The 57,671-nt window shown below is 29.0% G+C and carries 59 protein-coding genes and 1 other RNA gene (2 of these 60 only partly in view); 20 read left to right on the top strand and 40 right to left on the bottom strand.

From position 1 onward, the window contains the following. The 3 genes in view from fusA to rpsL are tightly spaced (at most 11 nt apart) and all read right to left on the bottom strand, a layout consistent with a single transcriptional unit that may run on beyond the window. Window positions 1-21: the 5' portion of an elongation factor G gene (gene fusA, locus IM532_RS08250; RefSeq protein WP_194182986.1), read on the bottom strand. The gene continues 2,103 nt to the left of window position 1, outside the view; 21 of the gene's 2,124 nt are visible here — the first part of the coding sequence; the start codon lies at window positions 19-21; its stop codon lies beyond the left edge, outside the window. 6 nt (window positions 22-27) lie between these two features. Beyond that, window positions 28-504 carry a 30S ribosomal protein S7 gene (rpsG, locus tag IM532_RS08255; protein WP_194182987.1) on the bottom strand — a complete coding sequence of 159 codons (477 nt, stop codon included), beginning with the start codon at window positions 502-504 and terminating at the stop codon, window positions 28-30. A gap of 11 nt (window positions 505-515) precedes the next feature. Continuing rightward, window positions 516-899 (bottom strand): 30S ribosomal protein S12, encoded by a 384-nt coding sequence (gene rpsL / locus IM532_RS08260; RefSeq protein WP_019974211.1) that lies wholly within the window; start codon window positions 897-899, stop codon window positions 516-518. Window positions 900-1,228: 329 nt separating this feature from the next. On the opposite strand from rpsL, the gene IM532_RS08265 reads away from it, so the two are divergent. The 3 genes from IM532_RS08265 to IM532_RS08275 all read left to right on the top strand — a co-directional run bounded on the left by IM532_RS08265 (window position 1,229) and on the right by IM532_RS08275 (window position 4,224). Beyond that, window positions 1,229-1,873 (top strand): DUF47 domain-containing protein, encoded by a 645-nt coding sequence (locus tag IM532_RS08265; protein ID WP_194182988.1) that lies wholly within the window; start codon window positions 1,229-1,231, stop codon window positions 1,871-1,873. A gap of 35 nt (window positions 1,874-1,908) precedes the next feature. Beyond that, window positions 1,909-3,021 carry an inorganic phosphate transporter gene (locus IM532_RS08270; protein WP_228063699.1) on the top strand — a complete coding sequence of 371 codons (1,113 nt, stop codon included), beginning with the start codon at window positions 1,909-1,911 and terminating at the stop codon, window positions 3,019-3,021. Window positions 3,022-3,126: 105 nt separating this feature from the next. Continuing rightward, window positions 3,127-4,224 (top strand): inorganic phosphate transporter, encoded by a 1,098-nt coding sequence (locus IM532_RS08275; RefSeq protein ID WP_194182989.1) that lies wholly within the window; start codon window positions 3,127-3,129, stop codon window positions 4,222-4,224. Between the two features lie 132 nt (window positions 4,225-4,356). On the opposite strand, the gene IM532_RS08280 is transcribed toward IM532_RS08275, so the two are convergent. From IM532_RS08280 to IM532_RS08295, 4 genes are read right to left on the bottom strand one after another with little or no spacing between them, the layout of a single operon-like run. Next, a complete protein-coding gene (locus IM532_RS08280; RefSeq protein ID WP_194182990.1) occupies window positions 4,357-6,072 on the bottom strand; it encodes a phospho-sugar mutase in 1,716 nt (571 codons plus the stop codon). A gap of 7 nt (window positions 6,073-6,079) precedes the next feature. After that, window positions 6,080-6,784, bottom strand: coding sequence for a GIN domain-containing protein (locus IM532_RS08285; protein ID WP_194182991.1), 705 nt, complete (start codon window positions 6,782-6,784; stop codon window positions 6,080-6,082). 17 nt (window positions 6,785-6,801) lie between these two features. Then, on the bottom strand, window positions 6,802-7,764 hold the full coding sequence (locus IM532_RS08290) for a glycosyltransferase family 2 protein (RefSeq protein ID WP_194182992.1): 963 nt from the start codon (window positions 7,762-7,764) through the stop codon (window positions 6,802-6,804). Between the two features lie 3 nt (window positions 7,765-7,767). Further along, window positions 7,768-8,334 (bottom strand): DUF4199 domain-containing protein, encoded by a 567-nt coding sequence (locus IM532_RS08295; RefSeq protein WP_194182993.1) that lies wholly within the window; start codon window positions 8,332-8,334, stop codon window positions 7,768-7,770. Window positions 8,335-8,573: 239 nt separating this feature from the next. On the opposite strand from IM532_RS08295, the gene ffs reads away from it, so the two are divergent. From ffs to IM532_RS08315, 4 genes are all read left to right on the top strand, one after another. Then, window positions 8,574-8,672: signal recognition particle sRNA small type (gene ffs, locus IM532_RS08300), an RNA gene on the top strand. Between the two features lie 80 nt (window positions 8,673-8,752). After that, entirely contained in the window at window positions 8,753-10,408 is a 1,656-nt protein-coding gene (locus IM532_RS08305; RefSeq protein ID WP_194182994.1) for a CTP synthase, read from the top strand. Beyond that, window positions 10,386-12,230, top strand: a complete 1,845-nt coding sequence (yidC, locus tag IM532_RS08310) for a membrane protein insertase YidC (protein WP_194182995.1) — start codon at window positions 10,386-10,388, stop codon at window positions 12,228-12,230. The genes IM532_RS08305 and yidC overlap by 23 nt, the downstream gene beginning before the upstream one ends. Before the next feature lie 217 nt (window positions 12,231-12,447). Then, on the top strand, window positions 12,448-13,014 hold the full coding sequence (locus IM532_RS08315; RefSeq protein ID WP_194182996.1) for an acetate uptake transporter: 567 nt from the start codon (window positions 12,448-12,450) through the stop codon (window positions 13,012-13,014). A 50-nt stretch (window positions 13,015-13,064) separates the two neighbouring features. On the opposite strand, the gene IM532_RS08320 is transcribed toward IM532_RS08315, so the two are convergent. Continuing rightward, entirely contained in the window at window positions 13,065-13,349 is a 285-nt protein-coding gene (locus IM532_RS08320) for a GlsB/YeaQ/YmgE family stress response membrane protein (protein ID WP_449533907.1), read from the bottom strand. Window positions 13,350-13,464: 115 nt separating this feature from the next. Here IM532_RS08320 and glmM point away from each other — a divergent pair, with 115 nt between their 5' ends. From glmM to IM532_RS08340, 4 genes are all read left to right on the top strand, one after another. Beyond that, on the top strand, window positions 13,465-14,847 hold the full coding sequence (gene glmM / locus IM532_RS08325) for a phosphoglucosamine mutase (protein WP_194182997.1): 1,383 nt from the start codon (window positions 13,465-13,467) through the stop codon (window positions 14,845-14,847). An 86-nt stretch (window positions 14,848-14,933) separates the two neighbouring features. After that, entirely contained in the window at window positions 14,934-16,298 is a 1,365-nt protein-coding gene (locus tag IM532_RS08330) for a tetratricopeptide repeat protein (RefSeq protein ID WP_194182998.1), read from the top strand. A 93-nt stretch (window positions 16,299-16,391) separates the two neighbouring features. Continuing rightward, a complete protein-coding gene (locus tag IM532_RS08335) occupies window positions 16,392-16,976 on the top strand; it encodes an acyl carrier protein phosphodiesterase (RefSeq protein ID WP_194182999.1) in 585 nt (194 codons plus the stop codon). Between the two features lie 66 nt (window positions 16,977-17,042). After that, window positions 17,043-18,671, top strand: a complete 1,629-nt coding sequence (locus IM532_RS08340; protein ID WP_194183000.1) for an acyl-CoA carboxylase subunit beta — start codon at window positions 17,043-17,045, stop codon at window positions 18,669-18,671. A gap of 52 nt (window positions 18,672-18,723) precedes the next feature. Here the strand turns inward: IM532_RS08340 and IM532_RS08345 are convergent, their stop codons facing one another. From IM532_RS08345 to IM532_RS08400, 12 genes are read right to left on the bottom strand one after another with little or no spacing between them, the layout of a single operon-like run. After that, complete coding sequence (locus IM532_RS08345; protein ID WP_194183001.1) at window positions 18,724-19,293, bottom strand: sugar transferase; 570 nt, start codon at window positions 19,291-19,293, stop codon at window positions 18,724-18,726. A gap of 1 nt (window position 19,294) precedes the next feature. Beyond that, entirely contained in the window at window positions 19,295-21,742 is a 2,448-nt protein-coding gene (locus IM532_RS08350) for an exopolysaccharide transport family protein (protein WP_194183002.1), read from the bottom strand. After that, window positions 21,742-22,527: a polysaccharide biosynthesis/export family protein gene (locus tag IM532_RS08355; protein WP_228063692.1), complete on the bottom strand. Its 786-nt coding sequence runs from the start codon at window positions 22,525-22,527 to the stop codon at window positions 21,742-21,744. Before IM532_RS08355 ends, IM532_RS08350 begins: the two co-directional genes overlap by 1 nt. After that, complete coding sequence (locus IM532_RS08360; RefSeq protein ID WP_194183003.1) at window positions 22,527-23,627, bottom strand: MraY family glycosyltransferase; 1,101 nt, start codon at window positions 23,625-23,627, stop codon at window positions 22,527-22,529. The genes IM532_RS08355 and IM532_RS08360 overlap by 1 nt, the downstream gene beginning before the upstream one ends. After that, window positions 23,614-24,363, bottom strand: coding sequence for a glycosyltransferase family 2 protein (locus IM532_RS08365; protein WP_194183004.1), 750 nt, complete (start codon window positions 24,361-24,363; stop codon window positions 23,614-23,616). Before IM532_RS08365 ends, IM532_RS08360 begins: the two co-directional genes overlap by 14 nt. Further along, on the bottom strand, window positions 24,351-25,466 hold the full coding sequence (locus IM532_RS08370; RefSeq protein ID WP_194183005.1) for an EpsG family protein: 1,116 nt from the start codon (window positions 25,464-25,466) through the stop codon (window positions 24,351-24,353). Before IM532_RS08370 ends, IM532_RS08365 begins: the two co-directional genes overlap by 13 nt. A gap of 6 nt (window positions 25,467-25,472) precedes the next feature. Further along, window positions 25,473-26,462 carry a glycosyltransferase family 2 protein gene (locus tag IM532_RS08375; RefSeq protein WP_194183006.1) on the bottom strand — a complete coding sequence of 330 codons (990 nt, stop codon included), beginning with the start codon at window positions 26,460-26,462 and terminating at the stop codon, window positions 25,473-25,475. After that, the gene (locus tag IM532_RS08380; protein ID WP_194183007.1) at window positions 26,463-27,527 is read right to left on the bottom strand and encodes a glycosyltransferase; all 1,065 of its coding nucleotides are present in this window, start codon (window positions 27,525-27,527) and stop codon (window positions 26,463-26,465) included. 3 nt (window positions 27,528-27,530) lie between these two features. Then, window positions 27,531-28,079: a serine O-acetyltransferase gene (locus tag IM532_RS08385; protein ID WP_194183008.1), complete on the bottom strand. Its 549-nt coding sequence runs from the start codon at window positions 28,077-28,079 to the stop codon at window positions 27,531-27,533. A 1-nt stretch (window position 28,080) separates the two neighbouring features. Continuing rightward, window positions 28,081-29,220 carry a glycosyltransferase gene (locus IM532_RS08390; RefSeq protein ID WP_194183009.1) on the bottom strand — a complete coding sequence of 380 codons (1,140 nt, stop codon included), beginning with the start codon at window positions 29,218-29,220 and terminating at the stop codon, window positions 28,081-28,083. 42 nt (window positions 29,221-29,262) lie between these two features. Beyond that, window positions 29,263-30,180 carry a glycosyltransferase family 2 protein gene (locus IM532_RS08395; RefSeq protein ID WP_194183010.1) on the bottom strand — a complete coding sequence of 306 codons (918 nt, stop codon included), beginning with the start codon at window positions 30,178-30,180 and terminating at the stop codon, window positions 29,263-29,265. Further along, entirely contained in the window at window positions 30,167-31,357 is a 1,191-nt protein-coding gene (locus tag IM532_RS08400; protein ID WP_228063693.1) for a glycosyltransferase, read from the bottom strand. Before IM532_RS08400 ends, IM532_RS08395 begins: the two co-directional genes overlap by 14 nt. A gap of 96 nt (window positions 31,358-31,453) precedes the next feature. Here IM532_RS08400 and IM532_RS08405 point away from each other — a divergent pair, with 96 nt between their 5' ends. Then, window positions 31,454-31,969 (top strand): Smr/MutS family protein, encoded by a 516-nt coding sequence (locus IM532_RS08405; RefSeq protein WP_194183011.1) that lies wholly within the window; start codon window positions 31,454-31,456, stop codon window positions 31,967-31,969. On the opposite strand, the gene IM532_RS08410 is transcribed toward IM532_RS08405, so the two are convergent. The 5 genes from IM532_RS08410 to IM532_RS08430 all read right to left on the bottom strand — a co-directional run bounded on the left by IM532_RS08410 (window position 31,964) and on the right by IM532_RS08430 (window position 36,460). Next, window positions 31,964-32,617: an alpha/beta hydrolase gene (locus IM532_RS08410; RefSeq protein ID WP_194183012.1), complete on the bottom strand. Its 654-nt coding sequence runs from the start codon at window positions 32,615-32,617 to the stop codon at window positions 31,964-31,966. The two genes, IM532_RS08405 and IM532_RS08410, sit on opposite strands and share 6 nt — an antisense overlap. Before the next feature lie 81 nt (window positions 32,618-32,698). Then, the gene (locus tag IM532_RS08415) at window positions 32,699-33,280 is read right to left on the bottom strand and encodes a helix-turn-helix domain-containing protein (RefSeq protein ID WP_194183013.1); all 582 of its coding nucleotides are present in this window, start codon (window positions 33,278-33,280) and stop codon (window positions 32,699-32,701) included. Window positions 33,281-33,329: 49 nt separating this feature from the next. Then, on the bottom strand, window positions 33,330-34,094 hold the full coding sequence (locus IM532_RS08420; protein ID WP_194183014.1) for a TIGR02757 family protein: 765 nt from the start codon (window positions 34,092-34,094) through the stop codon (window positions 33,330-33,332). A gap of 6 nt (window positions 34,095-34,100) precedes the next feature. Further along, window positions 34,101-34,775, bottom strand: coding sequence for an ABC transporter ATP-binding protein (locus IM532_RS08425; RefSeq protein ID WP_194183015.1), 675 nt, complete (start codon window positions 34,773-34,775; stop codon window positions 34,101-34,103). Window positions 34,776-34,795: 20 nt separating this feature from the next. Further along, complete coding sequence (locus tag IM532_RS08430) at window positions 34,796-36,460, bottom strand: ArnT family glycosyltransferase (protein WP_194183016.1); 1,665 nt, start codon at window positions 36,458-36,460, stop codon at window positions 34,796-34,798. A 170-nt stretch (window positions 36,461-36,630) separates the two neighbouring features. Between IM532_RS08430 and sucC the strand changes: the two genes are divergently transcribed. Further along, window positions 36,631-37,824, top strand: coding sequence for an ADP-forming succinate--CoA ligase subunit beta (sucC, locus tag IM532_RS08435; protein ID WP_194183017.1), 1,194 nt, complete (start codon window positions 36,631-36,633; stop codon window positions 37,822-37,824). A 124-nt stretch (window positions 37,825-37,948) separates the two neighbouring features. On the opposite strand, the gene IM532_RS08440 is transcribed toward sucC, so the two are convergent. Together IM532_RS08440 and IM532_RS08445 are read right to left on the bottom strand one after the other, a co-directional pair. Beyond that, a complete protein-coding gene (locus tag IM532_RS08440) occupies window positions 37,949-38,332 on the bottom strand; it encodes a PUR family DNA/RNA-binding protein (protein ID WP_194183018.1) in 384 nt (127 codons plus the stop codon). Between the two features lie 115 nt (window positions 38,333-38,447). Then, window positions 38,448-40,208 (bottom strand): ABC transporter ATP-binding protein, encoded by a 1,761-nt coding sequence (locus tag IM532_RS08445; RefSeq protein ID WP_194183019.1) that lies wholly within the window; start codon window positions 40,206-40,208, stop codon window positions 38,448-38,450. A 63-nt stretch (window positions 40,209-40,271) separates the two neighbouring features. Here IM532_RS08445 and nusB point away from each other — a divergent pair, with 63 nt between their 5' ends. The 6 genes from nusB to IM532_RS08475 all read left to right on the top strand — a co-directional run bounded on the left by nusB (window position 40,272) and on the right by IM532_RS08475 (window position 45,065). Then, window positions 40,272-41,219 (top strand): transcription antitermination factor NusB, encoded by a 948-nt coding sequence (gene nusB, locus IM532_RS08450; RefSeq protein WP_194183020.1) that lies wholly within the window; start codon window positions 40,272-40,274, stop codon window positions 41,217-41,219. 46 nt (window positions 41,220-41,265) lie between these two features. Continuing rightward, window positions 41,266-41,757, top strand: a complete 492-nt coding sequence (locus IM532_RS08455) for a DUF1573 domain-containing protein (protein WP_194183021.1) — start codon at window positions 41,266-41,268, stop codon at window positions 41,755-41,757. Between the two features lie 19 nt (window positions 41,758-41,776). Next, on the top strand, window positions 41,777-42,124 hold the full coding sequence (gene yajC / locus IM532_RS08460; protein WP_194183022.1) for a preprotein translocase subunit YajC: 348 nt from the start codon (window positions 41,777-41,779) through the stop codon (window positions 42,122-42,124). Between the two features lie 65 nt (window positions 42,125-42,189). After that, on the top strand, window positions 42,190-42,792 hold the full coding sequence (coaE, locus tag IM532_RS08465; RefSeq protein WP_194183023.1) for a dephospho-CoA kinase: 603 nt from the start codon (window positions 42,190-42,192) through the stop codon (window positions 42,790-42,792). Between the two features lie 22 nt (window positions 42,793-42,814). After that, a complete protein-coding gene (locus tag IM532_RS08470; RefSeq protein ID WP_194183024.1) occupies window positions 42,815-44,365 on the top strand; it encodes a sensor histidine kinase in 1,551 nt (516 codons plus the stop codon). A gap of 4 nt (window positions 44,366-44,369) precedes the next feature. Continuing rightward, on the top strand, window positions 44,370-45,065 hold the full coding sequence (locus IM532_RS08475; RefSeq protein WP_194183025.1) for a response regulator transcription factor: 696 nt from the start codon (window positions 44,370-44,372) through the stop codon (window positions 45,063-45,065). Window positions 45,066-45,130: 65 nt separating this feature from the next. Here IM532_RS08475 and IM532_RS08480 read toward each other — a convergent pair whose 3' ends face one another. From IM532_RS08480 to IM532_RS08490, 3 genes are read right to left on the bottom strand one after another with little or no spacing between them, the layout of a single operon-like run. Next, window positions 45,131-46,159: a glycosyltransferase family 2 protein gene (locus tag IM532_RS08480; protein ID WP_194183026.1), complete on the bottom strand. Its 1,029-nt coding sequence runs from the start codon at window positions 46,157-46,159 to the stop codon at window positions 45,131-45,133. After that, a complete protein-coding gene (locus IM532_RS08485; RefSeq protein WP_194183027.1) occupies window positions 46,156-46,965 on the bottom strand; it encodes a glycosyltransferase family 2 protein in 810 nt (269 codons plus the stop codon). The genes IM532_RS08480 and IM532_RS08485 overlap by 4 nt, the downstream gene beginning before the upstream one ends. A gap of 1 nt (window position 46,966) precedes the next feature. Continuing rightward, the gene (locus IM532_RS08490) at window positions 46,967-47,524 is read right to left on the bottom strand and encodes an acyltransferase (RefSeq protein ID WP_228063694.1); all 558 of its coding nucleotides are present in this window, start codon (window positions 47,522-47,524) and stop codon (window positions 46,967-46,969) included. A gap of 102 nt (window positions 47,525-47,626) precedes the next feature. Between IM532_RS08490 and IM532_RS08495 the strand changes: the two genes are divergently transcribed. Continuing rightward, window positions 47,627-48,640 (top strand): glycosyltransferase family 2 protein, encoded by a 1,014-nt coding sequence (locus IM532_RS08495; protein WP_194183028.1) that lies wholly within the window; start codon window positions 47,627-47,629, stop codon window positions 48,638-48,640. On the opposite strand, the gene IM532_RS08500 is transcribed toward IM532_RS08495, so the two are convergent. The 10 genes from IM532_RS08500 to IM532_RS08545 all read right to left on the bottom strand — a co-directional run. Continuing rightward, window positions 48,641-49,483 (bottom strand): capsular polysaccharide synthesis protein, encoded by an 843-nt coding sequence (locus tag IM532_RS08500; RefSeq protein ID WP_194183029.1) that lies wholly within the window; start codon window positions 49,481-49,483, stop codon window positions 48,641-48,643. 26 nt (window positions 49,484-49,509) lie between these two features. Then, on the bottom strand, window positions 49,510-50,442 hold the full coding sequence (locus IM532_RS08505; RefSeq protein ID WP_194183030.1) for a hypothetical protein: 933 nt from the start codon (window positions 50,440-50,442) through the stop codon (window positions 49,510-49,512). A 40-nt stretch (window positions 50,443-50,482) separates the two neighbouring features. Beyond that, on the bottom strand, window positions 50,483-51,154 hold the full coding sequence (locus tag IM532_RS08510; protein WP_194183031.1) for an NAD-dependent epimerase/dehydratase family protein: 672 nt from the start codon (window positions 51,152-51,154) through the stop codon (window positions 50,483-50,485). Continuing rightward, window positions 51,151-52,200 (bottom strand): non-hydrolyzing UDP-N-acetylglucosamine 2-epimerase, encoded by a 1,050-nt coding sequence (wecB, locus tag IM532_RS08515; RefSeq protein WP_194183032.1) that lies wholly within the window; start codon window positions 52,198-52,200, stop codon window positions 51,151-51,153. The genes IM532_RS08510 and wecB overlap by 4 nt, the downstream gene beginning before the upstream one ends. Next, window positions 52,200-52,988 (bottom strand): glycosyltransferase family 32 protein, encoded by a 789-nt coding sequence (locus tag IM532_RS08520; RefSeq protein WP_194183033.1) that lies wholly within the window; start codon window positions 52,986-52,988, stop codon window positions 52,200-52,202. Before IM532_RS08520 ends, wecB begins: the two co-directional genes overlap by 1 nt. After that, window positions 52,985-53,896: a glycosyltransferase family 2 protein gene (locus IM532_RS08525; RefSeq protein WP_194183034.1), complete on the bottom strand. Its 912-nt coding sequence runs from the start codon at window positions 53,894-53,896 to the stop codon at window positions 52,985-52,987. Before IM532_RS08525 ends, IM532_RS08520 begins: the two co-directional genes overlap by 4 nt. Continuing rightward, window positions 53,889-54,662, bottom strand: coding sequence for a glycosyltransferase family 2 protein (locus IM532_RS08530; protein WP_194183035.1), 774 nt, complete (start codon window positions 54,660-54,662; stop codon window positions 53,889-53,891). Before IM532_RS08530 ends, IM532_RS08525 begins: the two co-directional genes overlap by 8 nt. Beyond that, a complete protein-coding gene (locus tag IM532_RS08535; RefSeq protein WP_194183036.1) occupies window positions 54,659-55,513 on the bottom strand; it encodes a glycosyltransferase family 2 protein in 855 nt (284 codons plus the stop codon). The genes IM532_RS08530 and IM532_RS08535 overlap by 4 nt, the downstream gene beginning before the upstream one ends. A 677-nt stretch (window positions 55,514-56,190) precedes the next feature. Further along, window positions 56,191-57,114 (bottom strand): glycosyltransferase family 2 protein, encoded by a 924-nt coding sequence (locus tag IM532_RS08540; RefSeq protein ID WP_194183037.1) that lies wholly within the window; start codon window positions 57,112-57,114, stop codon window positions 56,191-56,193. After that, window positions 57,095-57,671, bottom strand: the 3' portion of a protein-coding gene (locus IM532_RS08545; protein ID WP_194183038.1) for a PglD-related sugar-binding protein. 53 nt of this gene lie beyond the right edge of the window; 577 of the gene's 630 nt are visible here — the last part of the coding sequence; the start codon falls outside the window, past its right edge; its stop codon occupies window positions 57,095-57,097. The genes IM532_RS08540 and IM532_RS08545 overlap by 20 nt, the downstream gene beginning before the upstream one ends.

Raw genomic sequence — 57,671 nt, forward strand, 5'->3', positions numbered from 1 at the left:
AAATAATAAGTCTCTTGCCATTTTTTACTAGAATCTGAAGTGTGAAAACGCTTTGTTAGCTTCTGCCATTTTGTGAGTATCTTGACGTTTTTTAACGGCAGATCCTTCTTCTTTAGCAGCAGCAATAATCTCTCCAGCTAATCTTTGTGCCATAGATTTCTCATTACGCTTACGTGAATAAGAAATTAACCACTTCATTGCAGTTGCAATTTTACGATCTGGACGAATCTCATTTGGAATTTGGAATGTAGCTCCACCTACACGGCGAGAACGTACTTCTACGTGAGGCATTACATTTGATAATGCTTCTTTCCAAATATCTAATGAAGATTTTTCAGCATCTTCTTTGCGAGAATCAACGATTTCTAACGCATCATAGAAGATTTTAAATGCCACAGATTTTTTACCATCGTACATTAAGTTATTAACGAAACGAGTCACTAACTGATCATTAAATTTAGGATCTGGAAGTAAGGGTCTTTTTTTAGCTCTTGTCTTTCTCATCTCTCCTTAAATTATTTTTTAGCATCTTTAGGACGTTTAGCTCCATACTTACTTCTACGCTGAGTACGTCCGTTTACTCCTGCTGTGTCTAACGCTCCACGTACAATGTGGTAACGAACACCTGGTAAGTCTTTTACTCTTCCTCCTCTAACCAATACTATCGAGTGCTCTTGTAGGTTATGACCTTCACCACCGATGTACGCGTTAACTTCTTTCCCGTTAGTTAATCTAACACGAGCAACTTTACGCATTGCTGAGTTAGGTTTTTTAGGGGTTGTAGTGTATACACGTGTACAAACACCGCGGCGTTGTGGACATGACTCCAAAGCAGCCGATTTACTCTTCTTGGTTAGTTTTTTTCTACCTTTTCTAACTAATTGTTGAATTGTTGGCATACTAATTTACCTTTTAATTTTTTGAATTAAACCCAATTTTGGGTCTGCAAAACTACAAAAATTATCAGGAGTGACAAATTATTAACGCATTATTTTTTTGATTTTCTTATATTTATGAGAAATTATCAGTTTATACACACAAATTTTAAAAGAAATATTATTTAATAATTTAGCATCAGATTTACATTAATATCTTAACAATTAATCTAAAAGATTATTTAGCACATCCATTTTTACTTCAACGCAATTACTATTTTTCAGACCTAAAAAATATTTTACATTAACTTTACATAAGTTCATTTACTTTTGCAACACAAAAACATTAAATAATGTCAGTAAATTCATTTTTTAAATTATTTACACCAAGGGACAAAAAATTCTTCCCTTTGTTTGAAGAGTCTTCTAAAAGCTTGATTCAATTAGCAGAATTATTACACGAGTGTGTAAATGCACCAGTTGAAGATCGTGAAGATTATTTTGCGCAAATTTCTAGCTTAGAAAGCAAAATTGAGTTTTTAACTCAAAAAACAAACTTAGAACTAGGTAGAAATTTTATTACTCCGTTTGACAGAGAGGACATTTACTCTTTAATTAAATCTATTGATTATGTTGCAGACAACTTAAATGGAGCTGCAAATAGAATTAATATTTACCAAGTAGAAAAAATCACAAAATCTATTCGAAAAATAACTGCTGTCAATTTAGAAGCATGTCAACTTATTGGAGAGGGTATTGAGAATTTAAAAGATTTTAAAGATCTAAACCGTGTTTATGAAATTTGTGAACGCATCAATAAGTTAGAAAACAAATCTGATCGTATTTTTGATAAAGCTGTTCAAGAAATTTTTGAAAATGAAACTGACGTAAAAAATATTATTAAATATAAAGAAGTATTGTCTTCATTAGAATCTGCAACTGATAAATGTAAAAGCGTTGCTAATATATTAGAATCTGTTGCTGTTAAGCATTCATAAATCTTTAGTTATAAATATATCTTTTACGAATGGAAATGATTAATGATCTGTTTAGTATTATTGATGGAATGTTATCTTCAAAAGCGGGAATATTTTTATTAGTAATTATTTTTCTAGCTTTTGTATTTGACTACATCAATGGATTTCATGATGCGGCAAATTCTATTGCAACGATTGTTGCAACAAAAGTATTAACACCTTTTCAAGCTGTATTATGGGCAGCGGGATTCAACTTTCTTGCTTATTTCATTTCTGTTTATTGGATTGGAGAATTTAAGATTGGTAATACAATTGCTAAATCAGTTAATGAAAATTTTATCACTTTAGAAGTTATATTAGCCGGAATTATTGCAGCCATCACTTGGAATTTAATAACATGGAAATTTGGAATTCCTTCTTCTTCATCTCATACCCTAATTGGTGGATTTATTGGGGCTGCTTTAACAAATTCATTTATGAATCCTGACTTAGGATCTATATGGGATGTTATTGTATATGGAAAAGTTTTACCTATATTCCTATTTATATTTTTAGCTCCATTGATCGGAATGATCTTGGCAAGTATACTTACTTTAATCATTCTACAAATTTGTAAAAAAGCGAAACCCGCAGCTGCAGAATGGTGGTTTAAAAAACTTCAACTTGTTTCTTCTGCTTTATTTTCATTAGGACATGGTATGAATGATGCCCAAAAAGTAATGGGTATTATTGGAGCAGCAGTAATTTTTTATCATCTGAATGTAGATTTAGATCCTGAATATTTAGCAACTGAGGATAAATTTGGTTATTTTGTTAGTCATTGGGGATGGGTTCCTATCACTTCTTTTATTGTAATTGCTGCAGGAACTATGGCAGGTGGTTGGAAAATCATTAAAACTATGGGATCTAAAATCACAAAAGTTACCCCTTTAGAAGGAGTAGCATCTGAGACTGCAGGTGCAATTACATTGTATATTTCAGAACATTTTGGTATTCCTGTTTCAACAACACATACTATCACAGGATCTATAATTGGAGTTGGAATGACAAAACGAATCTCTGCAGTAAGATGGGGAGTAACCATAAGCTTACTTTGGGCATGGATATTAACTATTCCGGTTTCTGCTGTTATAGCTTCTATTTGTTATTTTATTATAACATTATTTTAGAGAAATATCTTTATTATATCATTATTTATACATGGACTTAAATGAATTAAGTCCATTTTTTTTATTTAACTTTACGCCCAATTTATTATTACTAGTACATATTTAATGGACTTAACAATTTTATTCGTAATTATCGGATTAGCAATTTTATTTGATTTCCTAAATGGATTTCATGATGCGGCAAATTCTATTGCAACAGTAGTAACTACAAAAGTACTAACACCTGTACAAGCTGTTTTGTGGGCTGCATTTTTCAATTTCATCGCGTTTTTCATCGCTAAATTTATCATTGGAGAATTTGGAGTTGCAGACACCATAGCAAAAATTATTAAAGAAGATGTAGTTACCAGTTTTGGAGCCAATCCATCTTTAGTAATCATAGCTGCCTTATCAGCTGCTATTACTTGGAATATTTTAACTTGGAAACTAGGTATTCCTTCTTCATCATCACATACCTTAATCGGAGGATTAGCAGGCGGTGCTTTAGCAGCTACTGGATTTGATTTTTCATCAATTAATGGATCTATTATTTTAACAATTATTGCTTTTATTTTTGTTGCTCCGTTTATTGGACTATTTGCAGGTAATATTATTAACATCATAACGATTAATCTTTGTAGAAATATTAAACCTCATAAAGCGGACACATGGTTTAAAAGGCTTCAACTTGTCTCTTCTGCTCTATTAAGTATTGGTCATGGTTTAAATGATTCACAAAAGGTAATGGGAGTTATTACATTTGCTTTGTTAGCAAATCAAACAGCTATTATTAATACAGATATGGATAATTGGTTTTTAAATGATGTTTTTCATTGGAAAGATTGGTTTATAACAACTGATAGCACTGATATTCATGATTGGGTTCCCATTGTTTGTTTTACAGCTATTGCTATTGGAACATTAGGTGGTGGTATGAAAATTCTTAAAACTATGGGTAATAAAATTACTAAGATTACTCCTATTGAAGGTTTCACAGCACAAACTGCTTCAGCTATTACTTTGTTTTTCACAGAACATATTAAAATGCCCGTTTCTACAACACATGTTATTACAGGATCTATTATTGGAGTCGGAATGACAAAACGTGTTTCTGCAGTTCGCTGGGGAGTTACTATAAGTTTATTATGGGCATGGATATTAACAATACCTGTTTCAGCATTAATCGCTACAGGATTTTATTTCCTTCTAAACTTGATTTTCTAAAAAATAAATTTATATGTAATATGAATATTATTTCTTTTAAAAAGTCGTAGCATTTTATTTACATAATTTCATAAAAAAACTCTCGCTTATAAAAGTGAGAGTTTTTTTTATTTCTAATTAGTAAAGCTAATATTATTTATTAAAATCAACTTTTAATTGTTCAATCTTAGCTAACAAGTTTTTTTGAACTTCTATATAATTCTCTTTTGTTTGTAAATCTGCACTTACTGAAAAATAGTATTTAATTTTTGGTTCAGTTCCAGAAGGGCGACAAGCAACCTTACTTCCGTCTTCTGTATAGAAAATTAAAACATTCGATTTCGGAATGTAAATCATCTTTTCCTCACCTGTAATTAAATTTTTCTCAATCGATGATTGGAAATCTTTAACACGAATTACTTTAGATCCTGCTAATTCTTTAGGGGCATTTAAACGGAAATCAACCATCATATTAGCAATTAGCTCTGCTCCTTCTTTACCCGGTTTAACAATTGAAATTAAATCCTCTTGATAAGCTTTACCAATTCCAACATAAATATCGATTAACTTATTATATAAAGAACTTCCATTTGCTTTAGCGACTGCAGCTATTTCCGACACTAATAAGGCTGTTGTCACAGAATCTTTATCTCTTATGAAATCGCCAACCATAAATCCGAAAGACTCCTCACCACCTCCAATAAATTTCTCTTTACCTTCGAAAGTACGAATCATATCTGCAATCCATTTAAATCCTGTTAATCCTACTTTACAATCAACGCCAAATTTAGAAGCAATATCATAGAAAATATCAGATGTTACAATGGTAGAACCTATAAACTCTTTTCCTGTAAGTTTACCTGCTTCTTGCCATTTCTCTAATAAGTAATAAGCAAGTACGGTATTCATTTGGTTACCGTTTAATAATACGATATCTCCATCGTTATTTCGTGTTGCAACTCCTACTCTGTCTGCATCCGGATCAGTCCCAATAACAACATCCGCTCCAATAGCATTGGCTAAATCAACTGCCATAGTTAATGCTTCTGGCTCCTCTGGATTTGGAGAAACTACTGTTGGGAAATCTCCACTTGGAATTGCTTGTTCTGGCACTTGATGAACTTGAGTGAATCCAGCTTTTTCAAAAGCTGTTGGAGTAATAGCAACTGCAGTTCCATGAATTGATGTAAAAACAATTTTAATATCCTCTTTACCTTCTTTCGTAAAACTTCCGTTTTCTACACAAGCGTTGATAAATGCTTCATCAATTTCTTTACCTATGTAAGTAATTAAATCATCATTTCCTTCAAATTTGATTTCATCTACTTTTACATTCCCTACATTAGCGATTATTGCCTTGTCATGTGGAGGAACGATCTGAGCACCATCATTCCAATAAACTTTGTAACCATTGTAAATTGGTGGATTATGAGAAGCTGTTAATACTATACCAGCATCACAACCTAAATGACGAACTGTAAATGATAATTCAGGTGTTGGACGAAATGATTCAAATAAATAAACTTTGATTCCATTAGCTGTTAAAACATCAGCAACCATTTTCGCAAATTTGTCCGAATTATGTCGAACATCGTATGCGATTGCAACAGATTTTTCTTTTGAAGGAAATTCTTGATGTAAATAATTTGCTAATCCTTGCGTAGCTGAACCTAGGGTATATTTGTTTAAACGATTTGTTCCTACTCCCATAATTCCACGCATACCCCCTGTACCGAATTCTAAATCACGATAAAATGAATCGTCTAATTCAGTAGGATTTGTATCGATTAAAGCTTGTACGGCAATTCTAGTTTCTGCATCATATGCATCAGAAAGCCATAATTGAGCTCTTTCTAAACTTGTACTCATTAAAAAGTTATTTTTTTATAACTTGAGCATTATCTGCAATCTTAGTGTCTTTCGATGGTTCACCTATATAAGTAATTATCGAATTTCCTTTTGCTGATCCTGCTAAAGATTTTCTTGAATTGATATTTAAGATTGCATTATCTGAAGTGTAAATTTGAGCATCATTCGTTTCAAAATTAAATAATTCAGCTTTCGATTGATTTTCTCCTTTATAGACTAATGCAATTGCAGTTCCTTTTAAATTAACTAATGACTGGTCGTATGCAGATAATTTTAAATTATTTGTAATTAAATACGAATTATCTATGGCAGATTGACTATTTGTACGGATTTCTAAATCATCAACATTTAAAGTTCCTGAAACTTGTAAAGATGTTTGACCAGATAAATTGATTTTTTTCAAATCTCTAGTCACATACACAAATACATCATAAGCCGTGTACTGATTAACTGTAGACGATTCATTAATTTTCAAACTACCGTTCTTACCTTCTACGACTAAATTATCTAAAATATTCTGATGACTTTCAGCTTTTACTCCAACAGTATTTCCGGAAATTAATGTAACGTTACAATTACAATTAACATCAAGCTCCGTAACTTGATCTACTGTAAAATTCTTTTGGGCAGTTGCTACACCATCACCATCTATTGAAGATGAACATCCGATAAGTGATAAAGCGATTAAGGAAAGTGTTAAAAGATTCTTCATAATTTAGGTTTTGGTGGTTAATCTAAGTTTAAAACTTTTTGAATACTATAAATTTTACGGTCTCTATTACTTCTTACAATTAATTCTCCTAAGAATCCTGCCAAAAATAATTGAGTACCCATTACCATAGCAGTTAATGATATATAAAAATACGGATTATCTGTAATTAATCGAGCTGGTTTATCTAAAATAAATATTTTGAATAACTTATCTATTCCTAAATAAAATGTAGCTACAAAACCTAATCCAAACATTATAGTTCCTATTAAACCAAATATATGCATTGGGCGATTACCAAACTTTGAAGTAAAATATAGTGTAATTAAATCCAAAAAACCATTAATAAAACGGCTTGGACCGAATTTAGATACCCCATATTTTCTTGCTTGGTGCCTAACTTGTTTTTCTAAAATTTTATGGTACCCAGCATTTTTAGCTAAAACGGGAATATAACGGTGCATATCGCCGTATAATTCAATATTTTGAGTTACCTCCCTTCTATAAGCTTTTAATCCACAATTAAAATCATTTAATTGTACACCTGATGTTTTACGTGCAACCGCATTAAATAATTTTGAAGGAAGATTTTTTGTTAATTTATTATCTTGTCTATTCTGTTTCCATCCTGAGACAATATCCGCTTTCTTATTAACTAATGTATTATATAATGCAGGAATCTCTTCCGGAAAATCTTGTAAATCTGCATCCATTGTGATTACAACATCTCCTTTTACTTCTTTAAAAGCTGCACTTAATGCAGGAGATTTCCCGAAATTTTTTCTAAATTTTATCCCTTTTACTTCAGAATGAAACTTTGATAAGTATTCTATTATTTCCCATGAATCATCAGTACTACCGTCGTCAATAAAAATAACCTCGAAAGAGTAACTTTTCTCGTGACACACAGTTTTTATACGTGTAAATAATTCTTCTAAAGAATCTTGTTCATTTAATAAAGGAACAACAATTGATAAATCCATAGTTTAGTAAACTCGTTTTTTTAGAAACTGTGCAAACATTGCAGATACAGCCATATAAAAAGATAAAAACATTGATAAACAACCGAAGAAATATTTAAAAGAAAATAAATTTACTTTCATAATCTCTGGTTCTTTTCTTGATTGTTCTATAACTGCAGCTTGCTCCGCATCCATATTAGACATAAAGGTATCTAAAATACCATTACGTAATGCATCTTGAGCTAATATACCGGTAGTATTAAAGAAAATAAATATTACTGCTAAGCTGATAAAACCTGCAATAAACATGACATAAAAACCTATCTTAAAACCTTCTTTAAAGGTCATCAAATCTTCATATGATTTACTTACTTTAGCTTTAGCCTTAGATACATTCAGCATAGTAAAGAAACAAAATCCCGCAAATAGAGGAATTAAACCAAAGCAACAAATCATCATGGTATATACGTAATAATCTTTTTGAGTGATTGACCCATTCGTAGAATAAACGATGTATAGTCCAAAAAATAATACTAACGTAATACCTGCTAAAGTAAAAGCGCTTCTTAAAACTTTATTAATTGTATTCATTTTGCAAATATAAAAATATCATTGCATTTATATAGTATGAATTAATTTATGTTTCACTTCAAATTTAGGTCCAATTTTCTTTTAATATTTTTTGAAATTATAGAAAAATAATATTTTCTTGAAAAAATATTTTATTTTATTGTATTCATTTTCAATCTATTTAAAACTAAACAAGAATTTATCGGCATTTTTTTTGAAATTTGACTTTTATTTTTCAATTCTTTTCTTATCTTTGCATCAGGCAAGTCCTACACAACCAGCTCCTGTTTAACCCTCCAGGACGGGAACGTAGCAAAGGTATACGGTCGTAGCGGTGTGATGTAGGTCGCTTGCCTTTTTTTATTCTCTAAATATTCCCCTTTCTTTTTTTTACCCACAAATTATTCTTAATTTTGCGACCATTGATTTAATAATTTCAATGGATACAACAAACAAGACACCAAAATACATTTTTGTTACAGGAGGTGTAACATCATCATTAGGAAAAGGAATTGTAGCTTCATCATTAGGGATGCTACTAGAGGCAAGAGGATATCGTGTAACGATCCAAAAACTTGACCCATATATTAACGTGGACCCAGGTACACTTAATCCATACGAACATGGGGAATGTTATGTTACCGAAGATGGTGCAGAAACAGATCTTGATCTTGGTCACTACGAAAGATATTTGAATCGCCCTACTTCCAAGGCTAACTCTGTTACAACAGGTAGAATTTATCAATCTGTTATAGAAAAGGAGCGTCGTGGAGATTACTTAGGAAAAACTGTTCAAGTTATTCCTCATATCACAAACGAAATTAAACGTCGTATTAAACTTCTTGGTAATACTGGGGACTATGATATTGTTATCACAGAAATTGGTGGTACAGTAGGTGATATTGAATCTTTACCTTACATAGAAACTATTCGCCAATTAATTTGGGAACTAGGTGATAATAACTCTTTAGTTATTCATTTAACTTTGGTTCCATATTTAGCTGCTTCAGGTGAATTAAAAACAAAACCTACTCAACATTCAGTTCGTACTTTAATGGAAAGTGGAATTAATGCTAATGTACTTGTAACACGTACAGAGCATCATATTTCTAAAGAAATTAAAGCTAAGTTAGCACAGTTTTGTAATGTTCGTAAAGAAAATGTTATTGAATGTATGGACGCTAATACAATTTATGATGTTCCATTCTTATTACACGAACAAGATTTTGATGAGGTCGTTTTAAAAGGTTTAAATTTATCATATGACCAAAAGCCTGATTTCACAATTTGGAAAAAATTCTTAGAAAGTCATAAAAACCCAACAAATAATGTAGAAATAGCATTAGTTGGAAAATACGTATCATTGCATGACTCTTACAAATCCATTACAGAAGCATTCACTCATGCAGGTGCTGCATGTGAAACTGGTGTAAAAGTAAGATGGGTATACTCTGGAGATTTAACAGAAGATAATGTTGGAGAAAAATTAGCTGGTGTTGCTGGAATATTAATAGCACCTGGTTTTGGTGATAGAGGAATATTAGGTAAAGTAATCGCAGCAAACTATGCACGCCGCAACAATATCCCTACATTAGGAATTTGTCTAGGTATGCAGATTATGGCAATAGAATTTGCTCGTAACGTACTAGGATACGAAAAAGCAGATTCAGCAGAAATGGACTCTCAGACACCTCACCCAGTTATTAGCTTAATGGAAGGTCAGAAAGACATTACTGATAAAGGTGGAACGATGAGATTAGGAAATTGGAAATGTACTTTAGATGAAACTTCTAAGCTATCTACAATTTATAACGCAACAGAAATCTTAGAACGTCACCGTCACCGTTACGAATTTAATAATGAGTACTACGATGAGTTTGTTTCAAACGGGTTAATTCCAGTTGGAAAAAATCCAGAAACTGATTTGGTAGAAATATTAGAACATAAAGAACATCCATATTATATTGGAGTTCAGTTCCATCCAGAATACAAAAGTACAGTTGCTTCACCACATCCACTATTTATTAGTTTTATTGAAGCAGCTTTGTCGAACAAACAAATTGAAACTTTAAATGCAACAAGAGAAAAAATTTGATTTTAATCAAATCATTGCATTTGTTTTAATGGGTCTTTTATTATTTGGTGTAATGTATTGGAATACACCATCTGATGAAGAACTTGAAAAACAAAAGCAAGAGTTAGTCCAAAAGGAAAAACAAGAAAAAGCGAAAGAACAGCAAAATGTTCAAATTGCGCAAAACATTTTTCAGCCTATAGCTGCACAAGAAGCGAAGGATGTTGAAGTTTCTAATGCCAAAATGAATGTAAAATTCGCGGCTAAAGGTGGACAAATTGACGCTGTACAATTAGTTGATTTTACTGCCTATGAAAAAGGTAAAAAAGATGCACCTTTATATTTAGCAAAAGATGGATCAAACTCTTTAAACTTTACTTTTAAAACTAAAGCAGGTGTTGAAGTAAATACGAAAGATTTAATTTTCGTTCCTTCTGTAGAAAAAAATAGTGCAAACTCTATTGTAACAATGACTGCTCAATCGCAAGGTGGGCAAATACAATACATTTATACAATTGGAGATTCATACGGAATTGATTTAGAAATAAAATCGCAAGGATTGTCTAATTTAACAACAGATAAAGAAGTTCTTTTAAGTTGGAAAATGGATGGTTTTAGTACTGAGAAAGGAAAAGATCAAGAGAAATATTGGTCTCATACTTACTTTCAGTTCAAGAATTCTAATGATTTAGAATATGAATTATTTGGATCTGACACTTGGGAAGAAGAAGAACCTATTTCTTGGGTAGCAAATAAACAGCAATTCTTCTCTACAGTTTTATCTTCTGAAGAAGGCTTTAAAAATGGTAAAGGTGGTTCTCAGAACTCTGAAAAAGAAGATGAAAATTTTTCTAAACACTATTTCTTTACATCAGATATAGAGTTAAAAAATGCAGAGTTAAATCATAAATTGACTTTTGACTTTTTACCATTAGAGTATAATATGTTAAAAGAATACAATGATAAAGGTTTCCAAAATTTAATTGATTTTGGATGGGGAATCTTTGGTGGTTTAAACAAGTATTTCTTTTTATATGTATTTAAAATATTAGCAAACTTCGGAATTCAGTATGGATGGGTAATTTTCTTAATGACAATTGTTGTTAAGCTAATCTTATCTCCTATTATGTACAAACAATATCGTCAATCTGCTTTAATGAAAGTTTTAAAACCTGAATTAAATGAGATCAACGAAAAGTACAAAGATTCTAAAGATGCAATGAAGAAACAACAAGCAACGATGGAAATATATCGTAATGCTGGTGTAAATCCTTTAGCTGGATGTTTACCTGCATTATTACAAATTCCAATTTTCTATGCTTTATTCCGTTTCTTCCCTAACTTAATTGATTTAAGAGGTAAGCCATTTTTATTTGCAGGAGATTTAACAGCATTTGATGATTTAATCAAAATTCCAGAATGGATTCCAGTTTTAGATGGACACTTATCAATCTTTGCAATGTTATACGTTGTAGCGATGTTAGTATACTTTAAAGTTTCTGGATCAATGGATAATTTCCAAATGCCACAACAAGAAGGAATGCCTAATATGGAATTCATGAAATACATGATGTATATTATGCCTATTTTCTTCTTTGTATTCCTTAATAATTATGCTTCTGGATTATCATGGTATTACTTAGTATCTAATACGATTAACATTGGTATTGTACTTTACATTAAGAAAGTAATGATTAATGAAAGTAAGATTCATGAGATATTAGCTAAAAACAAAGCAAAGCCTAAAAAAGAAGGTAAGTTTGCTTCTCGTATGCAAGATATGATGAAAAAAGCTCAAGAAATGCAAGAGCAACAACAGCAAACCAAAAAAAATAAAAAGTAAGAAATAATATTCTTCATATATTTTCTAATCCGTTAATAATAATTAACGGATTTTTTTATTCAATACAGACACTAAAATAAATTAATGCCAAAAAATTGAATAACAAATAATTAAATAACAACATTCATATTACTGGTGTACATGTTACACATTTTTTTAATAAATTGTTTGTTATTTATTTTATTACGTGTATTATTGTCTGCATTTAATAATCATTATGGAAAATATTTACTCTTTAAAAGACCAAACAGCAAATCCTGGGCCTTTAGGTTTATATGGATTTGCATTAACAACTATTTTATTAAATATTCATAATGCAGGATTCTTTCCTGTTAATAGTATGATAATGGGAATGGGTGTGTTTTTTGGCGGTGGAGCACAGTTTGTAGCTGGTGTGATGGAATGGAAAAAAGGAAATAATTTTGGAAGTATCGCATTTATGTCCTACGGTGCATTTTGGTTATCCTTAGTTTTTTTATGGTTGGCACCAATTTTAGGAGCTGAGAAACCTGATGGGAATGCGATGGGATGCTACCTAGGAATTTGGGGAATATTCACATTAGTCAATTTTATCCAAACATTAAAAGGACATACAGTTGGGAAACTATTATTTGGATCATTAACATTACTATTCTTTTTACTAGCTGCAGGTAATTTTACTGGTAGCGAACAAATTTTAAATATCGCAGGTTGGGTTGGAATTGTGTGTGGCTCGATAGCTTTTTACGAAGCGTCTGCTATTATGATAAACTTAAGATTTGAAAAGAATTTACTTCCTCTTTAATATTAAAAAAGGCTTAAACGAATGTTTAAGCCTTTTTTTTAATTATATAATTATCGCACTGCAACTTTTCTGTATATAAATAATAAGATAAGTGATCCAGCAATTGCAACTAAAAAGCCGCCTATAGACCAATTATTTGGGTCATAATTTAAAAATAGTGTTGAAATCCAACCTCCTAGAACTGCACCTATAATTCCTATAAGCATAGTCACCCAAAATCCTCCTGGGTCTGAACCTGGCATAATTGCTTTTGCAATTGCTCCTGCGATAACTCCGAAAATAGCCCATGAAATCCAATTCATAAGGAACGAAAAAATTAAAGCTGATGTAATCATAATAATTTAGTTTATGGTTTATATGTTAAATAAACCTTAACTAAAATCATACCAAGTTGAAATTGAATATATAAAACTTGTTTTTTTGTACATTTGTTTAAAATAAAAACACACTATGTCTTTAATTAAATCAATTTCAGGATTTAGAGGAACAATTGGAGGAAAACCAGGCGATAACTTAACACCAATAGATGCAGTTAAGTTTGCTGCCGCTTATGGTACTTGGTTAAAAAATCAAACAAAAAAAGATTCATATAAAGTTGTAATAGGACGTGATGCTCGCATATCAGGACAAATGATTTCACAATTAGTTTGTTCAACTTTACAAGGATTAGGAATTAATGTTATTGATCTAGATTTATCTACAACACCAACAGTTGAGGTAATGGTAACACATTTAAATGCTGATGGTGGAATAATTTTAACTGCATCTCATAATCCAAAACAATGGAATGCCTTAAAATTATTAAACGGAAAAGGTGAATTTGTTTCTGCCGAAGATGGTGCAGAAATTTTAGCGACTGTAGATGCTGATGATTATCAGTTTGCAGAAGTTGATGATTTAGGTACTTATGAAACATTTGAGAATGCCATCGCTCTACATATTGATCAAATATTAGATTTACCTTTAGTTAACGTAGAAGCTATTAAAGCAAAGAAATTTAAAGTTGCTATTGACGCTGTAAATTCTACTGGTGGTATTTCAATTCCTAATTTATTAGATAAGTTAGGCGTTGATTACATTAAAATGTATTGTGAGCCTACAGGTCATTTTCCACACAATCCAGAACCCTTAAAAGAACACTTAGGTGATATTTGTGCTAAAGTGTTAGAAGAAAAAGCAGATTTCGGAATTGTAGTGGATCCTGATGTTGATCGTTTGGCTATAATCGACGAAAAAGGAAATATGTTTGGGGAAGAATATACGCTAGTTGCTGTTGCTGACTATGTTTTAGGAAAAACACCATCAGCTACTGTATCTAACTTATCATCTTCTCGTGCATTGAGAGATATTGCTGAGAAACATGGCCAAAGCTACTCACCTTCTGCAGTAGGAGAAGTAAATGTTGTTATGGAAATGAAGGCAACTGGCGCAAAAATTGGTGGCGAAGGTAATGGTGGAATTATTTATCCAGAATTACACTATGGTCGCGATTCTTTAGTAGGTATAGCTTTATTCTTATCTCATTTAGCAGAAAAAGAAATTTCAGTTTCTGAATTAAGAGCATCTTACCCAGCCTATTTCATGGCGAAAAAGAAAATTGAATTGACACCAGAAATCAATGTTGATCATTTATTAGAACAGGTTCAAGATCTTTATAAAACTGAACAAATAAATACTGTAGATGGTGTGAAAATTGATTTTCCAAATGAATGGGTTCACCTAAGAAAATCAAATACAGAACCTATTATCCGCATTTACACAGAAAGTACTTCTGAAGAATCTGCCAATTTATTAGCTGATAAAATGATTGCAAGCATTCAATCAATTATTTAAAATACATATGTTAATTAGTTGTGCAAAACTATAAATAATGAAAAATGCTTTTTTTTAAAAGCATTTTTCTATTTTAGAAAGGAATTATGGAGGATGAGTTTTTAAACAATGAATTGATTGAACAATTCGAAAAAATGTTGGATCAAAGAGAGCATATCTATTTTGATTCTGAGCAATTATTAGAAATAATTTCATTTTATATTGATGTAAACGATTTTGAGTATGCTAAAAAAGCTATAGCATATGCCTATGAATTGTATCCTGACAATTATGAATTGAAGATTAAACAAATTGAATATTTCCTTGTATTGAGCCAATTAAAAAAAGCAGCAGAGCTAATTAAGGAGTTGAAAGAAATCGCATCTGAAGATTTAGAATATCAGCTTGTTGTAGCACGTTTTTGGGCCATTAAAAATTTCCCTAAAAAAGCAATAGAATTTTATCTTAAAGCTGCAAAACATGAGGAAGATTTAGACTTTATATATAATTGTATCGGGAATGAATATCTCAATATTGAGGATATTGAAAATGCATTGATATATTTTAAGAAAGGTTTAGATTTTAGTGATGATAATGATTATTCATTCTTTTCAATTATACAATGTTATAACGAATTGCATCAACCCGAAAAATGCATCGATTTTTTGAAAGATTATATTGATGAAAATCCTTTTGCTGAGGAAGCTTGGGCACAATTAGGTAGCCAATATGACAAGGTAAATAAATTAGAAGAAGCCTTAGAAGCTTTTGACTATGTTACAGTAATTAACCCTACTAGTATTTCAGGACATTCTCAGAAGGCAGTTATGTTACAAAAACTTGCTCGTTACGAAGAAGCTATATTGTGCTACGAAGAGACATTAGAATATGATGATTCTGCAGCTATTACATATTTAAAAATTGGCGAGTGTTACGAAAAATTACACCAACCTTTAAAAGCTCTAAAATCATATCATCTTTCGATAAAAGAGGATCCTCAATTAGATAAAGTATGGGGTAAAACAGCAAACTTATATTCAAGCTTGGAAAATTATCAAGAAGCGCTGTTCTATATTAATAGAGCTCTAGATCTTGATAGTCAAAATATTGATTATTGGAAAACTCACTGCTATATTTTAATTAAACTTGGATTATATGAAGAAGCAATCCAAAGTTACAGAACAATTGTTGAAATAGAACCTATGTATCTTAACAATTGGCTTGCTCTTATAGAAGCAAACATTGTAATGGAAGAATATGAGATTGCCATCAAAGAAAGTTTACTTGCTTTAATACACTTTAATAGATCTGAAATTTATTACCAATTAAGCTGTTGCTATTTTCATTTGGGAGATGAAAAACTAGGTAACGAAGCTTTTCATAAAGCCCTAGAATTAGACAAAACTAAAAAAGAGGAATTTTTAGAAAAATATCCTATTTTACAAAAATACTTCTCTGAAACAAGGGACTAAAATTGTTTTCCTTATATAATTGATTTTTAAATTACTTTAAAAACAAATACTATTCAGTATTTTTAGAGTATATTTAAAAGTCAATTTTAAAATATGAATTTAGTCGCACATCAATTTTTATCCTTCAATAATCCCTCCATACAAATTGGTAATTTGTTGGGTGAAATAGTAAAAGGCAATAAATTCAATGCTTATCCAACAGATATAAAAAAAGGAATTTTACTACATCGTGAGATCGATTCTTATACTGATTCGCATGAAATTGTAAAACGCAGTACTACGTATTTTCATACAACACATCATAAATATTCTCCTATTATTGTAGATTTACTATATGATTATTTTTTAATCAAGCATTGGAGAAAATACCACCCAACTTCATTCTATTTATTCAAACAAAATTGTTATGAGTTATTTATTCATAACTATGATAATTTCCCAGCAGAGTTACAATATATGCTAGATTATATGTTAAAACAGGACTGGTTTGAGAATTATAGTTCATTAGAAGGTATTCAAAAAACATTAATTGGATTGAGCAAAAGAACTAAATTTGTTAATAATTTAGGAAATTCTTTACCTGCTATTCAACTTTATGAAAATGAAATTGAACAAGATTTCCTTGAATTTTTTCCTGATTTAATTAATCATTGTCAACGATATATTAAAGAAAATTAATAATAAATATTATATTACTACGCTATAACAAACAAAAATTAGATTCCAAAAAAAATAAAAACCACAATGGATTTAACATTCAATAAAAGAGAAGATTACAATAAATTGCAACTGTCTAAATTAAGAAATAAATTAAATGAGGTTTATTTAGGCGGTGGAAAAAAAAGAATTGAAGCACACAAAAATAAAGGCAAATTAACTGCAAGAGAAAGAATTGATTATCTATTAGATGATAATAAACCATCTATAGAAATTGGAGCTTTGGTTGGAGATGAAATGTACCAAGAACACGGCGGATGTCCTTCGGGAGGCGTAGTAATAAAAATTGGTTATGTTTCTGGTAAGCAATGTATAGTAGTAGCAAATGACGCAACTGTAAAAGCTGGTGCTTGGTTCCCAATAACTGGGAAGAAAAACTTAAGAGCACAAGAAATTGCAATGGAAAATAAATTGCCTATTATTTATTTAGTAGATAGTGCCGGTGTTTATCTACCTATGCAAGATGAAATTTTCCCTGATAAAGAACATTTTGGACGTATTTTTCGTAATAATGCCATTATGTCTTCTATGGGAATCACTCAAATAGCTGCTGTTATGGGAAGTTGTGTAGCTGGTGGAGCTTATTTACCAATAATGAGTGATGAAGCGCTAATAGTAGATAAAACTGGCTCTATATTTTTAGCAGGAAGTTATCTAGTAAAAGCTGCTATTGGAGAAGATATTGATAACGAAACACTTGGTGGTGCAACTACACATTGTGAAATTTCTGGTGTTACGGATTATAAAGCAAAAGACGACCAAGATTGCCTGAATAGAATTAAATCAGTTATGTCTAAAATTGGAGATTATGATAAAGCTGGATTTAATAGAATAGAATCATCAAAACCATCTTTGGATGAAAAAGAAATTTACGGCATTTTACCTATTTCCAGAGCTGAACAATATGATATGTATGAAATTATCAAACGTTTGGTTGATAACTCAGAATTTGATGAATATAAAGCAGATTATGGTAAAACAATAATAACTGCATATGCACGTATCGACGGATGGGCTGTTGGGATTGTTGCTAATCAACGAAAAATTGTAAAGTCCGTAAAAGACGGAATGCAGTTTGGTGGTGTAATTTACTCTGATTCTGCTGATAAAGCTACCCGATTTATTGCTAATTGTAACCAAAAGAAAATTCCTTTAGTATTTTTACAAGACGTAACAGGATTTATGGTAGGTTCAAAATCCGAACATGGAGGAATTATAAAAGATGGTGCGAAAATGGTAAATGCAGTTTCTAACTCGGTAGTTCCAAAGTTCACAATAGTAATCGGAAATTCATATGGAGCTGGTAATTATGCGATGTGTGGAAAAGCTTACGACCCAAGACTAATTGCTGCTTGGCCTTCTGCTCAATTAGCAGTTATGGGAGGAGAACAGGCTGCTAAAGTTCTTTTACAAATTCAGGAAGCAACTTTAAAAAGTAAAGGAGTAGAAATTGATGAGGTTAAAAAAGAAGAACTTCTTAAAGAGATTACAGATAAATACACTGCACAAACTAGTCCCTATTATGCTGCATCTAGATTATGGACTGATGGTATAATTGATCCACTAGATACGCGTAAATGGATTTCATTAGGTATTGAGGCTGCAGATCATGCTCCTATTGAGAAACAGTTTAACTTAGGTGTGATACAAGTTTAATATAACTTATAAATAACTAAAAAGGAGAGTTCGATTTAAGAGCTCTCCTTTTTTATATTACAGTTTTAATGATATAATTTATATCTTTCTTAAAACTCCAATTTTTTACATATTCTATATTTATTTTCACCTTATCTGGCCACAAAACGTTATCGTTATACCAAATTGGATTATCTACTTTCGAAAGTATTTCTTCTTCCTTTCTATACTTTAACTGTGCTGGCCCTGTAATTCCAGGCTTTACTTGTAGCATCAAGCGATCTTCTCCCTTTAGTATATCTGCATATCCTTCCACATCGGGCCGAGGTCCTACAAAGCTCATTTCCCCTTTCAATATATTAATAAGCTGAGGTAGTTCATCTAATTTATAATCCCTAAAAAACTGTCCAATTTTTGTAATTTCGTGAGATGAAGTAGTAATTGTATCTTTTTGTATTCCTCTCATTGTTCTAATTTTATAAATTAAAAAAACTTTACCACACTTACCTACTCTTCTTTGCTTAAAAAGGCCAAAATCTTTTGTATCTAAAGTCGAAATAAAAATCATACAAATGATTAATCCTACTAATAAAATTAGTAGGATTAATGCCATTATATAATCAAATATACTCTTTATTAACATATTAGAAGAAACGTTCTTTAATTCTAAAAAATAAACGTTTAACCTTTCCTTTCAGTGAATCATCAAAAATTTGGTCTTCATCAAAATACCCATAACCGTACCCATATCCATAACCGTATCCATAACCGTATCCAGCTCGAACTTTGAATCCGTTAATGATAACACCAACATTTTTTATTTCTCCTTCGTCATATTTATTAGAAATAGTATTTATAAAATTCTTTTCAGAATAATTATATCTCGTAATATATAATGTACAGTCTGCATACTTCATCAAATCATAAGAATCAGCTACAAGCCCAATTGGTGGAGAATCTATAACAATAAAATCATATCTATCTTTAAGTTCTCTAAAGAACTCATCCATATGTTTACTTAAAATTAATTCAGAAGGATTTGGTGGTATTGGACCTGCTGTGATAATATCTAAATTAGGTAAAACTGTATTTTGAATAATATCTTCTAATTTCGCATTTCCTGTAATATAATTTGTAACTCCTAACTTGTTACTGATTTTAAAATCATCAAATATTTTAGGTTTACGCAAATCCATCCCAATCAAAATAGCTTTCTTATCAGTAGAACCTAATACAGTTGACAAGTTCATCGATGTAAAAGTTTTTCCTTCACCACCAATAAATGACGTCATTAAAATCGTTTTATTAGTTGGATGTAAAGGCTCATCTCTATACAAAAACTTAAGATTTGATCGTATAGCTCTAAAAGATTCTGATAAACCTGATTTTGGACTATTTAAAACAATTAATGCGGAATTATCCCCCAAATCACCAACTGTACCAACTAAAGGAATATGAGTTCTGGAAGTAATATCTTTAATCGTTTTAACTTTAAAATCAAGTAATTCTTTAATTACGACATATAACAAAGGAAGAACCAATCCTATTGCTAAAGCAATTAGGTAATTCTTTTTCGTATCCGGACCAATTGGTGCCTGGTTTAGATTTTTTGCTGGATCTATAATCGTAATATCAGAGATATTAGAAGCTAATGTTAGCCCTGTAGCATTTAATTGAGAAATTAAGCTAGAATATAAATTATTATTCATTTCAAAAGCACGGTTAGCTTCTAAAAACTCAATTTCTTGAAAAGGCAATTCTTCAACTTTAAATTCAATTTCTTGAATTTTAGCATTTACTTGTGCTAAATCAGTATTTAATTTTGTAATATGTGCATTAACAATGTTATCTATAGCTAATCTTGCTTCAGCTATTTTTTGATCTATATTTCTGATCTCTGTGGTATTCTTTTGGAATTGTTTAAGTAATTCTAATTTTTGATTTTCTAAAGCTTCTAATTTACTTACATTCGACATGAAAAAAGAAACATCTAATCCTGCAATGTTTAATGCGATTAAATTATTAATACTAGAATTTGATTTTGGAGTTAATGTGCGCAAAGCACTAATTCTCTCCTCTAACATTAATTTTTCCTTATCATATTGAGTTAAACTAGAAAGAATTTGAGATTTTTTAGCATCAAAATTATAGATACCGTTTTTCTTTTGTAATTCTTGTAAATTAGCTGTTGCACTATCCAGCTTAAATCTTATACGCTTTATTTGTTCAGTTAAATATGTCCTAGTTTTAATAGACGTAATATTTTTCTCAGCTAATTCAGTTTCAATTAAAACACCAATCGACTTATTTAATAAATCTACAGACTCATTTAAACTCTTTGAATTTTTTGAAACAGAAATAATACTTGCAATTTTTGAAGCCTGAACGACATTAAAATTTTGCATAACTCTTCTAGTTGCTTCTGGCATAGAAACAAGCATAAAGCTGTATTTATTTGTATCAAAATGTTTTAAATTCTTTTTTACTCTAAACTTATAATTTTTAGTTTCTATCCACTGATTGTAGACACCTTGAGAAGGTAAAGAAAGTTTTGCATTCGAAATTATACTATCGTTCATATAATTATACAGCTTTCCGTCTTCGTTCAAAACTTTTATTTTAAACTTAGTAGCAGAAAGATTTTCAATAGAAATTTCAGATCTAATAATTTGATTATGAGCAGTATCAATTTCAATTGTAAAAGGTGCATCTAATTTATAAATATCAGATTTTTTAATTTTTCCCTCTTCATAATAAAATATGAATGAAGATGTTTTCTTAACCACTTTTTCATTATGAACACGGGAAGATAAAGTATAAGATAATGCATCTACTTTATTACTATTTCCACCCCATATAAAGTTGATAGAATTGTTAGCTGTAGAATTATTAGCAGAATTACTTGAAATTTTAAAAGTCGTAGATGCGCTATATATTTTATCAAATTTCCAATTGTTTAGATAATAGGCAATAAGTAAACAAATTATTGTTGATAATATATATAAAGGCCATGCTGAGATTAATCGAGGTATTAACCTTTCAATATCAATGATATCTCCTTTCTTTTGTTGTTTTTTAGTTTGATTATCCATTAAAAGCGATCAAAAAATAAATACACACCTAAGATTGTTCCTAACACTCCCATAACCGTAGTTACAACAGATAACGGATTAAGTCCTACACCCCATACTTTCTCTTTACGAGGATTAACAACAATGATATCATTATTCTGAATCCAATAATATTCTGAATTCATGATTGATTCTTTGGTTAAATCTACATTTACTTGTTTAGACCCATCTGGAGTTGTACGAATAATTCGTACATTTTTTAAATCAGCATAGATATTATTATTACCAGTTCTTGCAAAAGCTTCGATAATGGTCATATCTTTTTTATTTGCTCTAAAAACACCGTTATTAGTTTCTCCGACAATTGTATACTCGATACCTGCTAAATTAACATCTATATAAGTACCTTCTGGTGTATATATTTTATAGAATTCACCTTCAATTTTTTCTCTAGCTTGTTTTATAGTTAAACCTTCAACTTCAATTTTACCAATCCTCGGTAATTCAATTTTACCATCTTCTCTTACCATAACACCTTGATTTTGATTTTGAGAGAAAGTTCTATTTCCTGAAGTAGTAAAATCACTTAAAATACCTAAAGTTGATGGGTTGACAGAAGAAACATTTATCAATAACATATCATTTTTTTGAATATAGTATTCTGGAATATTATATTCAATCATTCCTTTACTATCCAACTTTAAATTTGAATCTGGCTGAATTAATTGTACATCTTTTAGAGATATACAAGATGTAATCATTGATATGATAAATAATATGAATGTCTTATTTAATATTTTTTCCATCATGTTTTTTGGTTAGTGTTATTAATATAGGTAAGATATCTTAATAAGGCAACAAAGCTAATTGAAAGTAGTAAAAATATCAAAAAAAGTTTGTTGATTTCTAAATTTCTCAAATAATATCCTATTATGACGAATACTATATTTATTATGACAATAATTATAGTAGTTTGTATATGTGTATATCCCAATTTTAAAATTTGATGATGCAAATGATTTTTGTCGGGCTTCAAAGGATGTTTCTTTTGTAAAACTCTTACAATAAAAACATTTAATGTATCTATAACCGGAATGGCAAAAATAAATAATAATAGTACTGGAGCAGTAACTATACTATAAGATGGCAATCCTGCTATGTACAAAAATCGAATAGCCATAAAAGTTAATATAAAACCTATTACCATAGATCCAGTATCACCCATGAAGATTTTGAATCTTTCAGACAAATTATATTTTAGAAATCCAACCAATACTGCTACAATTGATATTGCTAATATTCCTATGCTATAATCAAAAATTCTATAAAATATAAAAATAAAAGCTAGTGAAATTACTATACCAACACCTGATGCTAATCCATCAATTCCGTCAATTAGGTTGTATGCATTAATTAAAACAATAAAAACTATATATGTAATTATAACACCTACCCAATAATTCAGTTCATAAATTCCAAAAAGTCCATAAAAAGAATTAATCATTATTCCTGACCCAAAAATAATTAATGTAGTACTTATTAATTGAGCATAAAGTTTTTTATCCGGAGCTACTACTAATAGATCATCCATTAGACCCACGAAAAATAATATTGTAATGGCTGATAAAAAGAAGGCATAATTAGCTCCTAATTCTGTTGCAAAAATAGAAGTGGATACAACTATCCCAAAAAAAAGTGCTACACCTCCCAAGGTTGGTACCTTGTTCACATGTGAGCTCCTTGCCTCAGGTACATCCATCAATCCTTTTTTGAAAGATATTCTTATAATCTTTGGGATAGATATGATTGTTATAAAAAAAGCAAATGAAAAAGCTCCGATTATATTAATATATACAGGAGAAATACTAAGTTGATATAAGAAATCTAAAAGTCTAAAGTTTTCCATATTTCTTAAGTCCATTTAAGCCCCAACTCAGTGTATAAAAACCTGATTTAAGTAAATTCATATTTAAATGTTTATAATACAAATTAAATTGCATTTTTGCTATAATTAGTTTATTTCGAGAAACGGAATTATCTCTAATCCTATAAATTCCAAGCGGTTCAGTTATTGCTCGTGCGTATTTCACTTTCTGAAGCAATTCTATCCACATTGCATGATCTTCTCTCAGTTCGACAGATGGAAAATAAATCTTACCGATTCGCTTTGTATCGTAAACAGAAGTTAGCATAGGAATTGGACAATTATATAAAATTCTATTTTTATCAATAAAATCTTCTGCTATAAAATCATCTAATATTTCTTCTAAATTCTCATTTACCCGCTTATAAGTTGAATAGACTAATTCTTCATTCTCAAATTTCAGATAATTTACAGATTTTTCTAAAAAATCTTTCATCCAAATATCATCACTATCAATAAAAGTAATATATCTTCCCTGGGCTATATCTAATGCTTTATTCCTCGATATGGCAGCTCCAGAATTTATTTTATTTATACTAAGATTAATACGTGTATCATTAAATGATTTAATTATATCCATTGATCTATCGGTAGAACAATCATCAACAATAATCCATTCCCAATTAGTATAACTCTGATTTTTTATGGATTCATATGTTTCAGTAATATACTTTTCTGAGTTATAACAAGGTGTTATTATTGAAACTAATTCTTCCATATCCCATATATTGATTCATTACTAAAGAAGGTTTTATAATTTGCAAAATTAGATTTATGACCTTGTTTATATTGAAACCAAAAAATCAGAAAAATAGTATAAAATACAAAACTATAGTATAAAAGATTTCTTTTTAATTGATCTCCTGAAAATATATAAACTAATCTTGAAACTGTTAATCCTAAAAAAACAAGATAGTACCCTGGCAAACGTATTCCAAAAATACCTTTTCCTAAAAAGAAATATAAAACAATACCCATTAATAATAAATTTCTAAACATGCAATACAGTTTATCATGTTCAGCATATTTATTATATATAATAATAGACATTGTTGTTAAAACCTTTACTATATCTCCTACTGCTATCGCGGATTCTGTATCTAAATCTGATTGATAATCTGCAAATTTTTCTTGTCCAAAAGGCATAAACTCCATAATAACTTCTATTATAGAGGTTAATCCTAAATAATTACCTAAAATAGCTACAGTTACAATCCATCCCATTAATAATTGATTGAATTTAACTCGTACAATCCAATAAGCTAAAATAAAAACAATACATGATTCATGAAATTGATAAGCTATTACAATACATAGTATAAATTTTAGTAATTTCTTATCAATTATATATTTTATTGAATATAAAGTTATAGCACATGCCATACCTTGCCGAATATGTACATGTTCTTCAAACATAAATGTAGGTATGGCATACATAAATAAAGCTAGTGCAGGTAAACCAGTATATTTATATATCGTTAAAGATTTTAAGTAGAGTGAAATAATAACTAACGTTAAAGATAGCATTCCAAAGCCAAAACCTATATCATTATAAATTTTATTAAAAACTATATAGCCAATCTCCATTGATTGATAATCACTATATCGTTTTAAATCATTCCAATCAATAATATCAATATCCCTAAAAGCTCTGAAATAAGCTATCCAATCCGGACTAAGACCATAACCTAATCCAGCAGTTAGCATCATTATCACAACAATTATTTTATACCATTGCTTACTTGTTTTTTCTCCTTTCGAAAATTCTAAAAAAGAAGTTATTACCAGTAATGTGAAAATTAAATAATAAATAAAACTCATGTTAGTTTACAATTTTATTATGAGTTTAAGGTTAAATAATGAGATTGCATAAAAGATTTTCTTTTTGAACGGTAATGAAGATAAATAATTATTTTCAAATCTTTTATAATTTCTAATTTCGGAATTTGACAGACCATTAGATTTTAAAAATTGAGATAATTCATCAACCATTTCTGCCTTTAAAAATTTATCTTTCACATACGCTACATATGCTAAATACGAATAGTAGCCTTGAATAATTTGAAAACGTTTCAATTCATTTAAATTGTTATTATATTGACTTTGCTTAAAATAATTTGTAATGTTTTCAATGGCAATAAACATATCCAATCCTTTTCGTGTATGCGTTTTTGTAATCGAATCTTGACGTTCAAAATATTTATAGAATGGTTGATTGATTTTCGAAATTATGATCGAGTCTATAACTAATTTTGGAATCAATTCGATATCTTCAAAATGAATTCCTTTTTGAAAGCGATGCTTTTCAAATAATGAGCGTTTGAATAATTTATTACATGCAAAACAACTCATTTCTCCAAATATCGTCAAATCATCATTTAGGATAATTTTTTCTGGTAATTGTGGTGATTGCCGTAAATCTCTAAACTCTTTTCCATTTTCATCAACTTTTACTAAATCACAAAAAACAATTTCAGATTGATGCTTTTGAGCTAAATCCATCATTTTTTCAAACATTTTTGAATCGATATAATCGTCAGAATCAATAAACGCAATATATTCGCCTTTAGCCTGATCAATACCGACGTTTCTAGCATCGCTTAATCCACCATTTTCTTTAATAATTGATACTATACGCTTATCTTTCTCAACATATTGATCAATGATTTGTTGTGAATTATCTTTCGAACCATCGTTCACTACTAACAGCTCAAAATCACCAAACGTTTGATTCAATATAGAATCCAAACACTTCGGTAAATAAAGGGCTGTATTGTAAACCGGTACAATCACTGATATTTTTGGCGATGAATTCATTTATATATTTTCAAAAATGGTTTCGTATTGTTTGATAATAATTTCTTTACTAAAACGAGATTGAATACTATTTATAATCTTTTCTGATGAATGCTCTTCAGCTAAAATGATTTTAATTTTAGCTGAAAAACCTTTAGAATCTTCAATTGAATGAATTTCTCCATTGATTTTATCTTGGATGATTTCATTTATTCCACCTGGACAATTATTCGCCAAACTATACGTTCCACACGCACCAGCTTCCAACAATACATTAGGAAAACCTTCGTAGCGTGAAGATATAATAAACAGATCTGCTTCCTTTAAATAAACGAATGGATTTGGAACATTCCCTTTAAACGTTACGTTATCCAATTTCAACAATTCTTTTTGTTGAAACAATTCATCCTTAAAAGCTCCATCGCCCAAGATTGTTAATTTGATTTTTTCATCTTTCAATTCTTTCATTACATTTAATAATAAATCGAATCCTTTCCTTGGTGATAGATTTCCAATCGCCACAATATTTTTATAGCTCTTGTCAAAACCTAAATCATAACTTTCAGATTTCATTTGATTAATCAAATCGAAATCCACTGGATTATTGATCTTTACGATTCGATTTTCCGAAATTTTAAAATTTTTAAATAAGTCATTTTTCATATCATCACTTTGCGCAATGATTTGATGAAAATTATTATAAAAACGATAGAAAAATAAAATCTCTTTTCGTGTCACATGTTGAGAAACTACATTCGTTTCACGAGTAATAAACCTTGTATTTTTGAACAAAGGAATCAATGGTGATAAAAATGCTGAAATTTCACCCCAACCTGTAAATATTATTTCAGGTTGAAGTTTTTGAATCAACGGAACAATCTTAAAAATTGAATAACGAATGCGTTCTACATTCAGTTCGATAATTTCAACATCCTTTTTTAAATGATTCAGATAATGCCCTTCTTTTTTGAACAACACTAATTTTGGACAAAACTTCGTTCGGTCCAATTCATTGCAAAGCGTTGTAATCACACGCTCAGCTCCACCTTGATTCAGGTCAGGTAATATGAATAGTATTGTTTTCAAAAATTAATCGATTCTATTGTTGATGTATCCTTCCGTTGCTTTTTCATTCGGGATAATTTGCATTGGATTTCCCATCACAATCGAATTATCCGGCACATCTTGTGTCACGTAACTATTTGGTGCAATTAAAACGTTATTTCCGATTGTAATTCCACCTACAATTACGGCATTCGTACCCACCCAAACATCATCTTTTAACGTTGGAAAACCTTTCGACTTTCCACGATTGGTTTGACCTAGAGTTACACCATGTGCAATATTGCAATTCTTCCCTATTTTAGCTTTTGGATTCACAACCACGTGTCCCCAATGTCCTAAATTTAAGCCTGGTCCAATTTCTGATTTCGCAGAAATTTGATACCCATATTTAATGGAATATCTTCTCAATAATAAGCGATAAATCAATCCTAGAGGATGTTTTGTCGGATATTGTTGTGCTTTTCTTAAACAATAAATAAAACGAAAACCTGGACTCATAAACCCTTTCAGAAAAGGTGAATTGGTCCAATATCCAAAGTTTCTGTAAAAATCTTTCTGAATAATTGTTCTCATCTTAATCATTTAAATATTTCTCGATGGAATTTACTGCATTACTTAACTCAAAAGGTAATGCTTTTGCTTCAATATTTTGTTGATATTTTTTCGCTTCTTCAGGATGTTGAATAAAATATTTCAATCCGTCGTAAATCGCTTCTTCTGAATTTTCAATGATATGACCTAATTCACCATCATTCAACATTTCTCTGACTCCAGAAACATCGGTTGCAATTATAGGCTTAGCCAATGTCATTGCTTCAAATAAAACAGTTGGATAACCTTCGTAACGCGAAGACAAAATATAATAATCTGATTTGATGAAATACGGATATGGATTTTCTTTGAAACCAATTAAATGCGCTGTATCATTTATTTGGAGCTCATCTACTAATTTTTTGATATTCGGAAAATCATAACCATCACCTACAATCCAAACCTGATGTTTAAATCCTTTATCTAATAAACGTCGATGCGCTCTTAATAAACGATCAAATCCTTTTTGTGGAAAAACAGTACCAATTGACACAAACGTCAGCTCATTTTCGATTTTAGGCAAATCACAAGGTCGTTTTGCTAAACGTTTGATTTCTTCTACATCAATCGGATTATAAATTCGAACGACTTTCTTCTTTTCATTTTCCGAAATCGCTAAATCTAAAAACAGTTGATTAATCTTCTCTGAAATCACCAAAATACGATCAAATTCGAAAAATGATTTCAAACGTTCATTTGTATATTCTGGTATGTTTGATAAATCGTTATGAATCCAAACAATTTTCTTAGAAGATTTAATGGGAGAATTTAGAATTTCATCGGCCATTCCGTGAATTGCAGCAAATTCGATATCATATATTTTTTGGGGTAAGATAAATTTATACAACAATTTTGGGAACTTCTTCAGAATCGTTTGATAGATTACTCTAAAAACTTTTTCTGGAATATCTTGTGGTCGATTAGTTGTAATCATTTCCCCTTTATTCAAATAGTAAATATTAATCCAAGACGGTACATCTTTTAAATATTTACCGGAATAAAGATTCAACAACAAATCAATTTCATATTTGTCTGGTGAAAGATTTTTTAAAAAAGTTACTAATACCTTTTCAGCACCTCCGTGACGAAGTGATCCTATACGTATTAATATTTTCTTTTTCATAGTTAAGTTTTAGGTTAGGCAAAAGTAAAAATATATTGCAAACTATACCTTATTTAGTTTTTTATACAGTCTTGTTAATGGATATAAAAATGTTGATAATATTTTGAAATGTTCTAATTCTTTAATAATCATTATTATTCCTGTATTATTAATTATAGAATACATCTGATATCCTACAATATTTCTTACTAAAGTTTTGGGATATTTATATAAACGATTTCCGTACGAATTAAGAAAAGATTTATACCCTTCCATCAATCCAAATGTATTTTTACCTGTCCATCTCGTATTCGATACTGAATTTTCATCATTGTCATCTAAATGATAATTACGCACAACCTTGTTTACAAATCTTGTTTTAATACCCTTAGAATCATACGTATTAAAAAAAACAGCTTGCGGAATATATCCTTTATTAATATATATAGAATAATCAAATTTAGACAATAAACGTTGGTATGTTTTCGTAATAAAAATACCAAATTTATCTCCTCTCACTTTATATTTATAACGCATATCGAAAATAGATCCATCAAAGCCGTTGTTTGGGTATTGATGACCTACTATAGAACCGTCTTCAAATTGAGATAATCCCATTACTGAAATAAAATCATCTTGATTAGGTATATTCTCAACCTCATCAAATAAAATCGCCAATGAATTTTCTGGATAAGAATCATCTGAATCAACTATCATAAAATAGGATGAAGTGACTTTTCTTATACCTTCAAAAACTGTAATGAATTTATGTTGATTTTCATTCCAAAAATAATCAATTTCAATGCGATTTTCTTCTTGAAACGATTTTACAATTTCACTTGTGTTATCGGTAGAACCATCATCCATAATGAGCCACTTAAAATCTTTAAACGTTTGATTTTTTAAAGATTCATAGACACGCGGTAAAGTATGTGCACGATTATATGAAGGAGTGACAATTGTAATTTTAAACTCTTTCATTTTTTAATTTCAATTTATACTGATTTTCGAAAACTTCTGTAATTTGACGATAAATTTCATTTTCATCAAATTTATTTTCTGCATTTTCCGTACCGCCAATTAACTTTTGAACTAAAGTTGGATTTGTAATAAATGACTTCATCGCTTCATACATTTCGTTTTCATTATATTTTATCAAAACTCCATCTATTCCATCCTCAATCATTTCGGCAATTCCTCCAACATTTGTCGAAATAATCGGTTTTCGCATACACATCACCTCTCCTATTACTAACGGATAAGATTCCGATTGTGTAGGTAAAATAAAATAATCAGCAGCTTTGATATATGGATAAGGATTGGTTTGTGTATCGAGTAAAATAAAAGAATCTTCCACCCCCAATTGTTTTCTTTGGTTAATTAAATTTTCCATTTCATTTCCACCACCTACAATTGCTATTTTGTGTAAAAAACCATCATCTAACAAACGCTTATGCACATTCATTAAAGTATGATACCCTTTACGATTATGTAATCTTCCCATCGAAGAAAATACTGGAAATTTTGTATTATAATTGTGCACAAATAACTCAGCCTTTTTTAGAACTTCTTTTACTTTAATTACATTATAAATTACTGTGCTCTTCGGATAAGTAACTTGATACAAATCTTCAATGACCTGACGTGTTTGTTTTGAACCAAAAATCATAAAATCAAATCGTTTCATCTTTTCGATTCTGCTCATTACCCGATCTTCATCTTTATCATATCCAACATCTGAATGAAACCATCCTATTTTCCTTGATTTCTTATTAGGCGAATTCAAAACCATATCAAACTCAGCATAACCTGGCGATACTTCTATATCATATTGTTCAGGAACCTTTATAGCATATAATAATGAAGGAAATCGATCGTAGATTTCAAGTTTTAATCTTCTCCAAGCTAATTGCATTTTCTGGATAATTGGACTAGAACTCATTTGTTCTTTCCCCTTTTCAATAGTAATTAAGTTTATATCCTTAGGAATGTCTTGTATCAATTCCCCTTGATATAAATTAAGCATTAAAGTAAATTCAAATTTATCTTTTGGTAAATTACGTAACAAATCTAAAACGACTCTAGGCACTCCACCCATTTCTAATGATCGTAGGCGAAAAAGTACTTTAATTTTTTTTATAGGTTTAGTTGAATTCATGTATCAATCAGGATTGAACACAAAAATACAATTGTTAAACTAATTCCTCTATCTCGCGTTGAATAATAATTATTTAATTTTCACTAATTTTGTTTCATGTTCAAAATAGGTCAAAAAGTAAAAGTTATAGATGATGATATTTCTGGTGTTGTAACCAGAACAAAAGCCGATTGTGTCTACTTCAACGATGAATTTGGTTTTGAATATGAATATAACAATTCTGAATTAATCAAAGATATTGAAATTGATTATGATGAATTTAAAGATATTGAGGTAAAAGAAATTACAAAAGCTGTTTTTAAAACTTTTAGAAAGTCGCATCGTCATCCTTATGTAACTAGGGAAATTGATTTGCACATTGAAAATCTTACAGACGATTGGAAAACAATGGACAATTCTGAAATTTTACAGTTACAAATTGATGTAGCCCGAAATGAAATTGAACGTGCTATGTTAGAAAATCAGATTAGATTAATCCTAATTCATGGTTATGGGAAAGGAATCCTAAGAAAAGAATTAACGGAATTATTATACCGTTATACGAATATAGAATTCTACGACGCCTCATTAAAAGAATATCATGGAGACGCCATAGAAGTAAAATATTTATAGAGCTTTTTTTATAAAAGCCATTAAATCAAAATAATTTTGAGGAATAATACCATGACCACTTCTGTATTCATGGTATTCATTTTTTATATCTAAATCATCTAATAATTCTTTTCCTAATCTTGCTGCTCCTACAGGTAAAATTGCATCTTCGTTTCCGTGTGAAATGAAGAAATTAAGTTGAGAAAAATCTTTTGTTCGATTAAAATCACCAATAATTTTAAATTCTGGATAACCACTCAAAATCATTACATTTTTTACTTTATCAGGAAAATTTAATGCAATGGAATAACTTAGGATCGCTCCTTGACTAAATCCTGCTAGAAACACATTCGTAGAGTCCAAATTTTCTTGCGCTACAATAGCATCTATAAATTCCACTAATGCATCTCTTGATTCTAAAGCTTGGTCGCTATCCATATGTTTCTCTTTCCCTTCAAAACTAATATCATACCAAGCATATCCGCCATACATCAAATCATATCTTGCTCTTACAGATATTATATGAGCTGATTCTGGCAAATCATTTGCGAAACCAAATAAATCCTCTTCATGACTTCCATATCCGTGAATTAATAAAAATAATTGTGGATTAGATGTTGCAACAGTAGGCTTTCTTTCGATATATTTTATTCCTTTTAATTCTTTCATATTATTCTTATTTACCGTAAAAATATAATTTATAGCATAAAAAAACGTCAAGACCACTTATTGATTTGACGTTTTTTTTATTTAATTAATTTTTATATGTCCCCAGTTTTCACCAGATTTTATTCGATACAACTGCATTTCACTTATTCCAAATTGTTTCGCAATTATTTTTAACCTTGTCTTGCGATCCGGGTCTGCTAACATCTTTTTAATGCGCATTACTTGTGTAGAAGTCAATTTATTCCCATCCATTTTTTGGCGAGTTAATTGTGATTTCTTTTTTCCTTCTTCATATAATGGACTATTCATGAAATGAATTTTAAATTCTTCTTTATTTGCCCAAAATAAGTTAGTAGCTTGGCAATTATCTTTTTTATAGTCTTTATGTAGTAAATAAGTTTGATCATTAGATGGAGTTTCTAAAAAATGCTCGGCTACCATTCGAGAAAACATTTTTGAATGATTACTTATTTTACCATTTTTTGACGTTTTATATCTGAATACTTTATATCCATTTACCAACGATCCTTTTAACTCTGAACCATCTTCTATGGTTTCTGTATATCGTGCGAGACGCCCATAATTAGATATGGCATAGTTATTTTTTTGTTCTCCTTCTAACTCTAATTTCTTAAATACCTCACCTACTAGTACATTTATCATAAAAGACTATTATATATTTTTGAATATTATTTTTTAAAAAACTAATGTATTAAAAACCTTCGAATACACCCAATCCAAATAGAGCGAAATCATATTTTACAGGATCATAATTATCCATTTGTCTTAATTTATTATCTAATTCAATCACCGCTTTTGCATCATTTTGCTTACGTGTTAAAACACCTAATTTTCTAGCAACATTACCTGAATGAACATCTAACGGACAAGATAATTTTGAAGTTGAAATAGAATTCCATATTCCTAAATCCACTCCATTCGCATCATTTCTTACCATCCAACGCAGCCACATATTTATTCTTTTAGCAGCAGAATTATTTAACGGATCTGAAATATGCTTCTTTGTTCTATCTAAAGAATTTGTTTCAAAAAATAAAGTTTTAAATTTTGAAATAGCTTCTTGTAAAGATTCTTCTGATTGATAAGTAACAAATATATTTTCTAAACCTCCATATTTGGTATATATATGTTTTAAACTACGTATAAAAACTCTTAGATCATCTGCATTAAAAGTCCTATGCACAAAACCTTCAAATTTTTCTAAATCATTTTCAGTATGATTCATTACAAAATCATAAGGAGAATTTCCTAACAAATTCATCATCTTATGCGCATTATTGATTATCATTTTCCTGTTTCCCCATGCAATAGTTGCAGCAAGAAATCCTGCTATTTCAATATCTTCCTTTGTGTGAAATTGATGTGGAATTTGAACTGGATCTGAATCAATAAAATCTAAAGTATTGTATTGAATAACTTTTTCTTCCAAAAAATCTTTTAATTCATCAATCGTCATTTCTATTTATAATTCATTTTGAAAAAAGCCGTCATGCATAACTAATTTTCTGTCCGTAAGAGTTGCTAATTCTTCGTTATGTGTAACTATCACAAAAGTTTGACCAAACTCATCTCTTAATTTAAAAAACAAATCATGTAGCTCTTCTGCATTCTTAGAATCTAGATTTCCCGATGGTTCGTCTGCAAATACAACTTTCGGCTGATTAATCAAGGCACGTGCCACAGCAACACGTTGCTGCTCTCCACCCGACAATTGGTTGGGCTTATGATGTAAACGGCTAGATAATCCTAGATAAGACATCAATTCTTTTGCTTTTTTTTCTGCCTCAGATTTATTCGTTTTTCTAATAAAGGCAGGAATACAAATATTTTCTAAAGCGTTAAACTCAGGTAATAATTGATGAAATTGAAATATAAATCCAATATTTTCATTTCTAAATTTTGATAATTCACGATCAGAAAGTTTTGTAATATCTTGATTATTAATCAAAATTTCTGTTTGATATTTTTTAGGTTCAGAACTTTTTTCTAGAGTTCCTAATATTTGTAACAACGTAGTTTTACCTGCTCCAGATGCTCCAACGATTGAAACAATTTCGCGTTCGGCAATTTCTAGAGAAACACTTTTCAGCACTTCTAGCTCACCGTATTTTTTAACAATATTTGTTGCTTTTATCATGATGCTGTAAAGATATAAAACTATTCAGAAAGATTTATTTTTAAAGGTTTAGATAAATATTTTGTAATAAGCTCCGGAGGAGTAATCCCTATATATGCAATATATTCTCCTTCCTCCAGATCAAATATAATTTCTTTATTAAATTGATAAACCGAGTCATTACCTTCGACAGATTCTAGATCTCCCATTGTAATAGGAATATCTTTGATAATATTATATTGTTTATCTTTTGTAAGAAGTAACTTTAATTCATATCCTTTACTACGAAATAAATCCAAATCTATATTTGAAAATTGTAGTGTAAAAGTACTAGAACTATTTATAACATCATCGATAGAACTCCCTTCAATCAACTTATTATTTACCTTTAAGAATGACGCATTTACCTCATGAATTGGCATATAATTTTTTATAGGTTGTAAGTAATAAGTACCTTTTTTATTCACTACAGAATCGTTAGACTGTATCCATTTTGTAGCAAATATAAATGGTTCCTCAAGTAATTTTTCATCATTCCACATCGTAAATTGACTATTTCTGTTACCCAATGTGCGATAAACTACTCCTATATGATCTCTATTATAAAATTGAAAAACAGATGCTTCTTGATATTTTTCAAAAGCAACTACATCACCTTCCAATTCATTAAAACTTTTTCCAAAATCCTTAGTCTCATAAAATGGAGATAATGCAGGAATAATAACTAGAATCCTTCCCGCTATGAGAATCGATACATTTATTACACCTATTTTCATCAATAATTTTAGATCTGATTTTCCTGAAAAATAAATATAAAATAGTACTCCACATGCTATATAACTGATCGCTAACCATTGCGCTTGAACAGAATCTTTAAAACTTGCGAACAAGAAAAAGAAAAAAGGTCCTATTGCCAACCACCATAATGATTTTTCAAAAGAGCTATTTGGCTTAAACTTGTATAATGCTTTTCCTAAGTATATGCTTAGTAATCCCAAACTACAACCTATTGCTGTAACTACGTAAATTAATGTACGAGTAATATCAAACTTCTCTTCAGCACTTCTATCTACAAAATGATAAGAAATTGGCGGAAAGTCATGTTGATATAACCAATAGAAATGAGGACTATATAATATTAATGAAATAAATATAGCAAGATAAAATGTGCCATTTTTATAAATTTTATTAAGAATAGGTAATAATGTAAATACTAAAACCAACACCCCATGATATTTACTATACATAATTCCTGCAAAACTAATCCCTAATAAAATTGTCCAGAAATAATTAGATTGAAGTAAATACTTTTTTAATACATATAAATATAAAACAGTAAAAAATAAAAGTGGTGCATCTGGTGTAGAAATAAAGGAAAAAATCTGAACAAATATTAAACTAAAATAAGTAATACAAAATAATTTAATCGCTGATTTAGTTTTTGGTTCTACTAATTTCCAAAAGAGTAAAGCTGTTATTGTATTAAATAATATGGTAAAAAAACGTGTACCAATTTCTTGTTCAAACAATAAATTTGATAGCTTAATCCATAGTGCAATTAGAGGAGGATGGTCAAAATAACCAAAATCCAATTTTAAACTCCACATCCAATAATAGGCTTCATCATCAATTACTGGTGTATAAATACCCTGTAAAATATTAACGAAAAATACTATTATTAAAAATACTTTTAAGTTCATCTTCATAACATTATAAACAAACAAACTTAAAATATATTTCAATAAATTTTAAATTAAAACTCATCTAAAGTTGTAAAGAATTAACTGATATTTATTTGACCTGATAAAATTAATCCGCCAAAATTTAGAATACCTCAACATTTATTATATTTTTGTAGCTAGAAAAATCAAAAAAAATGAATCTTCACGAATATCAAGGAAAAGAAATTCTTAGTAAATATGGCGTAACAGTACAACGAGGAATTGTTGCTACTACACCAGAAGAAGCTGTTGAAGCCGCAAAAAAATTAACTGAAGAAACCGGAACAGGATGGCATGTTGTGAAAGCTCAAATTCACGCAGGTGGTCGCGGTAAAGGTGGAGGAGTTAAATTAGCCAAAAACTTAGATGAGGTAAAAGAGAGAGCTACTGATATTATTGGTATGCAATTAATCACTCCTCAAACCTCTGCAGAAGGAAAAAAAGTACATCAAATATATATTGCAGAAGATGTATACTATCCGGGTGAATCTGAAACTGAAGAGTACTATGTATCAGTTTTATTAGATCGCGCTACAGGAAAAAACATGATTATGTATTCTACCGAAGGTGGAATGGATATTGAAGAAGTTGCAGAAAATACTCCAGATAAAATTTTTACAGAAGATATTGATCCTACTGTAGGAATTCAAGGTTTCCAAGCTCGTAAAATTGCATTTAACTTAGGTTTATCAGGAAATGCTTTCAAAGAAGGAGTTAAATTCATTACAGCATTATACAATGCGTATGTTGCTATTGATGCTTCTATGTTTGAAATCAATCCAGTTTTAAAAACTTCAGATAATAAAATTATTGCAGTTGATGCTAAAGTAACTATCGACGATAACTCTTTATTCCGTCACCCAGACATTGCTGCTTTACGTGATACACGTGAAGAAGATGAAACAGAAGTTGAAGCTGGTGAAGCTGGTTTAAACTTTGTTAAATTAGACGGTAATGTTGGTTGTATGGTAAACGGAGCAGGTTTAGCAATGGCTACTATGGACATTATTAAATTATCTGGTGGTAACCCAGCAAATTTCTTAGACGTTGGTGGTACTGCAGATGCTGAACGTGTAGAGAAAGCTTTCCGTATCATCTTAAAAGATGAAAATGTAGAAGCTATCTTAGTAAATATTTTTGGTGGTATCGTTCGTTGTGATCGTGTTGCCCAAGGTATTTTAGATGCTTATAAAAATATGGGAGACGAAATCAATGTTCCAATCATCGTTCGTTTACAAGGTACTAATGCTGAAATTGCGAAGAAAATGATTGACGAGTCAGGATTTAAAGTTCACTCTGCAATTACTTTACAAGATGCAGCAGATAAAGTAAAAGAATTAGTTGCTTAATTTTTTATAATTATTTTAAAGTCTTTTGATTTTTTCAAAAGACTTTTTTCATTTCTATATAAAACAAAAAATAAACCCATCTTTATAAGTAAAGATGGGTTTATTTTATATGATAAATTTGTATTTAAATATCTTCAAAATCAATATTTGTAAAAGATTCAATTCCTGGCGAAACTGTTATATCTTCTTTAATTTTTTTGGTGTCAAAATCCTTTTGATGTCTTTCTGAAATCACTTCTTCTCCTTTATTTTGAAACACATATTGTGTAGTTTCATCTAATAAATCTTTGAAGCTTTCAAAATCTTCTTTATATAAATAGATTTTGTGTTTTTTGTAAAAAAAAGATCCATCATCACCTGTGTTCTTTTTACTCTCTGTGATTGTCAAATAGTAATCCCCTGCTCTCGTCTCTCTTACATCGAAAAAATACGTACGTCTTCCAGCTCGTAAAATCTTAGAAAATATTCCGTCCGCTTCCATTTTTTCTTGATTATCAAATTCGTTCATATGGCCTTATAGAGTTTATTTTGTTAAAAGTATCTTAACAAAACTAAAAAAAAATATCAAATAACAACTATATCTTACTCACAAAACTATTATTTTAATAAAAAAATGCAATATTTTAAGAGTCTGACACTTGTTTATTATAAAGTTCATAATAAAAGCCCTTCATACTTAACAACTCTTCATGAGTACCACGTTCTACTATTTTTCCATTATCTAAGAAAATAATTTGATTGGCATTTTTTGCAGACGAAACACGATGAGTTATAATAATCGAAGTATTACTCTCTAAATCACCTGCAAGATTATTAAGAATCTTCTCTTCTGTTTCTGTATCTACAGCAGATAAACTATCGTCAAAGATTAATATGTTTGGATTATTTACTAAGGCACGAGCGATAGATACTCTTTGTTTCTGACCTCCAGAAAGTGTCACTCCTCTTTCTCCTACAACAGTATCGTATTTCTCTTTGAAACCTTCTATATTGTCATGCACAACTGCTTTCTTAGCAAAATGTTTTGCAACTTCTATATCAGTTTCATCAGATCCGAATAATATATTATTTTTTAAAGTATCAGAAAACAAGAAAGCTTCTTGAGGCACATAACCTATTTCTTTTCGAATAGAATCTACACTTATTTCGTGCATATCATGTCCATCAAAAAATATTTTTCCAGAAGTAGGCTCTAACAATCTAGCAACTAATAAAGCGATTGTTGATTTTCCTGACCCTGTTTTCCCTAAGATAGCTAATGTTTCTCCTTTATTAATCTTAAATGAGATTCCATCTAATGCTTTTATTCCTGTATTATCATATACGTATGATATATTTTCAAATTCAATGTCTCCTTTTAAATCAATTACGTTATTCGGTGTATCTATAATTTCAGATTTATAATTCAAAAATTCATTGATACGTGTCATAGATGCTTCTGCTCTTTGTACTACAGTTGTAATCCATCCTAAAGATGTAAAAGGCCAAATTAACATATTTAAATAAAGAAAGAATTCGGCAATAGCTCCAATATCTAAATCTCCACTGATATATTTTAAACCTCCTAAATAAAGAATTATTAAATTTGAAATACCCACAACAATAACCATTAATGGTCCGAATGCAGCTTGAATTTGCGATAAATGCAAAGCTTTAGTTTTATAGTCTTGGGCTTCTGTTTCGTAATTAGTTTTAACGTATTCTTCTGTATTAAAAGATTTAATTACTCTAATTCCTGCAAAAGTATCTTGTACCGAAGAAGAAATTGCCGATTGTTGTTGTTGCACCTTCTTACTTCGCTGATTAATCTTATTTGCTACATTGTAAATTAATATTGATAAAACTGGTAAAGGTAATAAGGTATAAAGTGTTAAATCCCAATCTACACGCGACATAAAATACCCTATAATTAATACACGAGAAAGTAGATCCACAGGATACATAATCCCAGGACCTAGATACATACGCACAAGAGCTACATCTTCGGTTATTCGGTTCATTAAATCTCCCGTCTTGTTCTTTTTATAAAAAGAAAGCGATAGATATTGATAATGTTTATAAATTTTATTTTTAAGATCAAATTCTATCAAACGAGAAGTAACAATAATCATTTGCCTAGTTCCCACAGTTAGTAAGCCTCCTAAAATTTTGAATCCTAAGAAAGCTAAACTAGCATACATTAATCCTTGCTTTAAAACATCAATAGAAGTTATAGAGCCAGACTCATAATTTGCTAATAAACTCTCTATAGCATTAATAGCTTCTCTAATATATGTAACGGAAAATACTTGCACAAAATTTGCAGTAATGGTAAAAATAAAGCCTAATAATAGCCTCCATTTATACTTCCATAAAAATTTATTTAATTTCTGTAACGATTTCACAAAACAAAATTACATCTTTTTACTTATCTTTGCACTCTTAATAGACGTTATATCATTGAAATTATGTTGGGAAGAAGACAGCTCCGCGAAAAAGTTATGCAACGTGTGTATGCATACAACAGTTTAGGAACCGAAGGGGATGAAAGAATTGTAGAAAAAACTTTGATGAATAGTATTGATCAAATTTACGATTTATACATCTACATTCTAAACTTAGTGAAAGTTCAGCAAGAAATTGCATCAAATAAAATTGAACTTTCTAAAAACAAAAACTTTCAGACGGCTGAAGATTTAAATCCGAACATGAAGTTTGTCAACAATAGAATGTTCAAAATTCTTAATGACAATTTAGAATTATCTCGTTACACAGAAAAAACAAAAGTGTACAATTGGGATATCTATGACACTTACCCAAACAATATTTACAATAAATTAATCGAAAGCGATTTATATAAAAATTATATGAATAGTGGTGTAAATTCTTTTGAAGAAGATCAAGAGTTTATCATCAACCTATTCGTAGAATTTATTGCTGAGTATGAGGACTTGCACGATTGGTTTGAAGGAGTTCAATTAAATTGGGCAGATGATTTATACATCGCTAACTCTATGGTTCATATCACTTTAAAATCATTTAGAGCTAACTCTTCACCTTTAATTAATCTTTTTAAAGTTTATAAAGATGATGATGACAAAAAATTTACAGAAGATTTATTCCGTAAAACAGTGCGTCACCAATCAGAAACGCGTAAAATAATTGAAGAAAAAGCAAGTAACTGGGAATTAGATCGTATTGCTACAATTGATTTAATCATTTTACAGATGGCTTTAACAGAGTTTTTATATTTCCCAAATATCCCAGGAAAGGTAACAATCAATGAATATATTGAGTTAGCTAAAAATTATTCTACAGAAAAATCAAGAATTTTTGTTAACGGAATCCTAGATAAAACTTTAAAAGAGTTAAAAGAAGGAAACAACTTACCAAAATACGGACGAGGGTTATTATAGTTCTATATAATTTTTTATAAATTTGAGAAACTAAAATTATAATTCGATGAAAACTAAAGTATTTATATTAGGTGCATTTGCATTATTATTCGCAACTACTTCTTGTAAGAAAGAATCTGCTACAGATTTATACTCAGAAGAAGAAGTTCAACAACAAGCTGAAAATGTTGTAGATCCAGCTACAGCTCCTTTAATGACATTAGCTGAAGCTACTCACGATTTTGGAGACGTTAAGGCAAATGAAAAGGTACAAGCTTATGTGAAATTTACAAACGATGGTAAATCACCATTAATCATACAAGATGCTTCTGCTACATGTGGATGTACTGTTCCAGAATTTCCTAAAACTCCTATCGCAGTTGGCGCTACTGATTCTATTAAAGTAGAATATACTGCAGGAAACATGAATGGAAAACAACAAAAAACTGTAACGTTAAAAACTAATACAGCAAACGGAACAGAACAGTTCAACATTACAGCTAATGTAACTGGTGCGACTCCACCTGCACAAGATGCACAACAAGCTTTCGGGCAATAATAAATTATAAAACTGAATAATGATTCAAACAATATTTTTACAAGCTGGAGGTGGCGGAATGATGTCACTAGTAATGTTAGGTGGTATGTTTGTGGTAATGTATTTTTTAATGATACGTCCACAAAAGAAAAAAGCTAACGAGGAAAAAGCGTTTCAAAATGATATAAAAAGAGGTTCTCAAGTTGTGACAACTTCTGGTATTCATGGGAAAATAAATGAAATTTTTGATGATGCTGTTATTATTGAAACTGGAGCTGGTAAAATTAGATTTGAAAAAGCTGCTATTTCAAGAGAATTAACAATGGCTCGTTATAACAATTCACCTGCTACTGCTAAGGTAGTAGAAGACGAAACTGAGAAAAAATAATTAAATATTTCTTAAAATTATAATGCCGAGGATTTCACCTCGGCATTTTGTTTTATCTTCAATTCATGAAAAACAACAAACCTCAGATTATAGGAATAACTGGTGGTATAGGTTCCGGCAAAACAACTGCAGCTAAGTATTTTGAAAATTTAGGGTTTCCGCTATATAATTCAGATTTAAGAGCAAGAAATATCCAAAATGAAGATATAGAGGTTATCCATAAAATTAAAGAATTATTTGGTGAAGAATCTTATAATTCAGATGGAATGAATAGACCTTTTATTGCTGCGCAAACTTTTAATGATAAATCTAAATTACAAGCTTTAAATTCTATCGTACATCCTGCTGTTTTTAATGATTTTGAACATTGGATCCAAAAACAAAACTTTCCTTATGTACTAAAAGAAGCCGCTATATTAATAGAAAGCGGAAGTTATAAAGATTGCGATAAAATTATTGTTGTAACTGCTGATGAAGAAATCAGAATACAACGAACTATAGAAAGAGATGGCTTAACCAGAGATCAAATCTTAGCACGTATTAATAATCAGATGGCAGAAAATCAAAGACTGACTTATGCTAATTATATTATTGACAATAGCAAAGATTTAAATCATCTCTACAAACAGATTGAAATTATTGCTGATAAAATCAAAAAACAGCAGTAATTTTAGCTAATAATTATACCTCATGAAAAAAGGATTTTATAAAGTATTAATTGCTATAATGAGTATCGCTTTAATTGGATTAATGATCATCCAATTTTATTGGTTGAATTTAACTTTCCAATCTGGGTTAGAAAATTTCAATTCCAGCGTATATCAGGCAATGAATGCTACTACAGATAAGGTTAATAAATATGAAATTGAAAAATATTATTATAAACTTAATAATGTAAATAACGAGTTAAAGGCTAATGTAGATAAACCACAAGTTTTTACACATCAAGTTGTAAAAGACTCCTTAGGCGTTACATATTATTATGTCACAAAATATGTAGTTGAAAAGTCGATGCTTCCAATTTCTGGGATGTATAATGATAGTATTACGAAAGCCAATATTTATTCTCAAGAAAAAGTTTACAAAGTCGATAAAGATTCTGCCTCTAAAGGAATTGAAAATTTAAATTTTAATTTAGAAGAATCTTTAAGAGATGGGACATATATGATAGAGAATATGGCACGTTGGGATGCTGGAACAACGCCATTAGACAAACGTATTTCTTATAAAATGTTAGACTCTATTTTTAAAAGAGAACTGACAAGATTTGGCATTAAGGCAACACCAAGGATTGGAGTTTTCACAAAAGATTCTCTTTTAACAAATATAAAATCAGAACATTTTAAAGAAAAAAATATCAAATTTACTGTTCCATTATTCTATGACAAAGATGACCATCCTGTATATAATTTAACAGCATATTTCCCGGACCAAAATTATGTCATATTAGGAGATGTTATACCGATAGTATCTTTAACATTTATTCTGACTATGATTATAGTAACAGTGTTCGCGTTAGCCATTTACTATATGCAAATGCAGCGTAGAATATCAGAAATTAAAACTGATTTTATTAACAATATGACGCATGAGTTTAAAACTCCAATTGCAACGATAAACATTGCTTCAGACGCTTTAAAAAATGCAAAAATTATATCTGAACCTGAGAAGGTTAAATATTATGCAGATTTAATAAAGCAAGAAAATAAAAGGATGAATGCACATGTTGAAATGGTTTTACGCATGGCAAAACTAGAACGTAATCAAATGGAACTTAATATTGAGGACGTTAACATGAACGGAATTGTGCAAAAAAGTGTTGAACCAATACGTTTTATTGTAGAGGAAAGAAATGGTACAATATTTGAAGAATATAAAGCAGATAAAGTATTTGTTAATGGTGATCCATTTCATTTAGAGAATATTATAATTAATGTATTAGATAATGCACGTAAATATTCGAGTGGGAAACCTGACATTAAAATATCAACATACAATAGTGACACACATTTTATTGTTGAAGTAAAAGACAAAGGAATTGGGATGTCTCCTAATGTATTGAAAAAAATATTTGAACAATTTTATAGAGAAGAAACGGGGAATGTACATAATGTAAAAGGTCATGGCTTGGGTTTGGCATATGTCAAAAAAATTATCCATTTACATGGTGGAGAAGTTTGGGCAGAAAGCGAACCAGAAAAAGGGAGTACCTTTTATATTAAAATTCCTTTAAAATCATAGATCAATGAGTGATAAACAAAAATTACTTTTAGTAGAGGATGATCCTAGCTTTGGAAGTGTATTAAAAGATTATTTAGTTATTAATGATTACGACGTAACTCACGCCATCGACGGAGAGGACGGTTTAACTAAGTTTAAGGAAAGTGATTATGATTTATGCATCTTAGATGTAATGATGCCTAAGAAAGACGGGTTTACATTAGGAAAAGAAATCAAAGAGTTAAAAAGTGAACAACCAATTATCTTTTTAACTGCAAAAAATATGCGTGAAGACGTTTTAAACGGTTACAAAATTGGAGCAGATGATTATATTTTAAAACCATTTGATTCTGAAGTTTTATTGTACAAAATTAAAGCAGTTTTACAACGCAATTCTGGTGAAGAAGAGAAATTTGAACAAGAAGATTTTAAAATTGGTAAATTTAATTTTAATGCAAAATTAAGACAATTAATCTTCGATGGTAAATCTCAGAAATTATCACCTAAAGAAAACGAATTATTACGTTTATTAGCTATCTACAAAAATGATTTAATGCCTCGTGAGATTGCACTAACTCGTATTTGGCATGATGATAATTATTTTACATCACGTTCTATGGATGTGTATATTGCTAAATTACGTAAGTATTTAAAGAAAGATCCGGCTGTTGAGATAGTAAATATCCATGGTGAAGGATTTAGATTATTAGTACAAGAATAATTTAAGTTATATAAAATTAGAAAGCCTCAACATTAGTTGAGGCTTTTTTTTTGAGAATTATATTTTTAGTTATCCACTTCAGCACCTAAATCTCGGTATTGTTTACGAAATTTTTCAGCCCACTGATACCAATCATCATATTGCGCATCTGGGTGATTTTCCTTGTCTAAAAAATGTTTAATATATGCATCAGAAAAATCTTTTGGATAATTTTCCATTGAATTAAATTCGTCATTATACCAAGCTTCATTTATAACATAATTCATTCTATTAACATCAAATTCATTTCCATATTCATGATATGAACCAGTTGCTGAAGATTTAAAAGTTGTTTTTAAAATTTCTTTATTAGTTCGAGCAAATACTATTTTTTTATGCTTATGATAATAAGCAGCAGCATTACGTAATTGTTGTTTTTCGTCCACTTCATTTTTAGCATCTTCCCAAATTGCTAACCAATATTCTCTATGATATAATCCCATCAAAATGGAATTTAACGCCCAATATTTTCTTTTCGTGAAGTTATCCACTAATCCTAACTTGTAAAGGATAGTAAAAAATTTAAATTTATTGTACATAAATAAATTCATTCCCCATTTATTAGACGTAAAAAGATTTTTAGGAATCACTTTTGTCAATGAATCTGACAATTTTGCTATTTCACAAAATTCATCATATCTATGATTTCCCAACCATCCTAACTTAGTCAATACAATTTTATTCGTACCCATTTCTTTAGTGATAGTGTTTAAATCAATATGTTCCGTAAACCAAACATCATCCTCAATCACCAATACATATTCAGAAGCATTTTTAACATTATCAAACCATAAATCTGTTGGAATTTTAAAACCATCAATAGATTTTCCGTATTGTATGTTTTCAGCAATTGCTAAATTTTTATTTTGAAATTGGTTTGATTTTTTAATTTGAATAGAAGGAAATTTAGCCGTAATTTTTAATAAATACTTTTCCGGTGTACCATCATCTAAAATTAAGACTTCATAATCACCTCTCGCCATTTGATAAAGTGATTGTATGCAACGTTCAAGATAATACGGACGATTAAATGACTTAATAATAATTGTCGTCATATGAATTTTCTTAATAGTTTTTTGATAATAGTATTCTCCTTTTTAAAAATAAATTTTGATAAATTTTCAATTTGATTGATTTCCTTACCATAGAGCTTTGTAATTCCCCTTCGCTTACAAGTTTCTAAAAGAACTGTATTCCAATTAGAACTTAATATATTCTTTTTTGATTTATCTTGCGATACTCCTTTATCATGTAATCGGTATAAATATTGAAAATTATTAATAAAATAAAATTCACCTTTTTCATATAACTTCATATATAAATCTTGATCCACTGCAGAGGTTAACGTTTCATTTATTCCTACAGTCTTTGAGTAGTAAGATTTTTTAAAAGAAAATAAATGCGCTATTTCAAAATTAATATTAAAAAAATAAGAATTATTATTTTTAATTTTTTTTGAAAATTTAAAATCTCCTAACTCTTTAGATTTATTATCTATTAATTGAATTTTAGAATAAGTAGCTATAATAGCATGGTTAGTTTTATATGTATTATAAATTACTTCTAAGGCATCTGATACTATTTTATCATCTGGGTCAACAAATAAGCAAATATCCCCACTCGCCACTTCCACACATCTTCTTTTCGTAAAGCCTACTTTTTTATTTACAGAATTTTGAAACAATTTAATTTTTGAATCTTTAGAAGCCAATTCTTTAAGATTTTGAAAAGAATTATCTGTTGAAGAATCATCAACTATTATTATTTCATAATCTTGATAAGTTTGATTTTGAATTGATTGATAACACTCTTGAAAATAGTTCCAATTGTTATAATGGGCGATTAGTATTGAAAATTTCATTTTAAAGTGAATTTATTATATGCTCTTGCTTATTAATAATAATAGAATTTGAAGGCACATCTTTATGTATCACACACCCCGCTCCAATTATAACATTATCTCCAAGGGTAACATTTTTTAAAATTATAACATTTGCACCTGTCCAAACATTATTACCTACTTTTATAAATCCAGTATTAAAATCAGTTTTAGAAACCATAAAAGGCTCTTTTTGATATTGATGATTATGATCAAATAATTTCATTCCTTCACCCAAAATACAATTATCTCCAATTTCAATATTATCCAAACAAGATATTGTAGCTCTTGTTATATAGGTATTTTTCCCTATTTTAAATGTGGCATTATTCTTAATTGTAATATAGTTTGATTCATTTATCGTAACATTTTCTCCAATATATATATTTGCAGTTGTGGAAATATCATAATAATTATTTACTCCAATTTTAAAATCTGAAGCAATTTTAGATTTTGGGTTATTTTTAAATAAGGATTTAGCATTATCTTTTTTTGCCTTTTGAATAAGTTTATCTATTAGTAACAAAATTTTATTAATCATATTTCATAGGTATATTGTACAAAGATAATAAGATATGTAGTCAAATATTTTTCAATAATATATTTTACTTAAATTTGCACAATAATTTCTCTTTCCCAACCTATGAAACTTAATAATACTCAACCTTTAGTCAGTATAAATATTCCAGTTTATAAATGTGAAAAATACATTGAAAGATGTTTAATCTCTGTAAAAAATCAAACCTATAAGAATATTGAAATTATTCTAATAAATGATTGTACACCTGACGATAGTGTTGCTTTAATTAATCAATTTATAATAAATAATCCTGAATTAGACATAAAGTTAATACATCATAAAGAAAATTCAGGGCTTTCAGTAGTTAGAAACAGAGCTATAGAAGAATCTTCAGGGAAATATATCTATATGCTAGATAGTGATGACTACATCACTAATAATTGTATTGAGAAATTAATTGCGAATTCTGAAAAATATAATTGTGAAATTACAGTTAGCGAATCTATCTGTGAATATGAAAATACGGGTGAGCGTAAACAATTATTTAAGATTAAAAGTCATAAAGATTTAATTACCGGAAATCAAGAAATTTTCAGCTCATTTGTTAAAGGATATTGGCCTGTTATAGGTCCCAATAAATTATATCTGAAAAAATTTATTGATGAAAATAATCTTAAATTTATTAAAAAATTATATTCTCAAGATGAACTTTGGGCTTTTCACTGCGCGGAAAAATTAGAAAGTATAAGTTTTATAAGGGACATTACTTATATATATTATATGAATGATGCTTCTACAATATTTAATAAAAAGAAAATTAATTTTGAAAATCATCAAACAATTGTAGAATGGTTTACTAAATCATATAATAAGTCAAATGATAAAGAAAGACAAAGGTTAATACGTATGAAATTAATTAACTTTAAGAAATTGACTTTACAGATGCAATACAAATCATTAAAAAATGATATAGATTATTGGAAAACAAATTATAAACGTTTAAAAAAAGCTCCCTCATTAACGCTTGCTGATTATATTTCCAAAGATTTTTCCAAAGAACAAAAAAAGGAAAATTTATTATTAAATCTTCCTGTAAATATTGGGTTTAAAATATTTAAAAAACGTTATGAAGGATAATTATTGGTAATTAGTTAAATTAGGCAATACACTATTATCATGAATTATTTTATCGTTGTATTTTAAGCATAATGGTGCCCAAATTTGAGATAATAATTGCAGTAATTTAATTGGATATCCCTTATTCCTTCCTTTAATATCTCCTGGATATTTTGTCAAGTTTTTTTCATAATAATCCATTCTTTTCAATAATTCTAAATACCATTGAGAAGTAAATTGTGTATTCGATCTACAAATAAATCCGCCTGTTCCAACACAATATCTATAATAATACTGCAAATCTTTATCTATTATACCTTGACCACGTCCCATACCTTTGCCATTCAATTCAGTATACCCTAAAATCCATTTGTCTTCATCATTACAAATTTTGTGAAAAGATTCAATCCAATTGTTCTCGTTATATTTTATATCTTGATAGCCCCCGCCATAAAAATGCATAAAGTAACAACGTAAATAATCAGATTTATGAACCAATGATAAATTTTCATAGGCTGGATGGAGCGGATGATCAGGTAAAATGTATTCGTGTAATTTTTTTGGTGTTATAAGAACAACTTCGATACCGGCATTTTCAATCAATGACTGATATCCTCTTTTACGATTTTCAGACATCTCATTATCACCTGTCCAAAAGCAATAAATTATACGATCTACTTTTGATTCTATATCAGGAAAAGGTGCACAATCATTTTGCAAAAAAAGTCCAGGATATCTATCTTTATTATATTTATACTTAAATATATCCTGACGCTTTATTCTCCATTCATTTCTTAAATTATATAAGAAGTAATAAGGCTTATTTAGATATTTTTTTGTTAAAAGACTAAGTTGATCTCTCATTTTGTAAATTAATTAAAATATTATGATTACCAATAACATCCATTTTCTATTTTATTAAAACCTTTTGGTTTTTCAGAGGCATAAACCCAACCCTTACCTCTTAAAGATGTATAATGCTCCCAATCTTCCCATCTTTTACCTTTTATTCCAAATAATAGTTGTGTAACACCACCTAAATGAATCGCTTGTTTCCCTATATTTTTTATATAACTAGCTAAAGGAAATCCGTAAGCACCACAGCCTAATATAGCAACGTCAAAATCAAGATTATCAATTTTAATTTTCATATCCTCTAAAGCATCAAACCAATTGTTAAATTCTGATTTTTCATCAGCTATAGATTGAACTGCTTTTATCGTTAACAATTCAAAGTCTGGTAAAACATCTAAATCTAAATAAATATTTTGTCTATTTTTATACTGTAATTTAATTGTATTTTCAAATGGATGAATAATTAGTACTTTTTTTCCCTCTAAAGCTTTTGTCCAAGGATTTGAAAAAAACCAAGGTTCTAATTCTCTAATATTACATAAATTTACATTTTCTGGAATAGTAGGGATATATTCTTCTAATTCATTCCAAACTCCCAAAATATCTAAATCCTTAGAAGAATGTAAATACAAGTTAATAAATCTTGTTAGTAGTTCTTCATTATTTGGAAAAAATCCTGCATTCAAACATAGTTGATCCAAATAATTTTTAGAGTTCTTCCAATTTATACCAATCTCTCCAGTTAAAAATTTTAAAATACCGATAAAATCATTTTTAATTTCAATTTTAGTTAAATAATTTACAATAGATCTGGATTCTACGCTACCAAATCTAGCTACCATTAATGGATTACCTTCAATTATTTTCTCATATAACAAGTCATTTATATTTCTTTTTTTACTATTAATAACATAATGTGGGAAAAATTTATTTCTTTTTAAAAAATAAGGACGTGTTTTTTTTCCCAATCTATAGATATAATGAAAATTATTATCCGTAATCATAATCTTATAAATAATATTTTTTGATTAAATTATAAAGATATTTTTTCTTATCAGTAATTGGGAATTTATAATTCAGCTCATGAACATCAATTGAATAGTGTTCACCAAGATCTTCAATTGAAATATTCGCCTTGATATTTAAAATATCTTGAAATGCAGTGATTATATCAGGTATTTTAAAATTATCCGTATAAGCAACATTTATAATTTTGTTATGTATATCTGATTCTATATATTTTAAGACAATATTTTTTATATCCTCTACATCAATTAAATTTCTTGTCGCATTTTTATGGATTGTTAAAACTTTATTATCTTTAATAGATCGCGCCAAATAATTAAGTAATAAATTAGGATTACCACCTTTTCCTACTGCATTACTAATTCTTAGTATCAAATAATGTGTAGCAAATTCTTTTATTATCTCTTCCATTTGAAGCTTATGCAACACATAAGCGCTATTGTACTTCGAAGAATCGTAAATAGAACAAGTACTAAAATAAATAAACAGTTTATGAGGATGAGCTTTTAAAGTCTCTCGTATTAAATTTTCTTCGCGTAAAAATTGATTTTTATCTGTTTCAGAAGAATTTGAAACCCCTGAAGCAAAAAAAATAATCTTATCATTATCACAATCTAAAAATTGCAAAGCGATTAATCCTTTCCCTATAATCATATCTTATTTAATATTTTAACAGATGATCTTCCATCTCCAAATGGATTTGAAAAATTATTTTTCTGAACATTTAATTCTTTATAGAATTCTAATTTTATTTTATTTTTATCTGTACCTACCAATACACCACAGCCACACTCAATTACTTCTGGCCTTTCAGTTTCTTCACGCAGAATTAATACTCTTTTTTGTAAAGTTGGGGCTTCTTCTTGTATACCTCCAGAATCCGAAATTATTAAGGCAGACTTAGCCATTAATGTGACCGCTTCTACATAGTTAAGTGGTTCTATAAAATAAATATTTTCCGGAATCTCATTAAAAGCCTGAAAAATAAAATCTCTAGTTTTGGGATTTGGATGTAAACTCCAATGAAAATTAATTGTAGGATTTTCTAATGCTAATTCTCTTATTGCTCCACAAATAGAATACATATTTTCGCTAATATTTTCACGTCTGTGTGCAGTTATGAACACATCATTTCCTTTTTCTATTTTTATCTCATATTTTTTTAAAACATGATTCAGTAGATCAATAATAGTATTTCCTGTGATGACAATTTTATCTTCAGAAATATTTTCCTTTAATAAATTATTTTTTGAAAGTTGAGTAGGAGCAAAATTCAATTTACTAGTTAAGGATACAACTCTACGATTGTATTCTTCTGGAAATGGAAATCTGATATCATCAGTTCTCAATCCTGCTTCTACATGAAAAAATTCTCTTTGTTCTAAGAAAGCTACCATAGATGAAGCTAAGACAGTAAATGTATCACCTTGGGCAATAATTTTATCTATATTTTCTTTTTTGATTACTTCTGAAATAGAATCAATTAATTTAGCTAACAAATTTGAATTAGAAAATTGATTTGATTGAACCTCTAATTTATAAGATGGCTCAAATTCAAATAAATTTTCCATTTCAGTTAACATAGACGTATGTTGACCAGTATTAATTGTTATTAATTCGATTGACCTTTTTTGAGCTTCTAAAATAATTGGATATACTTTTAAAAATTCTGGTCTAGTACCATAAATTATTGCTATCATTATTTTATTTTAAATAATTTATTAAGAACATATTTAATGATTATACGTAATGGAATTTGATTAAGAATTTCCTGTGATTTTATCATTTTTTGATTATAGATAACATTATGTAATTCTTTCTTACCATTTTTAATTTCTGCAAATTCTTTTGACTTATAATATGCATGGACATAATCTTTAAAAGGATTAGACGTATCTCTTTCATGCCAAGTACCAACAAAATGATGAGTCGCATAATTTTTAGGAAGATCCAAACAAAAATATGTAGAAGGATAAATTACAATACCATCTTTTCCTTCTTGATATTCATCTCTATTCGGATCTATACCGTATTCATTTACCAATAAATCTGAAACAAAAACTGTATTAGTCGTTAAATCAAATCCTTTCTTATCATTATAAAAATCAACAACTCTTTTTGCCCACGGATGTTCTTTCTCAGTTGCCCATAAAGCAGTAAAAGGTGAACCTTTTATCTCAAAACCAGAAAATGCACGATGGATTAAAAATTCATCTAACGAAAATTTTACTTCAACATCAATATCCATGTATATTCCTCCATGTTCATATAAAGCTAGAGCACGGGCATAATCAGAGACAAATGCCCATTTCTTATTCTCTGCTGCTAATTGTACATATTCACAGCAGTTTATGTCAAAGTTTGATTCATTCCATTCCATGATTTCATAATCTGGTAATGCTTTTTTCCAACTTGCAAGGCATATATAGAAAGATTCTGGTTTAGGGTTTCCACCAAACCAACAGTAGTGAATTATTTTAGGGATCATTTGATTAGTTTTGTAAATTCTAGAATTCTTATTTTATTCATACCTTTTAGCAGCCCAAACTCTTTTAGAAGATTAACATATATAAATGGTTTATTGCCTTTTATAAGATTAAAATTTTTATAACCTGTTTCGATTATTTTGTTTAATAAAAACTGACGCGACGATTTATTCGCTAATTTATAAACTTCCATATAAGTTTGTAAAAAACTATGAAATGCTCTATCATTATAAGCATTAGTTCTGGCTAAACTTCCTTGAATAGATCTTTCATCAAAACGACGATCAGTTAAAACTATATCTATAGCTTTAACTTTTCTAACATTAAACAATAATTTTGAAAAATAATTATATTCCTGGTTAGCTTGTAAATTTTCGTTAAAAAGGGTTTGTTTTGCTATACTTGATTTAATTATTGGATCAAAAGTTATCCAATTAATTTTTTGAGTAATATAATTTTCCGGATTAATTTCAAAATCAAATAACCCTCTATAATTAATAGGGTTTGTATTCTTAGGATTATTAAAGTATTTCGATTTACAAATTACCATATCAAAATCACCTAATGTAATGGCATTAATCTTAACTTCAAGATGATTATTATACATAATATCATCGCTATCAAAAAAAATTACATAATCACCAACACATTGTTCTAAGCCAATATTTCTACATGCATTAGCTCCTTTCGGTTTATTATATTTTTTTCTTTCAAAAAGCTTAAATCTAGGATCCTTAGCACAATATTCATCTATAATATTAATATTGTTTTCTGTACTACCATCATCTACAATTATACATTCCCAATTGGCATATGTCTGAGCAATAATAGAATCAAGCGTTTCGCCTATTAAATCTGCTCGATTATAAGTTGGAATAATTATAGACAATAAATGAGAGAAATTATTCATTAGTAACTTTTATGTATAGTTTTCCTAGATTATAGAAAAATTGATTTTTTAATTTTCTAATTATATTAAAATGATTAAAACAAGGTTGATTCTTTAATTGTCTAGTAAAAACAGCACCTTTTAAAAAATAATTATATGATTCTTTTAATTTTAATTTCCCTGAGCTTTCATAAGGATGTATTACTAAATCAATTGGATAATAAATCCCCTTAAAATTGGTATTTTTAAGATCCGAAATAAAAATTTCTTCTTCTCCTTTTATAAATTTTGCACCTAATCCGAATCGTTCATCAAATTTAATATCTTTGAATTTGATTTTAATTATATTTATTAATATTTCAATTGAAGAAATGTTATGGTGCGGTTCTAAATTTAAATCTATCTTTTTAATTGGATAATCCTTATAAACAGGCTCACCGTTAAGTGTTTTTATTTTAAAAGTAGCAAAATCAGGTTTATCAGTTTTGATTATTTTTAAAATATCTTGTAAACCATCTTCAGTATATTTTACATCATCATCTGCAATTAATGCATATGTTGTATTACAATTTTGTATACCTATATTTCTACTTTTAGATATCCCTTTACTTCTAGATGTTATTATAGATATGTCATCTCGTTTTAAGAATTCAGGTACTATACAACCATTTAGATTTTGATGAATGATTAAATAACATAATTTACTATCTTGAATTAAAACAGCATTTTTGCAATTATAGATACCTTCATTAAGCGTAGAAATTATAATTGTTAAAATTGGTTTCATAAATATTTATATATTGGAGATAAACCAATTTTATGTAAAATTTTTAATAACCTTGATTTTTTTATTAATTCTACTTTATTATTAATTTTATTAAAATCTTTTCGACTTACATATTGGTTAACGAATATTTCTTCAACATTAATATTTCTTCTTTTAGCAGCATCTAAAATAACAACCCAATGCCAAAATATTGCCTTAGATTTATTTTCATTAGTGGATATACCTCCACTATGTATTCTATATTTATAGAGATATTTATCGATAAATACAACAGGTCCTTTTTCATATAATTTTATATATAAATCTTGGTCTACTGCTCTTTTAAGATAAGGATTAATACCTTCTGTTTTTAAATAAAATGACTTCGAAAACATCGAAAAATGTGAAATATTCCCTTCAAAATTAAAAAAGTCATTTAAATTATTAACAACTTGTTTACTTTTAAAATAGCTTTCTTCATTAAGATCCACATCACATCTAATATATTGAGAATAGATTAATGATGAGTTAGGATTATCAATATATGCATTTACCATTACTAATAATGCTTCAGAAGTAATAGCATCATCAGGATCAACAAATGCACAAATTTCACCTGTAGCAAAATCTATACACTTCCTCTTTGTATAACCTGCTCCATTATTAGTGCTATTTTGATAAATTTTAAAACGATTATCATTCTTTATCAATTTTTTTATAATTTCTATAGAATTGTCTGTAGAGCAATCGTCAACAATTATAACCTCATAATTTTGGTAATTTTGATTAATAATACTTTTATAACAATCTTCAAAATAATGGCCATTGTTATAATTAGCTACAAGAATTGAGAATAATGGTTCATTAGTCATCAGAGGTGTCGTTTAAGATTTATTTTATTTATAAAAAACTTAAATAGATGTTATAGGGTTATTATCAGTACATAAAATTTGTTCCCATTTTATAAGAACTATTTTATATAAAGTAAATTACACCACTAAAAAAAATATGCTTGGTGTGCAGAATAACATAGGATTTAAGTCGTACGAAGATAAGAAAATTCAACTGTCTGTATAAATTTTATTTTAAAGTATAGTTGTTAATATGTAATGAAAAGAATTTAAACCTACAGAGATCGGGTTTGATTATTTATAACTTAAATAATTACAATAGTAAAATTGATTCGGTTTAATGGTAAATTCTTACTTTTCGGAATGATTATTAACTCTTCTATAAGATTTTTATATTTTTCTATAGAAAAATAATAAAATTGATGATTTACTAACTGAATGTCTAAAGTATCTATACTGTAACACATATAATATCAAATTCAAAGATTTTATCTTAAACATTAATTATTAAAACAAAATCAGAATATAATCATTTACATCGATTACACATATTATAATTTGAGAAACTAAAATATATTCTAAAAAAGATTAGAATTTTTAACTCTTATACTGATATAATTCTATTACTGCAGCAGTAGATAGTATTTAAGTCTTGCTTACTAAAAGTTAGTGTATTTTTTTAGAAAAATTTAATTTATTTATACTTTGTTATTAAACATATTTAAAAAACTATTTTTATATTTTAAAATTTGTTGTTTAATAAGGAAATTTTTAAAATATATTGTATTTAATTTATTATATAAATCCAAATTACTTTTAAATGATTGATTAGTTATAAGGAAAACAATATTTTTTTTTATATAATTTACTAGTGTTAAATTTTTTTTATTAAAACTATAAATCTCTTCTAAAACAATCGTCGAAATTTTTTTTTGACCTAATGCACTTTTTAATGACCATATACCTCCCAAATGTTTACGATAAACACCTCCTTTAAAATTTAAGCAAATTCCTTGTTTCACATTAAGTAGTTCATAAAATAATACAGTATCCCGAGCATCAATATATTTATAATATTTTGATTTGTCTAAATCTGATTTGCGTATTAGTGAGGTTAATGTTTTAGTGTACCAATCTCTAAAGAATATACTGGTATTTATAATTGTATCTACAGATATATGAGGTAATAATTCATCTTTAAAAATGCCATTTTCTTCAAGAGTTAGATATCGATGAAAACAACAAGAATATTGTAGATTTTCCTCCAAAAAATCTACCTGTCGTTGTAGTTTTAAAGGATCTGTCCAATAATCATCCCCTTCGCATATAGCGATATATTTCCCTTTTGCAGCAGGAAAAAGAATATTAAATAACGGCTTAATACCTTTTGAGTATTGATTCTCTTTTAAATAAAATACACGGAATAAGTCTGGATATTTATCTTCATATTTTTTTATAATAGAAGCAGTATTGTCCGGAGATGCATCATCTGATATTAAAATCTCAAATTTAAAGTTACATTGCTGCATTATAAATCCTTCCAATGTTTGTTCAATAAATTTCTCATGATTATAGGCCGTACAACATATACTCACCATAATATCATTTGGCTGGTCTTCCATAAACTTTTGAATTTTGTTCTATATTATTTATAACTAAAGATCCAGCTCCTATATAAGCATTCTCTCCTATATACGTAACTTTTCCTGAAACTGTAACAGTTCCCATCCCTACAAAAACATTATTATATACTTTTGTATATGCCCCTATAATACTATACCCAGCTATATAGCAATGTTCTCCAACCTCAACATTATGAGTTATTCCTACTCCATAAGAAATAATTGAATTTTGTTTTATTAAAACATCTGACTGTATAGTGGAGTTGGCATGTACTTGAACTCCTATTTCTAAACTTGAAAACCGAGAAACTACAGCTGAAGGATGAATTAAATTAGGGAAATTTCCACCCTTCGTTCTAATCTTTTCAAATACATCTTTGCGTATTTGATTATCACCCATTGAAAGGGCAAAATTTAGATACGATATATTGTTATTGAGAAAATCATCCGTTTGAGAAACAATAGGAAATCCCCATCGTTCTTGTCCAACTAATTCATGATTATAATGTAATAATCCAACAACTTTATATCCACTTAGTTCAGCTAACTCAATTGTT

This window comes from Faecalibacter rhinopitheci, from assembly GCF_015234135.1.
In the GTDB taxonomy this organism is placed as follows: Bacteria; Bacteroidota; Bacteroidia; order Flavobacteriales; family Weeksellaceae; genus Empedobacter; species Empedobacter rhinopitheci.

Excerpts from the sequence above, each read along its gene's own strand:
- rpsG (WP_194182987.1), bottom strand. The coding sequence starts at position 504 with ATGAGAAAGACAAGAGCTAAAAAAAGACCCTTACTTCCAGATCCTAAA.
- rpsL (WP_019974211.1), bottom strand. The coding sequence starts at position 899 with ATGCCAACAATTCAACAATTAGTTAGAAAAGGTAGAAAAAAACTAACC.
- IM532_RS08265 (WP_194182988.1), top strand. The coding sequence starts at position 1,229 with ATGTCAGTAAATTCATTTTTTAAATTATTTACACCAAGGGACAAAAAA.
- IM532_RS08270 (WP_228063699.1), top strand. The coding sequence starts at position 1,909 with ATGATTAATGATCTGTTTAGTATTATTGATGGAATGTTATCTTCAAAA.
- IM532_RS08275 (WP_194182989.1), top strand. The coding sequence starts at position 3,127 with ATGGACTTAACAATTTTATTCGTAATTATCGGATTAGCAATTTTATTT.
- IM532_RS08280 (WP_194182990.1), bottom strand. The coding sequence starts at position 6,072 with ATGAGTACAAGTTTAGAAAGAGCTCAATTATGGCTTTCTGATGCATAT.
- IM532_RS08285 (WP_194182991.1), bottom strand. The coding sequence starts at position 6,784 with ATGAAGAATCTTTTAACACTTTCCTTAATCGCTTTATCACTTATCGGA.
- IM532_RS08290 (WP_194182992.1), bottom strand. The coding sequence starts at position 7,764 with ATGGATTTATCAATTGTTGTTCCTTTATTAAATGAACAAGATTCTTTA.
- IM532_RS08295 (WP_194182993.1), bottom strand. The coding sequence starts at position 8,334 with ATGAATACAATTAATAAAGTTTTAAGAAGCGCTTTTACTTTAGCAGGT.
- IM532_RS08305 (WP_194182994.1), top strand. The coding sequence starts at position 8,753 with ATGGATACAACAAACAAGACACCAAAATACATTTTTGTTACAGGAGGT.
- yidC (WP_194182995.1), top strand. The coding sequence starts at position 10,386 with ATGCAACAAGAGAAAAAATTTGATTTTAATCAAATCATTGCATTTGTT.
- IM532_RS08315 (WP_194182996.1), top strand. The coding sequence starts at position 12,448 with ATGGAAAATATTTACTCTTTAAAAGACCAAACAGCAAATCCTGGGCCT.
- IM532_RS08320 (WP_449533907.1), bottom strand. The coding sequence starts at position 13,349 with ATGATTACATCAGCTTTAATTTTTTCGTTCCTTATGAATTGGATTTCA.
- glmM (WP_194182997.1), top strand. The coding sequence starts at position 13,465 with ATGTCTTTAATTAAATCAATTTCAGGATTTAGAGGAACAATTGGAGGA.
- IM532_RS08330 (WP_194182998.1), top strand. The coding sequence starts at position 14,934 with ATGGAGGATGAGTTTTTAAACAATGAATTGATTGAACAATTCGAAAAA.
- IM532_RS08335 (WP_194182999.1), top strand. The coding sequence starts at position 16,392 with ATGAATTTAGTCGCACATCAATTTTTATCCTTCAATAATCCCTCCATA.
- IM532_RS08340 (WP_194183000.1), top strand. The coding sequence starts at position 17,043 with ATGGATTTAACATTCAATAAAAGAGAAGATTACAATAAATTGCAACTG.
- IM532_RS08345 (WP_194183001.1), bottom strand. The coding sequence starts at position 19,293 with ATGTTAATAAAGAGTATATTTGATTATATAATGGCATTAATCCTACTA.
- IM532_RS08350 (WP_194183002.1), bottom strand. The coding sequence starts at position 21,742 with ATGGATAATCAAACTAAAAAACAACAAAAGAAAGGAGATATCATTGAT.
- IM532_RS08355 (WP_228063692.1), bottom strand. The coding sequence starts at position 22,527 with ATGGAAAAAATATTAAATAAGACATTCATATTATTTATCATATCAATG.
- IM532_RS08360 (WP_194183003.1), bottom strand. The coding sequence starts at position 23,627 with ATGGAAAACTTTAGACTTTTAGATTTCTTATATCAACTTAGTATTTCT.
- IM532_RS08365 (WP_194183004.1), bottom strand. The coding sequence starts at position 24,363 with ATGGAAGAATTAGTTTCAATAATAACACCTTGTTATAACTCAGAAAAG.
- IM532_RS08370 (WP_194183005.1), bottom strand. The coding sequence starts at position 25,466 with ATGAGTTTTATTTATTATTTAATTTTCACATTACTGGTAATAACTTCT.
- IM532_RS08375 (WP_194183006.1), bottom strand. The coding sequence starts at position 26,462 with ATGAATTCATCGCCAAAAATATCAGTGATTGTACCGGTTTACAATACA.
- IM532_RS08385 (WP_194183008.1), bottom strand. The coding sequence starts at position 28,079 with ATGAGAACAATTATTCAGAAAGATTTTTACAGAAACTTTGGATATTGG.
- IM532_RS08390 (WP_194183009.1), bottom strand. The coding sequence starts at position 29,220 with ATGAAAAAGAAAATATTAATACGTATAGGATCACTTCGTCACGGAGGT.
- IM532_RS08395 (WP_194183010.1), bottom strand. The coding sequence starts at position 30,180 with ATGAAAGAGTTTAAAATTACAATTGTCACTCCTTCATATAATCGTGCA.
- IM532_RS08400 (WP_228063693.1), bottom strand. The coding sequence starts at position 31,357 with ATGAATTCAACTAAACCTATAAAAAAAATTAAAGTACTTTTTCGCCTA.
- IM532_RS08405 (WP_194183011.1), top strand. The coding sequence starts at position 31,454 with ATGTTCAAAATAGGTCAAAAAGTAAAAGTTATAGATGATGATATTTCT.
- IM532_RS08410 (WP_194183012.1), bottom strand. The coding sequence starts at position 32,617 with ATGAAAGAATTAAAAGGAATAAAATATATCGAAAGAAAGCCTACTGTT.
- IM532_RS08415 (WP_194183013.1), bottom strand. The coding sequence starts at position 33,280 with ATGATAAATGTACTAGTAGGTGAGGTATTTAAGAAATTAGAGTTAGAA.
- IM532_RS08420 (WP_194183014.1), bottom strand. The coding sequence starts at position 34,094 with ATGACGATTGATGAATTAAAAGATTTTTTGGAAGAAAAAGTTATTCAA.
- IM532_RS08425 (WP_194183015.1), bottom strand. The coding sequence starts at position 34,775 with ATGATAAAAGCAACAAATATTGTTAAAAAATACGGTGAGCTAGAAGTG.
- IM532_RS08430 (WP_194183016.1), bottom strand. The coding sequence starts at position 36,460 with ATGAAGATGAACTTAAAAGTATTTTTAATAATAGTATTTTTCGTTAAT.
- sucC (WP_194183017.1), top strand. The coding sequence starts at position 36,631 with ATGAATCTTCACGAATATCAAGGAAAAGAAATTCTTAGTAAATATGGC.
- IM532_RS08440 (WP_194183018.1), bottom strand. The coding sequence starts at position 38,332 with ATGAACGAATTTGATAATCAAGAAAAAATGGAAGCGGACGGAATATTT.
- nusB (WP_194183020.1), top strand. The coding sequence starts at position 40,272 with ATGTTGGGAAGAAGACAGCTCCGCGAAAAAGTTATGCAACGTGTGTAT.
- IM532_RS08455 (WP_194183021.1), top strand. The coding sequence starts at position 41,266 with ATGAAAACTAAAGTATTTATATTAGGTGCATTTGCATTATTATTCGCA.
- yajC (WP_194183022.1), top strand. The coding sequence starts at position 41,777 with ATGATTCAAACAATATTTTTACAAGCTGGAGGTGGCGGAATGATGTCA.
- coaE (WP_194183023.1), top strand. The coding sequence starts at position 42,190 with ATGAAAAACAACAAACCTCAGATTATAGGAATAACTGGTGGTATAGGT.
- IM532_RS08470 (WP_194183024.1), top strand. The coding sequence starts at position 42,815 with ATGAAAAAAGGATTTTATAAAGTATTAATTGCTATAATGAGTATCGCT.
- IM532_RS08475 (WP_194183025.1), top strand. The coding sequence starts at position 44,370 with ATGAGTGATAAACAAAAATTACTTTTAGTAGAGGATGATCCTAGCTTT.
- IM532_RS08480 (WP_194183026.1), bottom strand. The coding sequence starts at position 46,159 with ATGACGACAATTATTATTAAGTCATTTAATCGTCCGTATTATCTTGAA.
- IM532_RS08485 (WP_194183027.1), bottom strand. The coding sequence starts at position 46,965 with ATGAAATTTTCAATACTAATCGCCCATTATAACAATTGGAACTATTTT.
- IM532_RS08490 (WP_228063694.1), bottom strand. The coding sequence starts at position 47,524 with ATGATTAATAAAATTTTGTTACTAATAGATAAACTTATTCAAAAGGCA.
- IM532_RS08495 (WP_194183028.1), top strand. The coding sequence starts at position 47,627 with ATGAAACTTAATAATACTCAACCTTTAGTCAGTATAAATATTCCAGTT.
- IM532_RS08500 (WP_194183029.1), bottom strand. The coding sequence starts at position 49,483 with ATGAGAGATCAACTTAGTCTTTTAACAAAAAAATATCTAAATAAGCCT.
- IM532_RS08510 (WP_194183031.1), bottom strand. The coding sequence starts at position 51,154 with ATGATTATAGGGAAAGGATTAATCGCTTTGCAATTTTTAGATTGTGAT.
- wecB (WP_194183032.1), bottom strand. The coding sequence starts at position 52,200 with ATGATAGCAATAATTTATGGTACTAGACCAGAATTTTTAAAAGTATAT.
- IM532_RS08520 (WP_194183033.1), bottom strand. The coding sequence starts at position 52,988 with ATGATCCCTAAAATAATTCACTACTGTTGGTTTGGTGGAAACCCTAAA.
- IM532_RS08525 (WP_194183034.1), bottom strand. The coding sequence starts at position 53,896 with ATGAATAATTTCTCTCATTTATTGTCTATAATTATTCCAACTTATAAT.
- IM532_RS08530 (WP_194183035.1), bottom strand. The coding sequence starts at position 54,662 with ATGAAACCAATTTTAACAATTATAATTTCTACGCTTAATGAAGGTATC.
- IM532_RS08535 (WP_194183036.1), bottom strand. The coding sequence starts at position 55,513 with ATGACTAATGAACCATTATTCTCAATTCTTGTAGCTAATTATAACAAT.
- IM532_RS08540 (WP_194183037.1), bottom strand. The coding sequence starts at position 57,114 with ATGGAAGACCAGCCAAATGATATTATGGTGAGTATATGTTGTACGGCC.